Genomic DNA, 44659 nt, shown 5'->3' on the forward strand with positions numbered 1-44659 from the left:
ATGAAGTTGTGGTCAGATCCGGCGCATACAAATTACCGTTGCGGTAAATATCATAACTCGTTGCATTCGCAGATGCCGTCCATGTCAGATTGATTGCACTAGTTGAACCGCTGCAGGTTGGCGTTGCCGTAATGGTAAAACTACCCGGAGGACAGGTTGGCGCCACACCGGAAAGCGTTCCGTTCGAATTAGTCGTTTGCGTTGCCCCGGCATTTTTAGCTTTCACATAATAGGAATAGCTTGTACCCGAAGTTACCACCGTATTAGTATACTGTGTACCCGTAATCCCGCTGGCGTATAAAGCTCCGTTCCGGTAAATATCATACGAAGTCGCATTAGCCGAAGTTGTCCAGTTCAAACGGATTCTGGTGCTCGTACCGCTGCATTCCGGAGTCAGGGTAAGCGAGAATGCTCCCGGAGCCGGAGTTGCCGAGCACGTCAGGTTCAGATTAGACTTCAACGCGTTGAAATATGCCTGTGCAAAATTAGCCCTCCAGGTTGTACTCGTCAGTTTTGCCGCATCGGCAGCTGTATCCACAAAACCAATTTCATTCAGACATCCTGTTGCCGACGAATAACGCAATACCCCAAGATGGTACGCCAGGAAACTGTTGTCCTCCACACAACGACGGTTGGCCCATGAACCGTAGCTCACCATATCCGCCTGAATTTTTTGGGAGAAAGCAATATCCGGAGCTGTTGTGGTATCATCATACGTACAGTAAAACGTTTCGGTTCCGGTTCCGCCGCCGGCATTACAGTGAATACTCAAAAAGCGGTCGGCGTTCCAGTTATTCGACATCGTTGCTCTCTGGTTGACCGAGATCCATCCGTTCAGATTAGTCGTACGGGTCATGTGCACCGCCCAGGCACAACTGTTCTGTATTAAAGTCCGCGTGCGCAATCCCACATCAAGCGAAGTTTCGATTTCGGTGGCAGTTCTTCCGTCCGGATTATCCGAAGTTGTGGCGCCGTATCCATGTCCGGGATCAATCACAACAATCTGGGCATTTGCAAAAGCAGCAAAGGCCATCACAAAAATATAGCTACATAGTTTTTTCATCAGAATTTAATTTTAGAAGTAAATATTTGTCCGGTTCTGTCATCTGCAAAAATCAGATTGTCTTCCCCATAGAAAGCCGGAAACATTTCAAAAGTCTTTTCGGTAGCGGTAATTTTTTCCGTTGTCCCTTTTTCGGTATCAAACAAATACAATTCCGAATTGCTTACCGTATGCCCGTCGGTACTTTCATCCAAAAAACCCAACAGATACTTATCATCATTGGACCATCCGGTTATGAGTCCGCTCCCGATTCTTTTTCCTTTGGCCGAACCGTCTATCGGATACACATAAATATCAGCACCGTTATGCACGGCCACTTTAGTTCCGTCATGCGATAAAACCGCATTGTAAAATTGCCCTTCGTCATTGGTTACGATCCATTTTTTGGAAGTAGCCAGATCAATTGCTTCGATTTTAAGTGTGGCAATATTGGTATACACCACCACACCTTTATCATTCCCTTTGTAGGACGGCAGGTAATTGTGGTTCAGTTCTGTTTTTGAAGCTGCACCTTTAACAATATCATACTTCATGACATACGAATTCATTACGTAATCACCTTCGGCTCTCTCCTTATAATAAAAGGACTGGCTGTCCTGACTCCAGGCATATCCATAGCCACTGCCTTCCTGTTTTGAGACAGCTGCAATTTTCCCGGAATTCAGTTCCAGAATATACACCCCATGGAAATGTTCCCCTGTGAGTAAGGCATACTTCCCGGACGGTGAAACTACCGGGTTCGTGTAAAACCCTGATTTTGTTATTGCTTTGATTTCGGTCATTCCCTGGGAAAAAGCACTCCATCCCGATAAGACCAGCAATAATTGCAATACGATTCTTTTCATAATTTTTTAATTTAAGTTTTTTGTTTCAACAAATCTATAAAAAAGAATTTTCCTACAAACATTTTTTCAACCAACTGATAAACAATAAACAAGACATAACACAAACTTAAATTTTAATTTGAAGTTAAAACAGGTGTTTATACGTATTCCCACAATTTTCCGGCTCGATAATTTTGTTAACAATACAATCGAAAACTAAAACAAACATGAAAAAGAACAATCTAAAGTTTGCAACCGGACTCATCGCTTTGATTTTCCTTGCATCCTGTAAACCGAAAAACGAAGAATACGCCATGATTCCGAATGATGTGGATACCACCTGCACCGTTTCGCAATCAGAGTTCAATTCCTGGTTTGTAAGCGGTACTGCAGCAGAGAACGGAGCCGTAAACCCGGCTAACAGTGTTGACTTTGTACACAATGACAATTGTGATTTTTACAAATGGTCAGCGCAAATGTTTTTATGGATCACCTCTCCCGAATACGGAGCAGGGACAACGATGGAATCTCCGGTTTTTTACACCGTTTCCCCTAAAGAAGCCGATGGTAAACGCCATTTGGTTCCCCACAAAAAAGGAGTTTTACTGCGTGCCATGGCCAATGTTGAAAAAACCAGAAGAATCAACAGTGAGGAAGGTCAGGCTACCGATGACGTGTTAATGGACCGCAACGGTAATCTGGTGTACTACATCTCTATGGTGAATGATGTGTATGCCCAGTTCCTTACCGGTGTAAAAGATAATAAACTGAACGGTAACACTTTCCCGACGACTGCCGCACAACGTGACAGTATCTTTGCGTATGCCAAAGCAAACGGTGTGACTTTAAAAGACCCGAATGCACTGGCCATCGAATTGAAAACATCATGGGTAGTGGCCGAGACACTGAAAGATGCCAAAGATTATGTAACCATCGATGCAATTATACCGACGTATACCAAATCGGATACAGTGTGGACCATCAAAGGAGAGCGCAAAGCAAAACTGGCGTTGATCGGAATGCACATCGTGGGCAGTACATCAGGGCATCCTGAAATGGTATGGGCTACATTCGAGCACCACAAAAACGCTCCGAATGCTTCTTACCAATACATCAACAACAAGCAGGAAACCAAAACAGTTCCCGCAGACGGCGGTAAAGACTGGTTATTGAATACTGACGCCAAAGACACTGCGGTTAACATCAGCCACATGAAGTTCTATACCGATACCGTTACCAATACATCCTATATTAAAAACACACCGGGCTACACGATCAGTCCGAGTAACACCCAGAAAACAAAACCTTGGGGTGTGGCGTATTCCGGACAGCCTAATGCCGAGAATCCGACAGCTGCGGCTTCCAATACCGAAATCCTTTCGATTAACTCGTCCATCCAAAAACTTTTACCGGGCAACGACGTCAGAAAAAGATATTTACTATTGGGGGCAACCTGGACCGATGGCGGTGCCGGACCTGACGGAACAAGTTACTCACCAACCAATACACAGGCCGGAACGGCAATCGGTACGAGCCAGTTGGCCAACAGTACCATGGAAACCTATATCCAGAACGGAACCGGATACAGTAAAAACGGAACCTGCTTCTACTGTCATTCCAATAATGGCGGACTCCAGCCGGGTGATTTGAGCCACGTGTTCAATGCCATCCTTCCGTTACCCAACCGTAATAAAACACCAATTAAATAAGTATCAGCACACATCTGAAGAGCGGGGAATTTCCCCGCTTTTTTATTTTAAACCATTTTACCAAGGTTTTACCCAACTACGCAATCCTGATAGCTATCGGGCTGTAAAAATTTTACCTGCATCCTCCTTCGTCGGATACGGCTAATTTCCTTTCTTTTGTCTTGACACAAAAGAAACAAAAAGTCAAGTCTGGGATTTTCAGCGGTCAAATATAGTCTTGAATCCTAAAAGAAAAGAACTCGCCTTTCAGGCTCAAACAGCTTTTCTTTTTACGGATTCTTCAACTATTTGACACTCGCTTCCAAATCCTAAGACTTTTGTAAATCGTATGTCTTTGACGGGAAAAGAATCTAAATACCAATAATCCTTCAATCTGATAATCTAAATGTCTGACAATCCAAAAATCTGACAATCTAATATGTGGCAATTACGTTTTCAATTTTCTTTTTGCCACAACTTTTGTGGCAATTTCATTTTTGAAAACGAAATTGCCACACTCTTTTGCCTTCGAGAGCCTCAGGCAACGCATTTCGATGGTCGAGTACTGAGCCTGTCGAAGTATGGTTACTGAGCCTGTCGAAGTATGAAGCCACATTCCGATACTTATGCCTTCGAGAACCTCAGGCAACGCATTTCGATGGTCGAGTACTGAGCCTGTCGAAGTATCAAAATCCAATCTAATAATCTCTTAAAAAAAATCAGTATTTACCGGGATTGTCCTGTACGAATTTATCCCTTATGTTTGCAACAGATCTTACTGGATAAAGACTAACGTAAAAACACCTGCCAAAATCCGAAACACTAAGGCAAGATGAAAAAACTGTTATTACTATTGCTGGTACCGGGATTTGCCTTGGCGCAAAGCACCAACCAGAATTATACCAAAGCTACTACATACCGCGGGGAGAACGGGACGTTGCCGCAGACCACGGTGACCTACTTTGACGGATTGGGACGTCCCATCCAGAAAGTGGACAACGCGATGAGCGCGACGGGCCAAAACATCGTGACCCACATCGAGTATGATGCGTATGGACGACCGGTGAAAGATTATTTACCGTTTGTGTCGGGCGTATCGACACTGGATTATTTAAGCAGTGCGGTGACAAACCAAAACACCTATTACACCACTCCGGCCAACGGAGAAACCACGGCTTACCCGTACAGTGAAAAACTCTTGGAAGCCTCACCGCTGGACCGTGTACTGAAACAGGCTGCTCCGGGTGAAGCTTGGAGAATAGGTTCAGGACACGAGATTAAATTTGAATACGGTACCAATGAAGCAACAGGCAGCAATGCCGTGAAATTCTTCAAGGCCACTGCTACCTGGAACGGATCGTTACTGGCGTACACCAATACCTTGAGTCAAACGACAAACTACTCGGCTAATGAATTGTATCTGACCATAACCAAAGATGAGAACTGGACCTCAGGGAACAACCACACCACACAGGAATTCAAGGACAAAGCCGGTAAGGTGGTAATGAAGCGGACTTTCAATGCCAATGATGCGCACGAAACCTATTATGTATACGACCAGTTTGGAAATTTAGCGTATGTGATCCCGCCATTAGCGAATGCCGCATATGACAGTACGACCCTTAACGGATTGTGTTACCAGTACCAGTATGACAACCGCAACCGCCTGGTATCAAAAAAACTACCGGGCAAACAGTGGGAGTTTATCGTGTATGACTTACTGGACCGACCGGTAGCGACCGGACCGGCTTTATCACCGTGGGGAACCGGAACGCAAGGCGTGATGGTCACCCAGTATGATGTGTATGGAAGACCCACGCAAACGGGTTGGCTACCCACTGCCATCGACCCGAATGCGAGAAGCAGTCAGCAAAGTACCGTTAACGGGGGAAGTAATCCGTATACATTGGGAAGCAATGATGTACTGAGCAAAAATTATTATGATAACTACAGCTATGCAGGAGCTCCTACCCTTCCAAGCCAGATTGAAGGCCAGGATGTTTCGACAACCGTTAAAGGAATGGCCACGGGTAGCTGGGTAAGAATCCTGACCCCGCCAACAGAGAATAATGGCGAACTTTCCTATACGCTATACGACAAGAAAAGCCGTGCTATCCGCACGCATACTGATAATTATTTAGGCGGTTACACCGAAGTGGACAGCAAGCTCGACTTTATGGGGAAAACCGAGTACACCATCACACGCCACAAACGTACCGGCAGTGATACTGAAATCGTGATCACGGATTCCTTTACCTATACGGCACAGGATCGGTTGGCCTTGCATACCCACCAGATTGACGGTGGCGATGTACAGGTATTGGCCGACAATACCTATGACGAGTTGGGCCAACTGAAAAGCAAGAAAGTCGGCGGCAGTGCCACGAGCTATACTTCGTTACAGAACGTGGATTATCAATACAACATCAGGGGCTGGCTGAAATCGATCAATGATACAGAAGGATTGATCAGTACCGATCTGGGTGCCAAAGACGATTTGTTTGCTTTCAAGATCAGTTACAACAATCCAGCAGACAGCAATAAAGCGTTATTCAATGGAAACATCTCGGAAACCCAATGGCGTACATTATATGACGATCAGCAGCGTAAATATACGTATACTTATGACCATTTGAACCGTTTGTTACAGGCCGATTATTCAAAGCCGGGAACCAATGTGAAGAATGCCTATATGGAAGCCATCAGTTATGACAAGAACGGTAACATACAAGGTTTGCAACGGTCAGGTTTGATTGAAGCGGATGATTATGAGTATCCTATAGATGACTTGACTTATGCTTATGATACCAATAATAAAAACCGCTTACTAAAGGTGACCGACTCCAGTGAAATATCAGAAGGTTTTACGGAGAACATGGACCCGAACGGAATCGGCAATGACGATTATGCCTATGATGCCAACGGAAACATGACCCGTGACGACAACAAAGCGATAACCAACATCAGCTATAACCATTTGAACCTTCCGTTCACGATTACTTTTTACAACCCACACGGCAAACAATCCAAAATTGAGTATATTTACGATGCGGCAGGAAGTAAGAAAGGCAAGAAAGTTCATTATTACGAACCGGATTACAGTGGAGGCGGTGGATCTGACATGAAGGGTGCTTCAACAAATACCACGTCTACGAATTCCTCTGTTGGTCCTGTAACCCATGTACAGAAGATGACACAAACCGATTATCTCGCCGGAGGGTTCCAGTACAAGGATAACGTTCTTGAGTTTATTGCACATGCGGAAGGGTTTGTAAAAAATGAGAATGGGTATGTGTATTATTTTAATTATACCGATCATTTAGGGAATGTAAGAGTTACCTACACTGATGACGGCAGCGGCACACCTTATGTGGTGGAAGAAAGTAACTACTACCCGTTTGGATTGAAACACAAAGGCTACAACGAGCCGGATCAGAACCCGATGGATTGGGGATATATACTGACCAGTGGAACTTATTTGAACCATAAGTATAAGTACAATGGGAAAGAGTTTCAGGATGAGTTGGGGCTTGGAATGTATTCGATGGACATGCGCCAATATGACCCAGCGATTGCAAGATGGGTAGTATTAGATCCTATAACACATCATGACTTTTCACCATATAGTTCATTTGATAATAATCCGGTATTTTGGGCAGATCCAAGTGGAGCTGACTCTGTAGAAGGGAATAAAGATGGGGTAATTTATGGAAATGGACATTGGTCTGATGGTATTAGAAACGTAGATAGAGAAGATGATAACAATACACCTCCAGATGATTATATTTTCAATGAAAAAGGAAGATATGTTAGAACTGATAAAAATAATAAGCCTGATATGTTAGTCATTGAAAATTCAAAAACAAAAAAGCAAAAAAAATATAGTTTCAATGACCCAAAAACAGATGTAGCAGATATAAAGTATAATTTAGAATTGTGGGGAGATGCGTTTAAAGACATCAAATTTATCTATACATTAACTGATGATAGAATTTCGAAAATGATGGATGAATCAGATGTTCGTTATAGAAATTATTTATCAAGAAGGTTTTATGCACTAACCGAATCAGTTGGTGGAAAAATTGACTTTACAGTTTATCATTTAAATGTTGTTATAGCAGAAAACGGGTTTGCTCATATATGGGATTTTAATTCAGTTTCTAAAGATAAAGGGCCAATTTTTCTTTTTCCTGGTTCTAACAAAGCATATAATCACATGGATGCAGGTAATTTTCTATGGGGTAATGCAATGAGGAAACTTGGTTTTACAAATCAACAAGCTATAGATGCTGCAAAAGGATATAATAAAAATGATTCTAATGCTGATATTAAAGCTATTAATGCAGGTTTTAAATTTTAAAAATTAATATATGAAATTAAAAAAAGGAATATTAATAACTATAATAGTGATATTTTTAATAATAATTTTTATTTCATCATTTTACATTAAAAATGCTCTCCATAATAATGAAGATTCAAAAGAATTGTGGGATAGTAGAATAGAAAATGTTAAAACTGATACCAGTTCAACAAATAATAACTTGAATTGAAGGAAAAGAAGCAACCAGATGCTGGTAACTTCATGTGGGGGCAAAGAGCTTACTTAAATGCTCTTCCAGTAAATGTAATGTTAAATGCAGCAGCAAAAAATGAAGGTGGTGCGGATACTCAGGCGGATGCACAAGCAATGAAATCAGGACATAGTTATAGAACGAAATAAAAATTTTATGAAAAACAAAGGGAATATAATTTCAATATTATCAATAATTAGCTACTTAATTATTAAACATTTTGGATACGTACAATCTGGAATATTTAACTTGTTTGAAAATAGAAGTATTCTTTTCGTGATATACATGGGTCTCCTCATAGTTGCAGTTTTAAGTTCATTATTTGCTTTAATAAAAAGCTTAACTTCAAAAAAGATAAATGTCATAAGCCTTATTTTGCTAATTACATCCATTACAATTTTTACTTATGATTGGTTAATCATGTAAGAGGTATAGAAACCAGATAGCGCATTCTATGATAAAAAACAACTTTAATTAAAAAATTAAGATGCAAATTTATACGTATTTATATATGGAGTTTGTCGGTAATGTATCAAATTAGGGCATGAACTAAAATTTTAAAATAAGTAATTGAAAAACAGCGCTTAATATAAAAGTTAAGCGCTGTTTTTTGTTGTATAAATAGATGATTAAAAAATTGAAGAATCGTTAAATCGCATAAAATAAGGATTTTGTTTTGCTACGTGTATTAAATTAGGGCATGGAAAAAATCCCGATAGCTATCGGAGTTTAATCAACAAAATGAAATAACAAAAAAATATGGACGCTAAAAAAACATTGATTCTATTACTATTCTCTTTAGGACTTAATAGTTGTAGAGAATTCAAAAGAGAAAAAATCGCAATTAATTATAAAGAAGGTTATATAAAGGTTCTTTCAAATGACTATGTGATTGATAGCCTGATAATGTATAATAACATAAAAAAATATTACGTTTTAGGATTAAGTGATAAAGGGAATGGTTCAAATGTTATCTTTTATAATAAGCAAAACGCAAACTATAAAAATTATACAGATAGCTTAGAGTATTACTGTTCAAATCCACCTGAAGTGGATGCACAAGGACTAGATATAATAATTAGAAAAAAAGGATACACTTCTAAAGAAAATGGTAAAGATTATTTAGAGATTCAATATTCAGGCTATAATAAAGTTCCATGCAACTCGATACTAATTGATACAGTTGAAACAAGCAGTCCTTATAAATAATTAAAATCAGGAAATCCCGATAGCGCGGATTTGCACCCGAGCGTAGCGAACTGACGTAGTAATCCGTGCCCGCAAAGAGAATAAAATTGAGAAAAATCCCAGTCGGTATGATTGGGATTTTTTGTTAGATTTGTTTTGAAGTGGATTGTGGGCACGGATTGCAAATCCGCGCTATCGGGGTCCAAGAAAGAAGTGGAATTAAAATAAATCCTGCTGGAGCTATGGTTACTCCAATCTCCCCAAGAACAGCACCAGATAAGCAAGGGTACGAAATAACTAATAGAAAAGGCCAGACAGAACCTCTTTACAAAAAAGGAAGGAAGTAATTATGAAAGCAATACATATATTTTTTTTATTAATGTGTTTCAGTTTATTTAGTCAAACAAAAAACACTAAAGCATTAAAATTTCAAGGCCACCTAAAAGGTGTTTTCGAAATTATTGAAATTGATTCGTCTCAAAGCGAAAATAAAATTAGATTGAAACTTATCCATTTGTTGAATCCAAAAGATTTTGCTGAATTTGACGATTCAAAATCTTATTATGCACTCGTTATCTCAAAAAAAGAAAAGACAAATTCGAAAAAAAAAATTCAGGGATTGCAGAAATTAATTATCGGTAGGGAATATTATTTCGATCTTCATCACATCTTTTTTTATAAATCGTTATATCCTGGCCCTAATACTATTCCTTATGCATTTAATCTTGATGATAAACGCATTTGGGAAGAAGCAGATGATTACGGACTTTACACAAGTGAAAATCTATTTGGATTATTTTACAAATAAAAGGAGACCCGATAGCGCATTCTATGATAAAAAACAACTTTAATTAAAAAATTAAGATGCAAATTTATAGATATCTATAAACGGAGACGAACATGAAAAAGATACTCTAAAACTATTTTTTAAACTTAAAAGCGGGGAATTTCCCCGCTCTTTTATTTTAATCATTTTGTGGCAATTTCGTTTTCAGTTTTCTTTTTGCCACAACTTTTGTGGCAATTTCATTTTTGAAAACGAAATTGCCACAGTTTTAATGGTAGCTGAGCTGGAGGCTGAATTGGTTACTGAGCCTGTCGAAGTACCGAAGCCACATTCCTAAATAAAAATCTGCGAATCAGCGGTAATAAGATTCCCAACGGTGGCTGAGCGGAGCCGAAGCCACATTATCTTTATTGCCTTCTATCCTTTTGCCTTCGAGAGCCTCAGGCAACGTTTATCTCGGTGGCTGAGCCTGTCGAAGCCCGATACTTTTGCCTTCGAGAGCCTCAGGCAACGTTTATCTCGGTGGCTGAACCTGTCGAAGCCCGATCTAATAATCTTTTTTCAAAACCCACGCAACCTTTTCTTTTTTTCATGACTATAGCATATAACCGGTCAAAAAAAAATGAAAATGAGACACCATTGAAGCAGCAGAGTTGTAAAAATAAAGAACAGAAAAAATTAAATAATAACCGTAATAAGATTGGTAACTTAGCCCGCTTGATTCAAAATGCAGCTAAAACCATTTTATTGAAGCCGTTACAGTAACGACAGGCAGAATAACCCTATCCGATTTGAATTTAGAATCCATCATAAAAGGCTGCATCAGGCAGAACAGGAAAGCACAGGAGGAATTATACCAGCGGTATAAGAACACCTTGTTCATGCTCAGTCTCAAATATTGCAGCAATGAAGCGGAAGCAGAAGACAACCTTCACAATGCCTTTATTGAGATATTCACACACATCGATAAATTTGGTAACAAAGGCTCTTTCGAAGGCTGGATGAAACGGATTGTCATCAACAAAGCCATCAGCAGCTACCGTAAAAATTACCAGCTCATCCCCATCAAAGAAGATTATCCTCAGGACACAACGGTAAGTGATGACGAAATGAATATCCCGGCCGATGCAATCTTACAGCTGATACAGGAACTCCCCAATCAGTACCGGTTGGTTTTTTGTCTCTATGAACTGGATGATTATTCGCATAAGGAAATTGCCGATATGCTTTCCATTTCCGAGAGTACCTCCAAATCAAATTTACACCGGGCCAAACAGATTCTAAAAGAAAAAATAACAAAGAACCATTCATACCCCAATTATACCCAACAGTATGGAAAACAGTAAAGACATTGGCAAAGCCTTCAGAGACCAACTCAACACGCTGGAGAAAAGTCCGGGCAATGACTTATGGGCCAAAATAGAACAGGACCTCGATACCAAAAAGAAAAACAGACGCTTTATCTGGCTGTTTGTACTTCTTTTCAGCCTGGGAATTGGTTTTGGAGCCTATCAGTATACATTCAACGGAAACGGTGCAAACAGCATTGGGGTTGGAGCTGATCAGAACGGAATACAAACAACGAGGTCAAACAATACGGGGTCTGTTGCTACGGATAAAACCAATACCAACCAAAATAGTCTGACTGTAACTTCAGAACAAGCGGCATTGGATGAAACGGAAATCCCAACAGCAAGCGGATCAACGTTGAAACCAACTGACGGAAATGAAAACAATCCATCGGAAACAACTCTGGAGCAGGAAAAAAACAATGCCAAAACGCAACCGGCTGCAGCAATAAAAAAGAACCCAAAAACGGCTGCTGTCCCAACAGATAACACCCCGCAGGGAAAACAAACCGGAACTACAGGAAAAACCATCTACACCCGTGAAGCCACCAGAGTCAGCGTGACCAACAAACGACTGGTTAAATCGACACCGGAATATGATGAATATGAAGTGGTGAAAACCTACACCTATGTCGTGAAAAAGAAACAACCGGTTTACAAAACCAAAGCCAAACCGACGGCAGCCGTGAAGGCTAAAACAAAACCGGTGACAAAACACTACAAATCAACCGCTAAGAAAAAACCAGCGGCCAAAAAACAAATTCAAGAAAAAAACAACAGGTTCTTAAAGCAAAAAGATAAATCCGAAACTACTATTACAGTGCCAACAGACAGTCAGATTATTCCTGTTGATACTAAAAAGACCATTGGTTTCACTGAATCAAAAGACAGCCTCCCGGCAGTTGACAGCGTTGTGGTGAAAAAAACACAGGTAAAGAAAAAAGAACTCGTGGTAAAGCCTGTTAAAAAAGATTCGGTGCCAAAGGCAGAGCCGGGAACATTCGGGATCTTCGGGTACGGTTCTCCTACCCTGTCCTATACCATGGGAAAGAATTCTGTGCTGGACAGCCGTTTGGATAACAATAAAAAATCAACAGACGTGACCTTCAGCTATGGTGCCTATTTATGTTATACAAGTGGCGGAAAACTCAGTGCGCGCATTGGCTATGCCAAAACCAACCTGAATTTCAAAACCGGAAATGTACCCGTAAACACAACCGATTACCAGAATATCAGTTACAATGACGGATTTTCAAATGCTGTGATCTACAACCAGTCGGGCCAATCGGAATCGATGACACTGATTCAGGACATCTCCTATTCGGAAATCCCGCTGGAACTCAAATACCGGTTACTGGACAAAAAAATCGGGATCAATGCCATCGGCGGATTCAGTTATCTGTTCCTTGGCGGTAATAAAGTAACGGCGCGTACGGCAAACGGCCATGAATACGAAATCGGAAGAACCAAAAACCTGATGGATTCCTCGTTTGGACTCAATATCGGCTTCGGACTGGATTACAAAATCTGGAAAAAAATTAAATTCAACCTAGAGCCCATGGTCAAATACAATTTGAAAAGTTACCACAGCGGCGGAAAAACCAATATACTTTCATTAAATGTCCTGACCGGATTGCAATTGGAGCTCTGAGGGTAAACCAAAAAAAGTTTGATCCTTTACTTTTAAATAAATCTTATGAAAAACCGGAAAAACTATTTTGCCATTGCAGGCGTTGCAATGGTAACGGCTCTCTCATGCCTTTCCTGTATCCCGGAAGAAGAAGGATACAATAAACCTAACATTTACCAGAACCGTTGCATTTACATCGATGATGCCTCTTCGATCCGCACCATAACACCTTTCAGTACTGATCCCTGCAGCTTACCCGAACGGAAATGCGAACTGGGATTACAACGATCGGCTCCCTATCGTTTTTTTGTCCACGGAAAAGAAACATATGCCAGATGGATCATCAATTCCGGTTCAGGATTGACATTTAAGAACGGTGCCACAACGGTAAACGGTTCGGTAGTCACGGTTTATTTTGCCAAAAACTTCAAAGAAGGCACCATCAAGGCATTTGGCAATGATCCCCAAGGCGGTAATTATGCCATAGTCCTGACCATCAGAAAAAAATAAATTTGTTCAATTCATACTTAGTCCTTACGGAAAGCACGTATGCAATACCTGTACTTATCAGTTTGTACAGTGTTCTTGTATACACCGCTTTCCGTTTTGGTACTTCTAAAGTTTTCCTTCTTCCTTTTTAAAAACAAATATTCCATCCTTAAGTTGTCATATTGTAAATAAGGTGTTTTCCCTTTTTGTTATACCAAGTAAATTCTTACTTTTAAACAATCAAAAAAACAACTAACAAACGTAAATTAATGGAAACATTTGTAACGCAAAAGCCAAAAATATCAAAGCTGTTTGTACAGGTCCGTGTTTTTTACACCGATTTAGCGCGTACATGGGTAATCAGGGAAGAAGCCAATTCAGACACTCCGCAAAAAGTAACCCTTAAGGATTCGATTCCCGGAAACGGAAACATTGATTTCTTCGAAGCCGGACCTACCAAACTATTTGCCGACCAGAATAATATCGGGATCATTACGTATCTGGACATCCATAAAGTGGACAATGTGGACGATTTCATTTCAAATTTAAAAATCGAATACCAAATCGTGGAAGACGACGACATTCCGGGTCATTTCTTCGAAAACAAAACCTATACCTGCAAGAAAGAAGAAATGCTCGTTTCGCCATCGAAAGAAAGTTTATTAATCACCAAAGTAATCCAGATACAATGAGACAGTCTTTTATCACACTGAGTCTGTTATTCAGTTCCTTGTTTTCATTTGCCCAGGCACCGGGGGAAATCACCGTTAAAGATCTGGAGCTGCCGAGTGCACCGGCATTTGCCCTGTTGGATTACTCACCCACCAGTATTACTTCACCCACAACCACACAGGCCCTGACCCTGAGTTTGCTTAATGCTGTCAATTCTTCTGAAGGGTTTCCGGCAAATTATGCATTGGAATTCTCTCCGTACTGGGTATTCCGCAACAAGAGCAAGAACTTTACCGATCACTTTGACCAGGAACAAAACAAGAAATATTCCAAGCCGTATAAAAACATGTCGGTTTCTTTTGCCTCTGTCAAAAAAGACACCATCCAGAATGTTTCCGTAGGGATCCGTACCAATCTTTTTACCATAAACCGCGATGAAAAGACAGCACGTATAAAAGCATTGCACGGTCAGCTTGCCCGGTTTGCCAAAACCGTGGATGCCGCAATCGCGCCACTCACGGTAGAACCCAAGCTTGGAAGCCCGGAATACAATGTGATCATGATGAAAAGAATGGAACAGATGGAAAAACTGCAAAAATTTGCAACCCTCCGCGACTCGATTTATCAAAGTCTGGACGAAATCACTCCCATCAAACCCTTATTCTCCATCGATGCTGCGGTGGCTTATAATCATTTCTTCGACGGGAATCAGTTTGCTTCCGGAAAATTCGGAAAATTTGGTGCCTGGACGACGTTGAGTGAAAACTTCATCCTGACCGGAGACAACAACTACCTTTCCTTATACCAGTATGCCCGCTTTTTGAAAAGCGAAATGGATTACAATGCCACAACCGGTTTATATGAAAAAGATGAGGACTTTGACATTGGAACCAAAGTTGAATTCCAATTTGATAAACTGTCGGTGGGTTATGAATATATCAAACGCCTGAGTGAATCCGGCAACTACCGTTCAGTGGGTAATATCAAATATATTTTGAGTGAAAGCTTTGTGCTGAACGGCGGCTTCGGTAAAAACTTCGAACATACTGATAATCTGGTTTCTTTTTTAGGGATTAGTTGGGGTATCAGTGCCAATAATAAGATTAAAGTGAACTAGATTATTGTGGTTTCGGCTCCGCTCAACCACCTTTCTCTCACTATAACTCAGCCTATCGAAATATAAAAGCCACAATACAATTAAACAAAGACGAAGCCATGAAAGGTTATATGTATATTTTAGAATGTGCAGATGGAAGCTATTATACTGGTAGCACAATAGATTTAAACAAAAGATTGGAAGAACATCAAAACGGTGAAGGTGCAAACCACACCAAAAAAAGATTACCTGTCAAGCTTATTTATTTTGAAGAATATCAACATGTCTATGAAGCTTTCTATCGTGAAAAACAAGTACAAGGTTGGAGTAGAAAAAAGAAAGAAGCTTTGATTGAAAAGAATGATAATTTATTAAAAATTGCTTCAGAATGCATGAATGATTCACATTTTAAAAATCTCAAGGAAAAAAAATGAGGTGGTTTCGGCTCCGCTCAACCACCATCAACTCCGCTCAACCACCATCGGTTACGATCAAACCTTATCGTTTACGGTGGCTGAGCGGAGTCGAAGCCACATTCTCTTCGGTGGTTTCGGCTCCGCTCAACCACCATCGGTTACGATCAACACCTTATCAGGAATACGGTGGCTGAGCGGAGCCGAAGCCACATTCTCTTCGGTGGCTTCGGTACTTCGACAGGCTCAGTAACCAATTCAGCCACCGGGACTTATCTCAAAACCGGAATATTAATCGTACTGTTACTGTACCATTTTATTTCCATCGGAACGGCGGCATCTTGCATCGTTTCATCACTCACATCCTTTCCGGTACCGTAATTCACCTGCCAGTTCGGGTTTTTGTTCACGCCCATTACAATCACAATACGGCTTCCTTTCTGCAATTGTTTAGAAGTAATGAACGTATTATTGATGTTGATGGTTTCAACCGTATTGGGCTTCAACAGCTTTCTTTTGCTTCTGTCTTCGGCATAACTGGCCCTTTGCAGGTTGTTGCTCAAGGCAAAATAATGGTTGTCGGCTGTTTTCTCATACAATTGGATGGCAATGTCCATATCCTTTTTATTAGTCCTTACTTTCAGTGAAGCCGATAACGAACCGCTAATCGTCAACGGTTCTTCGATAGGGTTACTTTCGAATACCAGCATTTGTTTTTCTGTATCCAGTGTCGCGTTATCTATTGCCCGGAAGCTGCACACATCGGTACTTTTAAACAGGTTTACCTCACTCCTGTCTTTGAAGTCAACCGTTTGGGAAATAGTATCAAGCTTTTCAGGACCTGCTTTCACTAACTGGCCTTGACGGTCTCCGGTACCTAAATAAAAAGTAAGGGTTTCATTGTGCATTTGCTGTAGCTTACCCACATGTTTCCATTCGTTTTTACCCATCACCTGGAAATTGACTTTATCTTTTAAAATCTCCGGACGTTTGCCGTCTTTTAAGATGTAATCAAACCATTCAAAAATAAGATCGTTGATGTTGATCTGGGCCGCCGCATCAATTTCGTAACCACCCAGCGTACTTTTAGGAAATCCCTGAGCGCCGCCATGGTCATAAGGCCCGATAACCAGATAATAATTATCGTTTTTATTCCACTTCTGGTATTCTTTATAATAATACATGGCGCCCAACTGGTCGTCGTCATAATACCCTGTAGTGGTTAGTATCGGGATATTGATATTCGCAAAAGCCTCCTTCTGTGGGGTCATGTTCTTCCAGTAGCTGTCGTAAGAAGGATGATCGAGCCATCGTTGGAACAAAGGTGAAGGTTTACCCTCAATTTTGTCCAGCGATCGGAAACTCTTACCGTTTGTATAGTAATCGGCAAAAATTGATTCCCATTTGGAATTGTTTTCAAAGTCGGCAGCATCAGTCATTTTATTATTCGAAACAAAGCGGATCCACGACAAGGCATAGCCCATAAAAACATTGTTCTGCATCGGAAAATCGATACCGGCACCCACGGCCACCTGCGGTATAATCGTTTTGAGTGCCGGGTGCACCTTTTTCATGGCACTCCATTGGCTAAAACCTAAGTAACTCCCACCATACATTCCGATCTTGCCGTTGCACCAAGACTGCTTGCTCACCCAGTCCAAAATATGATACGCATCGTCACCGTCGTGTTCATACGGCTCAATCGGGTCATTGCTCAAGCGCTTCCCACGGGTATTGGCCATAAAGCCCACATAACCATTGTCAACCATTTCTTTACACAGACTAAGTTCAATGCCGGCATAAATATTATACATCATAACAACCGGTTGTGGACCGTTTATATTTTTGTTCCGGACCATCGTACCGGCAATGGTACTGCCATTTGGAAGCGTGATGATGATGTTCTCGTCAATTAGATATTTTTCGGCTTCTATTGCAGCAATGAACTGCTTTCCGAGCGCCAAGGTTACGGCTGATGTGTTATAAGCACAATACGCCCTGCACAAATCCACGGCATCCTTTACGGTTATGCTGTCGTGGACACTGATATCTTTCAACTTCAGTTCCAAAGTGATTTTCCTTCCCTTCAAGTTGGTATTATAAAAATAGCCGACGGATGTATGCCCTTCATTATTTAAGGAATTATACAGGGAATGGAAGTTTCTTTTGAAGTTGGATTCAAATTCAGTTGGTGTTTTCGGTTGGCTGCTGGCAGTTTTCGCATATACCCTATAGCCAAAACCCAAATGATTTTTAGTGATACTGTCCCCGAAAGTCACCATCTCCAATTGGTTCAGGGTCGTCTCAATGGCTTTATATCTTTTGGCGGTAAGCTCCAGACGGAACAAATTATCGAGGTAGGCTGCTTTGTCTGCTTCCTTATACAGAGCAATTGCTTTTTCGGCCAGGGCCGGAATATTTTTGGCCATAGCCGTGCTGTCGGCATACTGTTCCTTCGGGAAATATATTTTTTGTGCCCATCCGGTTGTGGTACAACAAACCAACAGTAAAAGGATTCTTTGTATCATGATTTAGTTTTTTGATTGCGTACCAAAAATAGTAATAATTTCTTACGTTTTTTTTGAGTTATGAGTTATTAGTAATTAGTGAAGAGTAATTAGTCCTTAGTGTCTTAAAAGGAAAATTATCTAAAAAAACAGAGTTAAAGAATGGGTGAAGCTCGTCTTTTTTTTGAGTTATAGGTTATGAATTATGAGTTGAATCGGAGTATTGAAGTTTTATTTCTTCAGGTGGTTTCGACTACGCTCAACCACCCCAATACACTCTTATAGCAGAACGTTTCCAGTATATAGTTTTCAATCTTTTAATCTAATATGTGGCAATTTCATTTTTAATTTTCTTTTTGCCACAGTTTTATGGTGACTGAACTGGTTACTGAGCCTGTCGAAGTATGGTTGCTGAGCCTGTCGAAGTATGGTTGCTGAGCCTGTCGAAGTATGAAGCCAAATTATCTTAGGTGGCTTCGAGAACCTCAGCCACCGTCGAGAACACTTCGACTAGCTCAATATGATACCTCAACCACCAGCTTCAATACACCAACAAATAAAAAATCCACCGGCATAGGTGGATTTTTTATTTTAAGATGTTTTATCTGATATGATTAGCGTTGACGGGATATCCGGCAGCCACATACTTTTCGATTCGATGAGTTTCTTCCAACTGTCTATTGAAATGATCATTAAGTCCTGTCCGGTTAAAAAATCTTTTTCAACCGCTCTCTGGTTCTGCAACGTGATATGGTTCGGGGCGTTTTGTTCAATTGCCCTGATTTTTTCTTTGATTTCCGCATTGTTCTTTATCTGTCCGGCAGCATCCAAAATTACGATCTGTGCGCCCGAGTTATGGATCAGCTTTTGGGCATAATTGATCAGAAAACTGTCATTGGCATCAAAAACCGGAATAAAAATACGTTCGGTTTTGGAAAAATCCTTATCAATCAATATTCCAACCGGAATGTTTGCTTTTGATAATATGAAACGGGTACGCTCATCAAAGAAAGAATTATCAAATAAATTTTCTTTTCCCGTAACCGTATTGATTAATTTTTCCGGGTTGATGATCCTTGTTGTGAAGCCCAACACTTTCCCTAACAGTGTGCCCTGATAAATGGATTCCCCCAAACCGATTAACAGTAAATCATAATCCCCTTTATTGGCCACTGCCGTAATATCGGTATCGATATCGGTTGAGACTTTGAACAGCGTGGTTATTTTCCGGTTCAGTGTTTCCGATTCTTCCACCACTTCCTTAAAACTGTCCGTTTCATACTGATCGGTATCGTAGTGGTGCATTTCCTCAACAGGCGTCAGGTGCATACCGGTGAGTACCGCGTTGTTGTTCAGTTTCTTTGTCAAATTGTTCGCCAGTTTGAGCAATGTCCTGCCGGACTCGGGTGTACCGAATGAAAACAGGATTTTGTATTTACTGGTTTCCTTCACTTCCACCGGGATTTCGGCGGTTTTGGATTTGAATGCCCAATTAATCAGGTCTAAAGCCGGACCGGTCATAAAAGTGGTGACCAAAGCCATGATCACCATCATCGAGAAAACTTCAGGAGTCAGGACACCCAAATCGTATCCGATGTTCAAAACCACCAGCTCCATCAGTCCGCGGGTATTCATCAGCGCCCCGATTGACAAGCTGTCTTTCCAGTTCTGGCCGACGAATTTTGCCGCCAGTGCACTTCCGAAAAATTTACCCACAACCGCTACCAATATGATCAAACCGGTTATTTTCCACAAATTACCGTCGTTCAATAAACCAATCTGCGTGCGCAACCCGGTGAAAACAAAAAATAACGGGAGCAGTAAAACCAAAGCAACATCTTCAATTTTTTCGATGAACAGGTTACGGAATCTCATATTATCGGGCATAATCGCTCCTGTCATAAAAGCCCCGAACAAAGCATGGATACCAATCACTTCCGTTGCATACGCCGAAATAATCAGTGTCAGGAAGAAAATCGCCACCACCGGCTTGCTCATGTTGTCTTTTGTAGCGTGCAGGTCACCTACCCTTTTAAGGAAAGGACGTACCACTTTGATCATGGCCAACACATAAACAGCCGCCAGGAAAATAGTATAAAAAGAACTCACCACCGAGCCGGCTTTCACAATGGCAATCACTGCGGCCAGTATACACCAGGCCGTAATATCATCGGCAGCGGCACAGGTAATGGCAACCGTACCCAGTTTTGTCTTATTGAGATTGCGTTCCTGCACAATCCTTGCCAGAACAGGGAAAGCAGTGATACTCATCGCAATTCCCATGAACAGGGCGAACGATAAAAACTGTACGCCTTCCGGTGCAAATGAATGGTAAATGAAGTATGCCAATCCCATCCCCAGGGCAAACGGAATGATAATACTCGCATGGCTGATCACCACTGCATCATGTGCCTTGTTCTTCAGTATTTTAATGTCAAGCTCCATTCCTACTATGAACATGAAGAGTATTAACCCGATCTGGCTTAAAAATTTAAGATTGCCCAATGATTCTTCGGGGAAAAATACGGCTGAAAATTCAGGGAAATACATTCCCACCAGCGACGGCCCCAAGACAATACCGGCGATCATCTCCCCGATCACCGTGGGCTGTCCGATTTTGGTACAAATCCATCCGAATAATTTGGCCACCATCACAATCGTCACAATCTGCGCCAGTAAAACGGCCAGCGGATGCTCGAAATTATGTGTCAAAGCTTCCGTAAAACTGGACCATTGGCTTTGGTTTGAAACCACTGCCTTAATATTTTTGCCCTCTTCCAGTTTTGTACCGTATATGATAATCCAGTACATCAACGCCGAAAAAGCGCCTATTACACCTACATAAAAGAAACTGTTTTTAAATTTTCCCATGGATATGCCTTTATTATTTTGTCTGATTCATTATTTATTTTTTCAGTCTGATTCCGATGCCGATACCGCAATTCCATTTTCCGTTGTCTGTTGCGGTTTTGGCTGTGTAATATAAAGGAAGCTGGAAGGCAATCCTTTTATAGCTGTAGGTAAGTCCCACACCAAGCCCCGGTGTGATGAAAGAATTTTTAGGTTCTTTATCATCTTCTTTAAACCGCAGTGAAGGCAGCATCCCTACCATAATTTTTGAATTGTTTTTACTCCAACTGATATTCGGTCCGGTAAAATTCAAAAATCCCCCTTGGTCCACATAACCGGCCACGACCATTCCGTCATAAGCGGCAAATGCTATTTTGGAATCTTTTGGCATAACTGCGTCGGGTGCTTTTTGCTCCTGTGCATGAAGTGAAAGATATTGGCATCCCATTAAAACCAATACCCCGAAAAATCGTTTCATAACTGTGTTTTGCTTTTATTCAACACAAAAATGAAACTTTAAAGAATAAAAAAAACGGTATACGAATAAACCGGTACAGAAATGTAATGAGTGGGATAAAATCTGTAACGAATCAATATTGCACCTTCTGCAAAAATTCATTCCTGTAGGTTTCACTCAGGATAAGCTTTAAGCTGCCACCGGACGGCAATTGGATATTCGTTGTAATTTCATCAAATGAAAAAACCTTGATGATTTTCAGTGCAATGATTTCTTTCTTATTGATGCGCACAAAACTGTTCCCGGGCAGTATCTCCAGTAATTTATCAAATGAAATATTCTTGAGGGTGATTTCGGTGCTGTCCTGCAACCGGATGATTTTATCCCGGCTGTCTATTTCGGATACTTTGATATAACACAACTGGTCAAAGAAGATAAGCGCCTTGCCTTTGTCGGTATTCAATTGTACAAAATCCTTTTCATTTTTATGGGCACTCAGACGGATTTTTGCTTTGGTGATGGCCTGCTGCAGGCGTTCCATTTTGATTGGCTTCCGTACATAATCAACCGCATCGATATCATAGGCTTCGGCTGCATACTCCTTATAAGCCGTCGTGAAAATAACCGGTTTGCCATGCAACAGATTCGCGACCTGCAAACCGTTCATCCCGGGCATTTCAATATCAATGATGCACAAATCAAATTCATGATGCTCCAATTCATTCAGAAAAGAAACCGGGGAATTGAATGCTTTCACCACTTCGAGATCCTTTATCTGCTCACATAACATTTTGAGATAGGTTAACCCCGGCAATTCATCATCCAGCAGTAAGCATTTTATTTTTGTGCTCAAGTAAATCTATTTTTAGTGTTGCAATATATACATTTTCCTCAATAAACCTTTCCAGTTTGAAATTCCCCTTATAGATAATATTCAGGCGCTGTTCCAGTGTTTCCGAACCTATACCGCCTTTGTCTTTTTTAATGGGAGGCTTACCCGAAATCTTGTTGGACACCGTGAGGGAGAACACATTGTTTTTGAATTCGAAAATGATGGAAATAAACGAGTCCTCGCTTTGGAGGTCGGCATGCTTAAACGCATTTTCAATCAGGTCGATCGATATGAGCGGGGCCAGGACGCTTTGTCCATACAAAGGCTCTGATTCATCAATTTTGGTTTTCACCTTTAATTCAAAAAGCGGGCTGATTTTTATTTTATTGATCTCGATAAGATTGAGCGCAAATTCAATTTCTTCTTTCGGGGTCACGAACTTGTTCTTGCTTTCATACAAAATGTAATCCAGTACGTTTGCCAGTTTGTCGAGTGCAAAATAGGTCTGGTATGCATGCGACTGGATGGAATTGAGTATGTTCTTGAATAAGTGGGGGTTCAACCGGGATTCGAGTGTTTCGAGCTGTAAGGAATTGATTTGCCCTTCCACCTGTCTGAATCTGGTTTCGGTTACTTTCTTTTCCTTCTCTGCCTTTACGAGTTTTATCCATAAAAAGGCACATGCCACTGCCAGTATCAGGATAATACCGGTAAAGATATACGAATATTCAATGGTAAGGGTGCTGTTCGGATTCACATGATACAATTTACAACTGTTCAAATATAGTGAGTTATGGGTTATGAATTATAAGTTAGGAGTTAGGAGTTATAAGTTATAAGTTATAAGTTATAAGTTATAAGTTATGAGTTATAAGTTATGAGTTATGAGTTATGAGTTGTGGATGATTACGGTGGCTGAGGCTCTCGAAGCCACATTTCCGATACTTATGCCTTCGAGAACCTCAGGCAACGCATTTCGATGGTCGAGTAACTGAACCTGAGTAGTACGAAGCCACGTCATCTTGGGTGGTTGTAGACACGAGCGGGACGCTCGCGTCAGCTGTGCAACCCTAATAGTTATTGGGCCTTAAAAATTTTACCTTCATCCTCCTGCGTCGGATACGGCTTATTTCCTTTCTTTTGTCTTGACATCTCGTCTGAGGCCGAGACACGGCAAAGAAACAAAAAGTACTCATGTAACTATTTGTCTAAGGATTCCGTGAATCTTCGATTTCAAGTCTGGGATTTTCAGCGGTCAAATAAAGTTTCGAATCCTAAAAGAAAAGAACTCACCCTTCGGGTTCAAACAGCTTTTCTTTTTACGGATTCTTCAACTATTTGACACTCGCTTCCAAATCCTAAGACTTTTGTACATCCTATGTCTTTGACGGGAAGAGAATCTAAGCTCCAATAATCTTTCAATCTGATAATCGAATAATCTGATAATCTCCTAAAATCATTGTCTTACAAAAAATCACCCCTGTGGCAATTTCGTTTTCGAAAACCAATTTGCCACAATTTTACCGGTGGCAGATATACATCATCAATCCGTAAAATTTCAAAAGCAACATTTCTGCCTTAAATTTTATAAAAGTTATAACATATTTCCACTCCCTTGATGAAATCAATTTAATTATATTTACATTATGAGATTCCTCGCATCCATAATAAGCATCTATTTTTTGTTTCTTGGAGCTGTGCCTGCGGTACAGGTTGTCAGGATGCAGCTTATTCCGGATTGTTCCTGTTCCTGTTCAAAAGAGCAAGAACCAACAAAAGATACGGATGGATGTGATAAGCGGGAATGTTCCGTTTCCTCCTGTTGTTACAAAAATATTTTCCTTGAGGTTCCAACAAAATTCACTCTCCATTATTTTCAGGATATTGTAATAAACCATAACTTTTGGTTTAATGAAATCATTACTTCGCAAAACATTTTTGATATTTGGCATCCGCCCAGAGCCGTTTAAATCTCATAGGGTAAAAAAATAGTTGGGTACCAAGTACCTTTTACTATACGATTTCAATTATAAAAATTTAAAATATCAAAAAGATGAAAAATATCATAATGGTAGCTGTTTTCGCATTGTTTGCGGGAACTTACACAGGTAATGCCCAAGAAGGCAAGAATAAAGCAAAAAAAGAATCATGCTGTTCGGCAGATAAAAAAACGGCCACAGCCAGTTGCGAAAAAGATAAAGCGCATGTATGTCTGACCGATGCTTCTTGTTGTGCTACTTCCAAAAAAAGTACACCTAAAAAGAGTAACAGATCATAAATTAATTTTAGGGAGTGCTGAAGCACTCCCTTTTTATTTTCAGGGAATTTATTTGTAGGTTTTTCTTGGACCGGGAGCTTTTAACAAATACGCTTTAATATCTTCCCTTATTATTTTAAATGCATCCTCTTTGGAAACCAATTGCTTTGAATCAACGGGGTTGTCTGTATATTGATACCAATAACAATTTTCATTCAGCACAAAAATATTTTCAGGCAATTTTTCAATTTTTACGGCAGTAATCTTTCCGTTGGGCAATTCTTTCCAATCTATATAATCAACTCCCATGCTTTCCTTTTGCGTCCGCTCAATTCTGTGTTTCTTATTAGGCGTTTCACTATGGATTTCGATATACAGGAAACCAAAATTTGATTTTTTACAGTATACCGGGGTCGTTAGCGATTGTGTATCGTTTACCTTAACCTCTTCGTTTTGTGTTATATCAGTATATCCGGCTTTTTTCAGTTCATCAATTATGACCGGAATAACTTCTTTTAACCGTAACCAATTAGTTGTAAGAATTTTACCGTGAAGGCCTTTTTTCTTCATGGCAGGAAAATCCAAATAATAGTCATAATAATTAGATGAGTTAATCTTATTTTCATTTTGACCGAACGATGTTCCAATTCCTAAAATTAAAAGCAGTGCCGCAATTTGATTTTTCATACTTTCGTTTAAGTTTTGCATTGCGAAGATATACTTTTAGAAAAGAATTGATGCAAAACATGGTATTGGGGTAATATCAAATTAAGTGATCACCTTAAATTTTAAAATATGAGCGATTACATTGTCTTGTTTGGTTTGGTTATTTTTCTTGGGATTTATTATAGATTAGACAAAAAAAATCTGGAAGATTATTTTTATAAAGCCCCATATGACAGGTTTAATGCAATAAGACTGTATTTAGTCTTGATTGGTGGAGTAATCCTAATGATTTTTAAAATAATCCTGTAACCTGCTGCGCAAATCTATGATCCGTCTTTTGTTGCCTGTACCAAACCTATTCCCGAGGAAAAAAACAGAATACCTAAAACACTGTAAATAATCATGCCCCTCACATCCTGATCACTGCCTTGTGTATTCATGAACAGGTAAGCGGCATACAATAATCCGCTAATTCCCAATATAGTGAGAATGGCACCGAAAATTCTCTTCAGATTCATGGCCTTAGTCTTTAAAGTGAACTACAAAGTTACTCTACAGAAAAACCGGAAGCGTTATGCAATTGCTGTCAAAAGTTATAGAATTATAAGTTATGAGTTGTGAGTTGTGAGCTGAATTGGAGTATTGAAGTTTTATTTCATCAGGTGGTTTCGACTACGCTCAACCACCATCGACTACGTTAACCATTCAGGGTAACGGTGGCTGAGCGGAGCCGAAGCCATAATCCCTTAAAATCATTATCTTACAAAAAATCACCCTTGTGGCAATTTCGTTTTCAATTTTCTTTTTGCCACAACTTTTGTGGCAATTTCGTTTTCAAAAACCAATTTGCCACAGATTTATGGTGGCTGAACAGGTTACTGAGCCTGTCGAAGTATGGTTACTGAGCCTGTCGAAGTATGGTGGCTGAGCGGAGCCGAAGCCACATTATCTTCGGTGGCTTCGGCTCCGCTCAGCCACCGTCGAGAGCACTCCGACAAGCCCAGTGTGACACCTCAGCCACACAAAACCAAAAAATTAAAACATAATCCAATTCTTATTTTTTAGCTTTGTAGGAAACGATAAAAACTAAACATGAAATTGCGTCTGCTGCTCTACACTGCCCTATCGCTGATCTCACTACAGGGATTCTCACAGGATATGAGGCTCGAATCCCTGAATAAACTTCCGGTGGATTCCCTCAAGGTACTGGCAGAAAAAAGAAAGCAGCTGCCGCCGGATACCAATCTGGTCAATGTCTACTCGGTGCTGAGCTCAAAACATTTGTACGTAAACAATACCGAAGCCAAAAAATACGCCGGGAAAGTATTACAATTGGCCAAAAAACTACAGTATGAACGCGCCATCGCCGCCGGTACCAACGACATGGCACTGATTCTTTTATCGGAAGGTCACGCCAACAAAGCTTATCAGATGCTACGGGGTAATCTGATTTACTACCGTAAAGTACAAAACTTCACCGGTCTGGGAACCAATTACCTCAACATCGGACTCGTGCACGGCACCCAGAACGAACTGGACAAAGCCATCGGAAGCTTCAAACGGGCCTTATACTATTACAAAAAAGGAAACGCCAACAATAACAAACTCGCGGCCTGTTACTCAATGCTGGGGAATGCCTACTCTTATCTGAACGATGAAAAACAATCCATCAAAAATTACCGGAAAGCCCTGCAGCTGGAAGATGATCCTGAAGATCTTTTAAGCATGCAGAACAATTTGGGGAAAGCGTATGCCGACTTTAAGAAATACGATTCGGCTTTATACTTTTTCCAAAAAGCGGTCATCGAAAACAAAAAGATCAAGTCCTCTTACAATGAGATGATTTCTTCCCATTACATAGGGGATCTGTATCTCAAAATGCAACAGCCGGACCAGGCAATACAGTATCTAAAAAAAGGACTCGGTCTTGCCCAACAGGAAAAAAATCTGGACGATGAAATGCTCATCAATAAAAAACTGGCCGAAGCCTATACCTTAAAAGGAGATTACAAAAGCGCGCTGCAATTCCACCGGGAATACGCCTCATTAAAAGACACCCTGCAAACCAAAAGCAACACGGCCGAGGTCAAGAAAATCGAAACCAAGTTCGAACTCGAGCGTCAGGATGCGAAACTCACCCTCCTGGAGAACCAGAAGAAGCTCAACGAAGCCGAACTCAAGAAATCCAATCTTATCCTGCTCATGGGAAGTGTGGTATTGCTTTTGTTTATTGCCCTCACCTGGTACTGGTACCGCCAGCACAAAACCAAGGCATTGCTGAACCAACAACAGGAAGTCCAGTTTAAAACCACGCTGCAATTAAAAGAAACAGAATCAAATCTGGAGGGCCAACTGCTCGAACGCAAAAGACTGTCGCAGGAACTCCACGACGGATTGGGTGCGACACTGGCCGGCATCAAACTTTCGGCTATTGCCCATTTTACGGAAAAAGAAGAAGGACAGCAACAACTGATTGCCTCGCTCGATGACGCCTGTCATGAAGTAAGACGTATGTCACATAATTTAATGCCGCCGGCCTTTTCGGAACTGCCTTTTGCCCAGATCACCGAAGAACTGATCCGTAAACATTCGGGCCATCCGCACACTCAACTGCATTTGGAAATCCACGGCAGGGAAGCTCTCGATTGTATGAACACCAACCAGAAAACGCAAACCTACCGTATTTTGCAGGAGATCATCAATAATGCTTTCAAACATGCGCAATGCAGTCATCTTTCGCTCTTCATCAACAGTTTTGATGATCACGTCAACATTATGGCGGAAGACAACGGCATCGGGTTTGACAGCAACCAACAGCAGGAAGGCATCGGTTTGCACAACATCCGTGAACGGATCAAGGAACTGCAAACCAATTTAACCATTGACAGTTCGCCGGGCAACGGTACTGTCATCCAATTCAATATCCCTTTACACCAATAGCATATGGGCCAATACCGCATCACCTTAGTCGATGACCACAAAATGTTTTTGAACGGACTCGACTCGATCCTTAAAAGCATGAACGATATTACGATTGCCGCAACCTACACAGATCCGGCGCTCTTACTGGACAATCTGGAACAGGATGCTCCGGATTTAGTGATAACCGACATCAGTATGCCCGGCATCAACGGAATTGCCCTGATCAAAAAGATCCGGAGTTTCAACCCGGACATCAAGATAATGGTGTTGAGCATGCACAACGAAGCCGCTATGGTCAAAACCATTTTAAAAGAAAATCCGCAAGGTTACCTGCTGAAGAATACCGATCAGGACGAACTCTTCCTGGCCATTACCACCATCCGGGAAGGCAACCGTTACTACTCCCCTGCCGTACAGTCGCTTCTCATCGACGACATACAGGGCGTGGCCGCACCGCAGGCTTCGATAATCCCGGTCTTGAGTCCGCGCGAGAAAGACGTATTGCTTTTAATTGCACAGGAATGCACCACACAGGAAATTGCCGACCGTTTGTTTCTGAGTGCCAATACCGTGGAAACTTACCGGCAGAACCTGCTGCGGAAACTGGAGGCTAAGAACTCGGCGGGAATTGTTGCCAAAGCCTATCAGTACGGACTCATAGCGTAGCCAGTTATTCATTTACAGTAACCAAAATCTAAATGTCTGACAATCTAATAATCTGATAATCTAAATTAGTACTCCCTGAAACCAGCCAACTTTATTTTTGGTGGTTTTCCGTCTTGACCGCCATGCCTGTCAACGGTAATTTTGTTTCATCAAATTAAAACAACTAATACAATGAAAACGAAATTATTAGGATTGGCAACACTGCTTTTAACATTAGGGTGTTCCAAAGATGAAGAAACTTCCACTCCACAGGAATTACCGGTTAAAATAACCAAATGGAACGGAAACGGCACATTGAATAACATGCAGATCATTACGTATGACAGCAAGAAGCGTATCTCGGAAGTTGATATCAGCGAACCGAATACCAGTAACAACCGGAAAATCAATTATACGTATTCCTCGGGGAAGATAACAAGACTGACGGATTATACAGACCCAGCCCAAACCGATACGAAGTATGTTCATTATTATGGCAACGGTAAGATCATCAAAGAAGAACTTTATATAGGTAATGGTCTTGACCGGGTGTTTACCTGGACCAACAATCATGATGGCAGTAAAACGGCAAAATCAACCAAAAGCAATGGGGAATTGATCAATACATTCAGATACTATTTCAACAGTCAGGGGAACTGTACTTCGGTACGTGTGGATTTTGCCGATCCTACCCGAACGGATTTCACCATTACTTACGACCGTTTTGATACCAATCCGCGTGCCTTGTTCCATCATTACTGGATGGCACCCTGGTGTGATATTCCGGGAACTTTCAGGGAACCTATGATTCCTAACAATCCCGGAACGTATGTCAGCACCCCGGACGGACAAACTCCCACGACAAATCATTCATTTGACTATCAATATGATTCAAACGGCAACGTGGTCTTCCAAAAAACTTTTAACGGAGGCAGTTTATTAAACAGTACGGTATATGAGTATGGAATGATTGAATAAGAAAAGAATGGAGTTGGTTTTGGAATGTGAAAGGGAACGTAAGAGTTCCCTTTTTTTGTTTTATAACTTTATTTTTCTTTTAAATATCGGGATAAAGTCCTGTAGACTTTATATACAAACAATCCCATAGCTATCGGGATTGCACAGCGGGTTATTTTACCTGCATCCTCCTGCGTCGGATACGGCTTATTCTTTTCTTTTGTCATAATTTGTACGTCACCTCGAGTGTTTATACGGAGTGAAACGTAGTAAAAATGTATCGAGAGGTAACTTATTTAATGGTTCTCGATACATTTTGCTTCACTACGTTGCACAAAACACTCGAACTGACGAAACGGGCTCAAACAGCTTTTCTTTTTACGGATTCTTCAACTATTTGACACTCGCTTCCAAATCCTAAGACTTTTGCCCATCGCATGTCTTTGACGGGAAGAAAATCTAAACCCCAAAAACAAAATGCCGATAATCCCCCGCAAAAAAACTCAGGCACCAATAACCGACGGCAGGGTTAAACAAACTGTAGACTGTATAACAATTAATATTCCAAAATAATAAAAATATGCGAATTTGCGGTAACTGAAAATCAATACGGTGGCGGAGCCTGTTATGCATTTACAATAACCAAAATCTAAATGTCTGACAATCTAAAAATCTGATAATCTAATATGTGGCAATTTCATTTTCAATTTTCTTTTTGCCACAACTTTTGTGGCAATTTCGTTTTTAAAAACCTTTTTGCCACAGTTTTAAGGTAGCTGAGGCTCTCGACGGTGGCTGAGCTATAGTTGCTGAGCCTGTCGAAGTATGGTTACTGAGCCTGTCGAAGTATGGTTACTGAGCCTGTCGAAGTATGGTTGCTGAGACTGTCAAAATATGGTTGCTGAGACTCTCGACGGTGGCTGAGCGGAGCCGAAGCCCACCCCTTCAATCCAATAATCTTTCAATCTTTCAATCTGATAATCCCTAACCAACCTTTATCACAAAAATTGCATCTTATAAGAATACACCCGTTAAATGGATTTATAATTTCCTGAATTTTAACATAATAAAGTAAAAAATAAGTGTTTTTACTGACGGTTTGTAAGAAAAATTCTTTTTATGTTTGCGTTGAAAAATAGTAAGACTTTTCGGATGGTTAAGCCGGAAGTTCTTTGTCCCTAAAATTATTGCTTATGTTACATCATTACACCAGAGGTGCATTTTCTTTGCTTCTCATGAGCTTCTGTGCGGCTTCTTCGTATGCACAGGAACAGCAGGTGTCGTACCAGAGTGCGCTTGGCGGTAACCGTCAGGAGTATTTGTTTGATGCGATCCCCACTTCGGATTCCGGATTTTTAATTGCCGGAAGTACTTCGTCCAACCGTACCGGGAACATGACCCAGGCCAACAATGGTGACCTGGATTACTGGGTTTGCAAGATGGATGCCAACAACAACCTGATCTGGCAGAAGAGCTATGGCGGTTCGAATATGGATTTACTGCAGTCGGTGAAGGCCACTTCCGATGGTGGGTATATCCTTGCCGGAATTTCTTCTTCAGGAAAAACCGGTGACAAGATCCATGTGTGCCAGGGTTCGACCGATTACTGGATTGTAAAAATTGACAGCGGCGGTACCATCCAGTGGCAGAACACCATTGGCGGTAACGGACAGGAAAAACTGGGCAGTATTGTACAAACTACGGATGGTGGTTATGCCATTGCGGGTTCGTCAAGTTCCCCAAAAAGCAAAGCCGATGTAAATGGTAATATTGCTGCTAACTTGAAGAAAGAAGCATCGAGAGGCGGACTGGATTTCTGGATGGTGAAACTTGATAACGGCGGACATGTGACCTGGCAGAAAACCCTGGGCGGAAAGTTCCAGGACGAACTCAAAGTGATACAGCCTTTGGCGAACAATGAATATTTACTGGGCGGTTATTCCAACTCGACCCAATCAGGCGATAAAAATACCAATCCGATTGGTTTAGGTGATTACTGGATTATGAAAGTCGGTGCTACCGGTGAGATTATCTGGCAACAAACGCTGGGCGGTACCGGGGATGATGTACTGGTGAGCCTGATCCAGACGCATGACGGCGGATTTGTAATCGGCGGAAACTCCGATCAGGAAACCAACCGAACCAGCAACCGAGCAACCAAGAACAGCAACAAAAGCAAAGCGAATACACAAGGAAGCGATTTCTGGTTGGTGAAACTGGATGCCGAAGGAACTACCGACTGGCAGGAGACGTATAACTTCGGTTCGAAAGACGTGTTGTCGAGCATGACCGAAGGAGCTGACGGAAAGATCTTGTTGGGCGGTTTTGCACAAAGCGAACTTAAAGACAACGGAGAAGGCGTCCGTATCAGTAAAGAGAAAGAAGGCATCAACGATTATATCGCTTTGGAAATCGACCCGAAAGGAAAGGAATTGTGGTCACAGGCGGTAGGAAGCCGTGGTGATGAAGTACTGAAAAGAGTCATCCCTACGGAAGACGGCGGCTTTTTACTGGCCGGAACTTCGAACGGTGAGAAATCAAGAGACAAGAACAACAAGATAGGCGGCAACGACTACTGGGTGGTGAAGCTGAAAAACAATAAGAAAGAGAAGATCGAGAAGATTTTGAGTGCCTACCCTAACCCGACGATGAACACTACGAATGTTTCGATTGATTTTGAGTATGAAAAAGGAACGGCAACTTTGTATGACATCAGCGGCAGACAGTTACTGGTAAAAGAACTGAAAGGCGAAGCGGAAATCCCATTCAGTCTGACCAATTTACCACAGGGAGTGTATCTGATCAATGTGAGTACCAACAACGGAACCCAGGCCGTTAAAATTTTAAAGAAGTAAGATGATGAAACATATAAAAATAGCAGTAATGTTACTTATGGGTAATGCTGCAATGTTTGCACAAACCACTCCTAAAGCTAATACACAAAGAGTCGAAACAGAAGATCCTTTAAAGGTTGTGTTACCAGATGTGAACCCGCCATCACCGGAGGCTTTTTCTTTTACGGAGTATGGGAAAAACGGAATTAATGAGTTTAAAGGGAAGTTGAACAGTAGTATCCCTATTTATGATTATTCTGCCGGACAATTGAAAACCTCTGTTTCTTTGGGGTATTCAGGAGCCGGTGTAAAGGTTGAAGATATGGCTACTTGGGTAGGGATTAACTGGAACCTGACAGCCGGTGGGGTGATTACAAGGCAGATAAAAGATGGTGCCGATGAAGGCGTAACGGAGCGTCCCATGATTAACGAGGCCCATATGAAAGCTAATGCAGATAAAGCATGTGCAGAAGACTCACAATATTATTGGTTGATGGCTTATTATGGTTCGTCTTATAATACTGAAGTGGATATTTTCAGTTTCAGTTTTGATGGGTATTCCGGATCGTTTTATCTGGATGGGAATTTTAATCCGATATATATTCAGAATGAAAGTGAGTTGAGAATTGAAATAATAGGAACCGGAGCTACCAATAAAGATAAATTCAGAAATGATTATACTTTTATGATTACCACTCCAACCGGTGTGAAGTATTATTTTGGAGGAAGCATAACCGAAACCACAAGAGTTTTATCAGGAGGACCATCAATGGATACAGATGGTGTGACATCATTTTACTTATATAAAATTGAACATCCCCTTAATGGTACAATACTGTTTGAATATGATACACTGACTCAGAAAAGACAGGATTTGAGTAAAAGTTGCAGTATGAATGCGGGTTTGGATTTTTTAGGAGTTGAGTATGTTGGTGTCTTCAAGGACAATGTATTTTCGACAAGAGTTAACAATCCGAGAAAACTAAAAAAGATCAAAAGCCTGAACAATACCCTTGAAGTGATTTTCAACCGTACCGATTACGATAACTATAACTTTATAAGTGTTTTAAATTCGATTGAAGTCAAAAACACAACCGGGAATGTACTGTTGAAAAAAATTAATTTCACCTATGGTGCGAAAGTTTCACCTACAGGGACAGAAAATGATTTTGCAAATGTTTCCCGTTTCTTTTTGAACAAAGTGGAAATCGATAAAGAATTGGATACCGAAGGAAATGAAAGCGAAGTGTATACATTTGAATATGAAGATCCTTATAGTTTGCCGCACAGAATAAAAACGCCAGGGAATTATACAAATAATCCATCCAATAGTCGTGATTTTGCGGGGTATTATAACGGAAAATCAAATTATTCCATTTTACCGGATGAACCATTAATTAATTTTTATTCCCGTACTAATTTTGGGAATCTTAACCCTGATTTCAATTTTGGTAAGAAAGGTACATTGAAAAAAATGACTTATCCATCCAAAGGATATTCGCTATTTGAATATGAGTCAGGAACTGCCAAAAAAGAAAATATAGGGGATTATACTTTAAGTATCAATAGTTTTGCAGGTAATGAATTAGGGACTCCACAAACAGATCAGATACCGGGATACAGACAAGACCCTTTCGGAGGATCTATTTATTGGAATTCCCCAAATGTATATAAGGATCAGGAGCTAAGATTTACCATCAGTGTGAATTTAACTTCAGAACATGGTGGTTCTGCTTTAACCGGCAAAGGAGCTGAATTAATTATTACGAATCTGAGTACAAATCAACAGACTGTATTTAGTAATATATATCCGTTTGATAATGATCACCCATTTTTCTATTCTCTTAAAAAAGGAATTAATTATTCTTTCCACTTAAAATTCAAGGACAATTATACGACATCGAGTGCTTATCAAGGTTTGGAAGCAGTGGTCAATTTTAAAATTTTTGAAGGGTACACACCAATACCAGGATTGGGAATAAGATTGAAGAAAGACATGAATTACAGTTCCGATAATGTATTGGCTCATGAGAAAAGATATTATTATGGTACTATAGATGGAGGATATGCAAAAGCTGAATTGATGCCTGATCTTGATATTCGTCCTAAGAAAGCCTTGGAAGTAGGTGACAATGAAGGAACTTACTATAGTGTGACCTTTTCGTCCGAATTTATGAATAAGTATAATTTTTCTTTTCTTGATCCGGAAGTATATCCTGTCGTATCGATTAGTTTAGGAGGCGATAATTTTGAAAAAGGAGGAATTGAGAAAACATTTCTTTATGCCAAGAATACAACTATTTCTAGAATTGAAACGATTCATGATGGTTGTTGGAATGGTGCAGATTACTTAGACATTGTATGTGGGGCTCCAAACAGAAATGCCAATACCCACTTAATCGATGTAATTGAATATTTCAAAATGTATCAGGAAAATGACAACAGTTATTTTAACGGTAAGTTATTATGTGAACGCTCTTATGTTAAAAAAGACGGAGGGTTGTTCAAGATAAAAGAACAGGAGACACAATATAAAACAGAGAAAGATTTTTCGAAGAAAATCACAAATTTCATTGGTTGTAAGGCAACTCAGTTTTATAGGCCAAATTATAATTTTTGCTTTAGCGACCCGAATGATTACAGTAGTACCAAAACTATAATAAACGGATTGTACGGAATGTATTTCGGATATTATTATACGTATGTTTTCAATCAAAAAACCGATAAAGTGATCATAAAGGAATATATTGATCCTGTGCCTATGAGCAGTTATTTTAAATTTAATGCTGAAAAGCAACAATATTTCGTTCTCGATGACCCTGATTTGATTCCAGAAGAGCTACCTGGACCGACACAGGAAACAGTTGAAGCTTCTTACAAAAAAATGATTACTACTCAGACCTATGAGTATGGCACCTTGAGAGGTTTACCTACTAAAGTAAGTACAGTGATGAGTGACGGTACTACACAAAACAGCGAAAGTGTATATGTGAACCAATATGGAACCTTGACAGGATTAACTACTGGTCAAACAGATGCATATGTTTTGATGCTGGCACAAAACAATATTGCTTCACCAATTGAGGTAAAACAATCTGATAATACTGAAACGTTGACCAAGAAACGCACTGCTTATAAAGTGCTTTCAGGTAATAAAGTAGTGCCGGAAAAAATATATACAGCCAAAGGGACTCAGCCAATTGAAGAGCGTGCCACATTTGAAGAGTACGACAGTAAAGGAAACCCAACGTTAATGTCATTAACCGGAGGTGTGAAGATTAAATATTTGTACAATGCCAATAACCAGGTAATTGCCAAGATTGAGAACTTTACGGGTACATTGGATCCGAATACCAACAGCATCGCTAATGCCATTACATTTATAGGGCAATACCCGAATGCACAGGTGAGCGTGTTTGAATATGAACCGGTTACCAATTTGCTTGTAAGGATGTATGACCCGAACGGGAAAAAGACCACTTATGTATATGACAGTATGCACCGTTTACAGCAAATAAAGGATAACGACGATAATGTTGTAAAAGCATTTGACCAAAACTTCAAACACTAAGGCAAGATGAAAAAACTGACATTACTATTGTTGGTACCGGGATTTGCCTTAGCGCAAAGCAGTAACCAGAATTATACCAAGGCAACGACCTACAAAGGTCCGGGCAGTACCTTGCCGCAGACCACTGTTATCTATTATGACGGACTGGGCAGACCCATCCAGAAAGTGGACAACGCGATGAGCAGCACGGGCCAGAATATCGTGACCCACATCGAGTATGATGCCTATGGCAGACCGGTGAAAGATTATTTGCCGTTTGTATCCGGCGTATCAACACTGGATTATCTGAGCAGTGCGGTGACCAGTCAAAACAGCTATTATACGACCCCGGCCAATGGGGAAACCACCGCTTATCCGTACAATGAAAAGCTTTTGGAAGCTTCACCGCTTGACCGTGTGTTGCAACAATCCGCGCCGGGTGAAGCCTGGAAGATGGGCTCAGGCCATGAGATCAAATTCGAGTACGGAACCAATGAAGGTTCAGGTAGCAATGCAGTGAAACTCTTCAAGGCTACAGCTACTTGGAGTGGTTCGTTACTGGCTTACACCAACACGCTGAGTCAAACCGCAAACTACGCGGCAAATGAGTTGTATTTGACGGTAACCAAAGATGAGAACTGGGTATCAGGGAACAACCACACCACGCAGGAATTCAAGGACAAAGTCGGTAAAGTGGTGTTGAAACGAACCTTTAACAATAATGTGGCGCATGAAACCTATTATGTATACGACCAATTCGGTAACTTGGCCTATGTGATCCCGCCATTGGCAAATGCTGCCTATGACAGCAATACCCTTAACGGATTATGCTACCAGTACCAATATGACAACCGCAACCGATTGGTGTCGAAAAAACTACCGGGCAAGCAATGGGAATTCATCGTGTATGATTTACAGGATAGACCGGTAGCAACAGGACCGGCTTTATCACCATGGGGAACGGGAGCATCAGGTGTGATGGTGACCCAGTATGATGTGTACGGAAGACCCACACAAACAGGTTGGTTGCCCACTATCATCGACCCTAATGCCAGAAGTACACAACAAGGCTCCGTTAACGGCGGAAGCAATCCGTACACCTTAGGGAACAATGATGTCCTTAGCAAGAACTATTATGACAACTACAGCTATGCCGGAGCCCCCACTCTACCCAGCCAAATTGAAGGCGATGATGTATCGGCTGCCGTGAAAGGAATGGCAACAGGCAGTTGGGTCAGAATCCTGACAATCCCAACCGAGAACAATGGTGAATTATCTTATACCTTATATGACAAGAAAGGCCGTCCTATCCGTACCCATACTACGAACTATTTAGGCGGTTATACCGAGGTGGACAGCAAGCTGGACTTTATGGGGAAAACCCAATACACCATAACACGACATAAACGTACCAACAGCGATACCGAGATCGTGACCACCGATACCTTTACCTATACCGATCAGGACAGACTGAAATTACACACACACCAAGTTGACGGTGGTGATGTACAGTTACTGGCTGATAACAGTTACGATAAACTGGGCCAATTGGTTGGTAAAAAAGTGGGCGGAAGCGCTACAAGTTACACTTCTTTGCAGAAAGTAGACTACCAATACAACATAAGGGGCTGGCTAAAATCGATCAACGATACCGAAGGACTGATCAGTAGTGATTTAGGCATCAAAGACGATTTGTTTGCCTTCAAGATCAGTTACAACAATCCGGCTGACACTAACAAGGCTTTGTACAACGGAAACATCTCAGAAACCCAATGGCGAACCTTGTATGATGACCAGCAGCGTAAGTATACCTATACCTACGATCATTTGAACCGTTTAAAACAGGCGGATTATTCACGTCCGGATAATGCCAGTGTCGTGAATGCCTATATGGAAACCATCAACTATGACAAGAACGGGAACATCACTGATCTGGAACGTAACGGAGGTTATGAAGCGGAGGATTATGAAATCCAGGTGGACAAACTGGTGTATGCGTATGACCCCAACAACAAGAACCGTTTGCTAAGTGTAACCGATTTGAGCAGCTCGTTGGAAGGTTTTGCCGAGAACATGGATCCCAACGGAACGAGCAACGACGATTATGCCTACGATGCCAACGGGAACATGACCCGTGACGACAACAAAGCGATTACCAACATCAGCTATAACCATCTGAACTTACCGTTCACCATTACTTTTTACAACCCGCACGGCAAGCAGACCAAAATTGAGTATATTTACGATGCGGCAGGAAGCAAGAAAGGTAAGAAAGTTCATTATTATGAACCGGATTACAGTGGCGGCGGTGGATCTGATATGAAAGGAGCTACAGCAAGCAACAATGCGACACCAGTGAATTCCTCGGTTGGCCCAACAACCTATTTGCAGAAGATGACCCGGACTGATTATATGGCCGGAGGGTTTCAATACAAGGATGAAGTAATTGAATTTATCCCGCATGCGGAAGGGTTTGTGAAGAGCGAAAAAGGTAGTTATGTATATTATTTCAATTATACCGACCATTTAGGAAATGTAAGGGTAACCTATACCGATGACGGCAGCGGAACGCCTTATGTGGTGGAAGAGAGTAACTACTACCCTTTTGGATTGAAGCACAGAGGCTACAACGAGCCGGATCAAAACCTGCAGGATTGGGGGAATATCCTGACTACTTATAGTTCTTTGAATCATAAGTATAAGTATTTAGGTCAAGAGTGGCAAGAAGAGCTAGGACTGAACTGGTACTCATATAGACATCGTAATGGTGACCCTGCAATAGGAAGATTTTTTGGAATTGACCCAGTTTCTGAAGAGTATATGTCAATATCTACTTATCAGTTTGCACATAATAATCCTGTATGGAAAATTGAAATTGAAGGATTAGAAGGAAAGGAATCGAATGGTGCTAAAGACACAAACAATCATGAACCAGTAAAAGTTAAGAGTACACCTGTACTTGGTTTTGTAGGTGGTGGATTAGCTGATGTGAAGGTTGTTCAGCAAACTGTAAAAGAAACAGTTGAAACAACGGCTAGTAAATCTTCAGGTGGATTTTTCAGTGGTGCATTAAAAGTTCTAGGTACTGCTGTTTCGTTGCTGACTGATTACATGAGTCCAAATTATGGTGGGAGAACAAGTGAAATGCAATTTTCAGTAGACCATAAGATAGAAGGAGATAATGTTGTAACAAATATTACTTCACAGCCGTATAACACAAGTACCAAAAAAGATGATGGTGGTGACGTGATTTATAGAGGTGGAGCATTTACAGATTCAAATTTTACTCCGAGACCAGGAAAAGATGATGGAACTGGTCCTAAAAGTGGACTTTCAACGAATGTTGACCCATTAAAAGCTACTCAAGGTTTTGGTGGAAAAGCTCAGGCATTAAGTGTAGATTTATTGAAAGGAATGGGATTCCAATTAACTAAAACACCTGATGGTCACGTTGGGGTTAGACCACCTAGTCAAGCTTTGTTGGAAAAATGGGCTGCATCTAGAGGAGATACATCAGGTATGAATCCAGCGCAAATACTTACTGAAATGGTAAAAGCTGCTAGAGTTCAAGAAATTAAAGTTCCTAAACCATAAAAAAAAGAACTATGACAAAAATTGACAATATAGTACCAAAGAATAAAGAAGATATTGATTTTATTAAGAATCTTAAGAAAAAACAAATTTATGAAATCAAAGATTTCATTCCTGAATTATTAGAATGGACTCAAGATGGAAATTGGCCACAGGCTAGATTAATCATTGATTATTTATTGCCACATGTTAATGAAATCGATTCAGAATTAGTAAAAATTTTAAATGGCAACGATTCAACTTGGAAGTATTGGATTTTATTAGGCTTAATTAATAATTCTGAAACTAAACCAAGTGATAAAATTCTAACAATCGTTTATGATTTATACCATAATCCTAGCATAGAAGATAAAGAAGAAGAGATTGATTCCATTGCTCAGGAGATAATTGAAAAGTGGTAATAAACAATCATTGTTTCAATCGGAATTTATTAAGAACATGGGATGGGCGAAAGCCTGTCCCTTTTTCATTTTCAAAATATTCGTGGTAATGTATCAGATGTGTTGGTAACCTATTTTTAGCTAATAATTATTTTGAAAATCAAACATTTATAATTTTATAATTGAGAATTTAAAAGCAACCTCCGGGTTGCTTTTTTAGTATTTAATCCTTTAAATCGAAGAAAATGGCTTCAGAGTTGAGTTCGTGTAGCAGATGTGTTGGTGATTGTTTAAGAACTATAAAGTATGGCAAAACAAAATCTGGGAATCAGCGGTTTTTGAATAATAAGAAATATATTTACAGAACGTTCTTAAAAAAATTGAGAAAGGTAAGAAAGTTCATTATTATGAGCCGGATTACAGCGGTGGTGGTGGATCGGAGATGAAAGGAGCTACAGCAAGCAACAATGCGACACCAACGAATTCCTCGGTAGGCCCAACGACGTATTTGCAGAAGATGACCCAAACGGATTATATGGCCGGAGGGTTTCAATACAAGGATGAAGTAATTGAATTTATCCCGCATGCGGAAGGGTTTGTGAAGAGCGAAAAAGGTAGTTATGTATATTATTTCAATTATACCGACCATTTAGGAAATGTAAGGGTAACCTATACCGATGACGGCAGCGGAACGCCTTATGTAGTGGAGGAAAGTAATTATTATCCTTTTGGATTGAAGCACAGAGGCTACAACGAGCCGGATCAAAACCTGCAGGATTGGGGGAATATCCTGACTACGTATAGTTCTTTGAACCACAAGTATAAGTACAATGGGAAGGAGTTTCAGGATGAGTTGGGACTTAATATGTATGACTATGGGGCGAGGAATTACGATGCGGCGATTGGTAGATGGATGAATATTGACCCGCTGGCGGAATTAAGTAGAAGATGGTCTCCGTATACATACGCAAAGAATAACCCAATGTTCTTTATTGATCCTGATGGTATGTTAGATACTTCTTTTATCCAAGAATTATGGGATAAATCAAGTAATAATACTACTTGGACTAATAATAATGATGGATCATTTTCAGGTAAAGACAACGATGAAGAAGATAGTGAAACTACAGAAGATAGTGAAAATAATGATGGCGACCCTAAGAAAAATGGTAGTTCTAAATCATCCAATAAATCTTCAAATAAAACTGTTTTAAATTGGTTCGATAAAAATATTAGTCCTGCTTTATGGGATACAGCTGAAAATGAAGAAACGGAATTAGAGAATGTGTTAATTTTATATACACATGGAAATCAGCAGTATATAGTAGGTCCGAATGGGGAAAAAATTTATAATGCTAAACAGTTAAATGCTATATTATCGAAATCAAGCACAAAATGGGCTGAATTTTTAAAAAATGGTGGAAAATTTACTTTAGTTTTAAAATCGTGTAAAACAGGTCATCAGTATGGAGAAGATGACCCAAAAAGTAATCAAAATGTTGCAAGAAAATTTTCAAAAATAAATGGGTTAACAGTTATAGCACCCACGGGATATTTTGTAGGGACAAGTTATCTTTGGGGATTATTTACAACTCAACATATAGATGACCCAGAAGGCGTTAATCAATGGAATGCATATTATAATAATAAAAGAATAAAACAGTTTAACGATTAAGAAAATGAGAATAAAAATAAGTTTAATTCTAATCACTACTATTTTCGTAATTTCATGTAAACAACAAAATAGTTATTTAAGTGATGAGCAAGTGTACGAAGCTCAAAAAAAGGTTCTTCTCAAAGGAGATAAAAAATCTTACTCAATGTTATCTTTATATTATGAAGATAAACAAAGTAATTCTATGATTTTACCATACTCCATTTTAATGGCTCATCGTTTTAATGATAAAGATGCTTATTATGATGTTTATCAAGCAACAATTTGTGTTTTTAATAATAATGAATTCAATTCTGATTTAATAGAAAAATTAGATTCAGAAAGTAAAGATTTTGCTCTAAAGCATCTTTTGAAAAGTGATGAACTGGGGAATGAACACGCAAAAGAAGTTTTGGAACAATACACCAAAAAAGGTTTTCTCATTCAAAAAGGAGAAGGCAACAAGGAATTAAAATAGTAAATAAAATCGGTAATGTATCAAATTAGGGCATGACCTAAAATTTTAAAATAAGTAATTGAAAAACAGTGTTTAATGTAAAAGTTAAACACTGTTTTTTGTTGTGTAAATAGATGATTTAAAGATTGAAGAATCGTTAAATCGCATAAAATAAGGGTTTTGTTTTGCTACGTGTATTAAATTAGGGCATGGAAAAAATACTTTGCCCCAAATGTAGCGGGGCAACCGTTAAAAATGGGTTTCAATCTGCCATACAACGGTATAAATGCAAATTGTGCAGGCATAAATTTCAAGTTATTTATAAATATCGGGCTTACATTAGGACTATCAATGAATCAATAGTTGTTTTATTGAAGGAAGGCTGTGGTATCAGAAGTATGAGCAGGGTTCTGAATATTTCGAAAAATACGGTTTTAGCCCGGATAATTTCCATAGGAAACAATTTAAAGCCAAAACTATTGCTAGAAAAAGGATGGTCTTATGAAATGGATGAAATGTGGACATTTATCGGAAATAAAAGCAATGTATCATGGATTACTTATGCAATTGAAAGGAATAGCAGATCTATTGTTGGTTTTGTAGTGGGTTCTAAAACAAAAGAGAATATTCAGCCTTTGGTCAATCGTTTGATTTTATCAGAGCCAAAGCATATTTATACAGACAGATTGAATATCTATCCAGCCTTGATTCCTGCTTCCATTCATAAAAGGTTTCAATATTGTACTAATATCATTGAACGGAACAATTTGACTATGCGAACCCATTTAAAAAGACTGAACCGAAGAACGATTTGCTTTTCCAGAAGCCAATTGGTTTTGCAGTCGGTTTTGAAAATTTACTTTTGGGTGTAGAGAATTGTTTTGATTGAAGAACAATTAGACCTGACAGGTTTTTGAAAACCTGTCAAGTCTGGAACACACAGGTATCCGGTTTTTAATTCAATAAAAAAAACAGTTACTGAACCCGTCGAAGTATTGTGGCAATTTCGTTTTCCATTTTCATTTTGCCACAACTTTTGTGGCAATTTCATTTTCAAAAATGAAATTGCCACGGTTTTATGGTGGTTTCGACTCCGCTCAACCACCATTACTAAACTCAACCATTTAAGATTACGGTGGCTGAGCGGAGTCGAAGCCCAATCCTTTAATCTTTCAATCTCTTAAAAAATCAGTATTTACCCTGATTGCCCTGTAAGAATTTATCTCTTATGTTTGCAACTGATCTGAACTCTCTTTAAAAGAGTAACGATTAAAGCATTTGACCAAAACTTCAAACACTAAGGCAAGATGAAAAAACTGATATTACTATTATTGGTACCGGGATTTGCCTTGGCGCAAAGTACCAACCAGAACTATACCAAAGCGACGACATACCGAGGGGAGAACGGCACCTTGCCACAGACCACGGTGACCTATTTTGACGGACTGGGCAGACCCATCCAGAAAGTGGATAACGCGATGAGCGCCACGGGCCAGAATATCGTGACCCACATCGAATACGATGCTTACGGCAGACCGGTAAAGGACTATTTACCGTTTGTGTCGGGCGTATCGACACTGGATTATTTAAGCAGTGCGGTGACAAGTCAAAACACCTATTACACCACTCCGGCCAACGGGGAAACCACCGCATACCCCTACAGCGAGAAACTATTGGAAGCCTCACCGCTGGACCGGGTATTGCAACAATCCGCACCGGGTGAAGCCTGGAAGATGGGTTCCGGCCATGAAATCAAATTTGAGTACGGGACCAATGAAGCCACCGGAACCAACGCCGTGAAACTCTTCAAGGCCACTGCTACCTGGAACGAATCGTTACTGGCGTACACCAATACCCTGAGCCAAACCACAAATTACTCGGCTAATGAACTATACCTGACCGTTACCAAGGACGAGAACTGGACGTCAGGGAACAATCATACCACACAGGAATTCAAGGATAAGGCCGGTAAAGTAGTATTGAAACGGACTTTCAATGCCAATGAGGCGCATGAAACCTATTATGTGTACGACCAGTTCGGGAATTTAGCCTTTGTAATCCCGCCCTTGGCCAATGCCGCATATGACAGCACTACCCTTAACGGGTTGTGCTACCAGTATCAATATGATAACCGCAACCGCTTGGTGAGCAAAAAACTGCCGGGTAAACAATGGGAGTTTATCGTATATGATTTACTGGATAGGCCGATAGCAACAGGACCGGCTTTATCGCCATGGGGAACGGGAGCATCAGGCGTGATGGTCACACAGTATGATGTGTATGGAAGGGTGGCTCAAACAGGTTGGCTACCTACCACCATCGACCCGAAT

The 44659-nt window shown here is 40.4% G+C and carries 36 protein-coding genes (1 of these 36 only partly in view); 25 read left to right on the forward strand and 11 right to left on the reverse strand.

Annotation, left to right across the window (positions count from 1 at the left end; translation table 11 throughout):
- Both NAT51_RS07885 and NAT51_RS07890 read right to left on the reverse strand, forming a co-directional pair.
- On the reverse strand, positions 1-1063 hold the 5' portion of the coding sequence (locus NAT51_RS07885) for an N-acetylmuramoyl-L-alanine amidase (RefSeq protein WP_250597544.1). Its footprint begins 410 nt before the window's first position; 1063 of the gene's 1473 nt are visible here — the first part of the coding sequence; it begins with the start codon at positions 1061-1063; the stop codon falls past the left edge of the window.
- Entirely contained in the window at positions 1063-1908 is an 846-nt protein-coding gene (locus NAT51_RS07890) for a hypothetical protein (RefSeq protein ID WP_250597546.1), read from the reverse strand. The genes NAT51_RS07885 and NAT51_RS07890 overlap by 1 nt, the downstream gene beginning before the upstream one ends.
- 206 nt (positions 1909-2114) lie before the next feature.
- Between NAT51_RS07890 and NAT51_RS07895 the strand changes: the two genes are divergently transcribed.
- The 12 genes from NAT51_RS07895 to NAT51_RS07950 all read left to right on the forward strand — a co-directional run bounded on the left by NAT51_RS07895 (position 2115) and on the right by NAT51_RS07950 (position 15791).
- Positions 2115-3596 carry a hypothetical protein gene (locus NAT51_RS07895; protein ID WP_250597548.1) on the forward strand — a complete coding sequence of 494 codons (1482 nt, stop codon included), beginning with the start codon at positions 2115-2117 and terminating at the stop codon, positions 3594-3596.
- A gap of 811 nt (positions 3597-4407) precedes the next feature.
- On the forward strand, positions 4408-7935 hold the full coding sequence (locus tag NAT51_RS07900) for a DUF6443 domain-containing protein (RefSeq protein WP_250597550.1): 3528 nt from the start codon (positions 4408-4410) through the stop codon (positions 7933-7935).
- A 10-nt stretch (positions 7936-7945) separates the two neighbouring features.
- The gene (locus NAT51_RS07905) at positions 7946-8125 is read left to right on the forward strand and encodes a hypothetical protein (protein WP_250597552.1); all 180 of its coding nucleotides are present in this window, start codon (positions 7946-7948) and stop codon (positions 8123-8125) included.
- Complete coding sequence (locus NAT51_RS07910) at positions 8122-8295, forward strand: hypothetical protein (RefSeq protein WP_250597554.1); 174 nt, start codon at positions 8122-8124, stop codon at positions 8293-8295. The genes NAT51_RS07905 and NAT51_RS07910 overlap by 4 nt, the downstream gene beginning before the upstream one ends.
- A 610-nt stretch (positions 8296-8905) precedes the next feature.
- A complete protein-coding gene (locus NAT51_RS07915) occupies positions 8906-9355 on the forward strand; it encodes a hypothetical protein (protein WP_250597556.1) in 450 nt (149 codons plus the stop codon).
- 328 nt (positions 9356-9683) lie between these two features.
- On the forward strand, positions 9684-10142 hold the full coding sequence (locus NAT51_RS07920) for a hypothetical protein (RefSeq protein ID WP_250597558.1): 459 nt from the start codon (positions 9684-9686) through the stop codon (positions 10140-10142).
- 770 nt (positions 10143-10912) lie between these two features.
- Entirely contained in the window at positions 10913-11467 is a 555-nt protein-coding gene (locus NAT51_RS07925; RefSeq protein WP_250597560.1) for an RNA polymerase sigma factor, read from the forward strand.
- Positions 11454-13121 (forward strand): hypothetical protein, encoded by a 1668-nt coding sequence (locus NAT51_RS07930; RefSeq protein WP_250597562.1) that lies wholly within the window; start codon positions 11454-11456, stop codon positions 13119-13121. The genes NAT51_RS07925 and NAT51_RS07930 overlap by 14 nt, the downstream gene beginning before the upstream one ends.
- A 45-nt stretch (positions 13122-13166) precedes the next feature.
- Positions 13167-13610, forward strand: a complete 444-nt coding sequence (locus tag NAT51_RS07935) for a hypothetical protein (protein ID WP_250597564.1) — start codon at positions 13167-13169, stop codon at positions 13608-13610.
- Positions 13611-13858: 248 nt separating this feature from the next.
- Positions 13859-14281, forward strand: a complete 423-nt coding sequence (locus NAT51_RS07940; protein ID WP_250597566.1) for a hypothetical protein — start codon at positions 13859-13861, stop codon at positions 14279-14281.
- Complete coding sequence (locus tag NAT51_RS07945) at positions 14278-15378, forward strand: hypothetical protein (RefSeq protein WP_250597568.1); 1101 nt, start codon at positions 14278-14280, stop codon at positions 15376-15378. The genes NAT51_RS07940 and NAT51_RS07945 overlap by 4 nt, the downstream gene beginning before the upstream one ends.
- Positions 15379-15476: 98 nt before the next feature.
- Positions 15477-15791 carry a GIY-YIG nuclease family protein gene (locus NAT51_RS07950; protein ID WP_250597570.1) on the forward strand — a complete coding sequence of 105 codons (315 nt, stop codon included), beginning with the start codon at positions 15477-15479 and terminating at the stop codon, positions 15789-15791.
- 251 nt (positions 15792-16042) lie between these two features.
- Here the strand turns inward: NAT51_RS07950 and NAT51_RS07955 are convergent, their stop codons facing one another.
- The 6 genes from NAT51_RS07955 to NAT51_RS19675 form a co-directional block, all read right to left on the reverse strand.
- Positions 16043-18298, reverse strand: coding sequence for a CocE/NonD family hydrolase (locus tag NAT51_RS07955; RefSeq protein ID WP_250597572.1), 2256 nt, complete (start codon positions 18296-18298; stop codon positions 16043-16045).
- 570 nt (positions 18299-18868) lie between these two features.
- Positions 18869-21148, reverse strand: a complete 2280-nt coding sequence (locus NAT51_RS07960; RefSeq protein ID WP_250597574.1) for a cation:proton antiporter — start codon at positions 21146-21148, stop codon at positions 18869-18871.
- A 34-nt stretch (positions 21149-21182) separates the two neighbouring features.
- A complete protein-coding gene (locus NAT51_RS07965; protein ID WP_250597576.1) occupies positions 21183-21605 on the reverse strand; it encodes a hypothetical protein in 423 nt (140 codons plus the stop codon).
- 112 nt (positions 21606-21717) lie between these two features.
- Entirely contained in the window at positions 21718-22437 is a 720-nt protein-coding gene (locus tag NAT51_RS07970; RefSeq protein WP_250597578.1) for a LytR/AlgR family response regulator transcription factor, read from the reverse strand.
- Positions 22403-23197, reverse strand: a complete 795-nt coding sequence (locus tag NAT51_RS07975; protein WP_250597580.1) for a sensor histidine kinase — start codon at positions 23195-23197, stop codon at positions 22403-22405. The genes NAT51_RS07970 and NAT51_RS07975 overlap by 35 nt, the downstream gene beginning before the upstream one ends.
- A gap of 108 nt (positions 23198-23305) precedes the next feature.
- Complete coding sequence (locus NAT51_RS19675) at positions 23306-23437, reverse strand: hypothetical protein (protein ID WP_262921798.1); 132 nt, start codon at positions 23435-23437, stop codon at positions 23306-23308.
- Positions 23438-24062: 625 nt separating this feature from the next.
- Here NAT51_RS19675 and NAT51_RS07980 point away from each other — a divergent pair.
- Both NAT51_RS07980 and NAT51_RS07985 read left to right on the forward strand, forming a co-directional pair.
- The gene (locus tag NAT51_RS07980; RefSeq protein ID WP_250597582.1) at positions 24063-24386 is read left to right on the forward strand and encodes a hypothetical protein; all 324 of its coding nucleotides are present in this window, start codon (positions 24063-24065) and stop codon (positions 24384-24386) included.
- Positions 24387-24469: 83 nt separating this feature from the next.
- A complete protein-coding gene (locus NAT51_RS07985) occupies positions 24470-24694 on the forward strand; it encodes a hypothetical protein (protein ID WP_250597584.1) in 225 nt (74 codons plus the stop codon).
- A gap of 48 nt (positions 24695-24742) precedes the next feature.
- Here NAT51_RS07985 and NAT51_RS07990 read toward each other — a convergent pair whose 3' ends face one another.
- Both NAT51_RS07990 and NAT51_RS07995 read right to left on the reverse strand, forming a co-directional pair.
- Positions 24743-25360 carry a hypothetical protein gene (locus NAT51_RS07990; RefSeq protein ID WP_250597586.1) on the reverse strand — a complete coding sequence of 206 codons (618 nt, stop codon included), beginning with the start codon at positions 25358-25360 and terminating at the stop codon, positions 24743-24745.
- 302 nt (positions 25361-25662) lie between these two features.
- The gene (locus NAT51_RS07995) at positions 25663-25857 is read right to left on the reverse strand and encodes a hypothetical protein (RefSeq protein ID WP_250597588.1); all 195 of its coding nucleotides are present in this window, start codon (positions 25855-25857) and stop codon (positions 25663-25665) included.
- Between the two features lie 763 nt (positions 25858-26620).
- Here NAT51_RS07995 and NAT51_RS08000 point away from each other — a divergent pair.
- The 3 genes from NAT51_RS08000 to NAT51_RS08010 all read left to right on the forward strand — a co-directional run bounded on the left by NAT51_RS08000 (position 26621) and on the right by NAT51_RS08010 (position 29884).
- Positions 26621-28279, forward strand: a complete 1659-nt coding sequence (locus tag NAT51_RS08000; RefSeq protein WP_250597590.1) for a tetratricopeptide repeat-containing sensor histidine kinase — start codon at positions 26621-26623, stop codon at positions 28277-28279.
- Between the two features lie 3 nt (positions 28280-28282).
- Positions 28283-28927: a response regulator gene (locus NAT51_RS08005; RefSeq protein ID WP_262921799.1), complete on the forward strand. Its 645-nt coding sequence runs from the start codon at positions 28283-28285 to the stop codon at positions 28925-28927.
- A 171-nt stretch (positions 28928-29098) separates the two neighbouring features.
- The gene (locus tag NAT51_RS08010; protein WP_250597599.1) at positions 29099-29884 is read left to right on the forward strand and encodes a hypothetical protein; all 786 of its coding nucleotides are present in this window, start codon (positions 29099-29101) and stop codon (positions 29882-29884) included.
- A 68-nt stretch (positions 29885-29952) separates the two neighbouring features.
- Here NAT51_RS08010 and NAT51_RS08015 read toward each other — a convergent pair whose 3' ends face one another.
- Complete coding sequence (locus tag NAT51_RS08015) at positions 29953-30090, reverse strand: hypothetical protein (RefSeq protein WP_250597601.1); 138 nt, start codon at positions 30088-30090, stop codon at positions 29953-29955.
- A 966-nt stretch (positions 30091-31056) separates the two neighbouring features.
- Between NAT51_RS08015 and NAT51_RS08020 the strand changes: the two genes are divergently transcribed.
- The 8 genes from NAT51_RS08020 to NAT51_RS08055 all read left to right on the forward strand — a co-directional run.
- On the forward strand, positions 31057-32718 hold the full coding sequence (locus NAT51_RS08020) for a T9SS type A sorting domain-containing protein (protein ID WP_250597603.1): 1662 nt from the start codon (positions 31057-31059) through the stop codon (positions 32716-32718).
- 1 nt (position 32719) lies between these two features.
- Positions 32720-36268, forward strand: coding sequence for an RHS repeat domain-containing protein (locus NAT51_RS08025; protein WP_250597605.1), 3549 nt, complete (start codon positions 32720-32722; stop codon positions 36266-36268).
- Positions 36269-36274: 6 nt separating this feature from the next.
- Positions 36275-39841, forward strand: coding sequence for a DUF6443 domain-containing protein (locus tag NAT51_RS08030; protein WP_250597607.1), 3567 nt, complete (start codon positions 36275-36277; stop codon positions 39839-39841).
- A gap of 11 nt (positions 39842-39852) precedes the next feature.
- Positions 39853-40239, forward strand: a complete 387-nt coding sequence (locus NAT51_RS08035; protein ID WP_250597609.1) for a DUF5071 domain-containing protein — start codon at positions 39853-39855, stop codon at positions 40237-40239.
- Between the two features lie 421 nt (positions 40240-40660).
- On the forward strand, positions 40661-41893 hold the full coding sequence (locus NAT51_RS08040; RefSeq protein WP_250597611.1) for an RHS repeat domain-containing protein: 1233 nt from the start codon (positions 40661-40663) through the stop codon (positions 41891-41893).
- Between the two features lie 4 nt (positions 41894-41897).
- On the forward strand, positions 41898-42350 hold the full coding sequence (locus tag NAT51_RS08045; protein WP_250597613.1) for a hypothetical protein: 453 nt from the start codon (positions 41898-41900) through the stop codon (positions 42348-42350).
- A gap of 188 nt (positions 42351-42538) precedes the next feature.
- The gene (locus NAT51_RS08050; protein ID WP_250597615.1) at positions 42539-43201 is read left to right on the forward strand and encodes an IS1 family transposase; all 663 of its coding nucleotides are present in this window, start codon (positions 42539-42541) and stop codon (positions 43199-43201) included.
- A gap of 435 nt (positions 43202-43636) precedes the next feature.
- The coding region (locus NAT51_RS08055; RefSeq protein ID WP_449536216.1) for a DUF6443 domain-containing protein at positions 43637-44659 on the forward strand (1023 nt) is incomplete at its 3' end.

Source organism: Flavobacterium amniphilum, assembly GCF_023634845.1.
Taxonomy (GTDB): domain Bacteria; phylum Bacteroidota; class Bacteroidia; order Flavobacteriales; family Flavobacteriaceae; genus Flavobacterium; species Flavobacterium amniphilum.

What these genes read in the sequence shown, in the direction of transcription:
- NAT51_RS07890 (WP_250597546.1), bottom strand. Translation starts at nt 1,908, where the DNA reads ATGAAAAGAATCGTATTGCAATTATTGCTGGTCTTATCGGGATGGAGT.
- NAT51_RS07895 (WP_250597548.1), top strand. Translation starts at nt 2,115, where the DNA reads ATGAAAAAGAACAATCTAAAGTTTGCAACCGGACTCATCGCTTTGATT.
- NAT51_RS07900 (WP_250597550.1), top strand. Translation starts at nt 4,408, where the DNA reads ATGAAAAAACTGTTATTACTATTGCTGGTACCGGGATTTGCCTTGGCG.
- NAT51_RS07905 (WP_250597552.1), top strand. Translation starts at nt 7,946, where the DNA reads ATGAAATTAAAAAAAGGAATATTAATAACTATAATAGTGATATTTTTA.
- NAT51_RS07915 (WP_250597556.1), top strand. Translation starts at nt 8,906, where the DNA reads ATGGACGCTAAAAAAACATTGATTCTATTACTATTCTCTTTAGGACTT.
- NAT51_RS07920 (WP_250597558.1), top strand. Translation starts at nt 9,684, where the DNA reads ATGAAAGCAATACATATATTTTTTTTATTAATGTGTTTCAGTTTATTT.
- NAT51_RS07930 (WP_250597562.1), top strand. Translation starts at nt 11,454, where the DNA reads ATGGAAAACAGTAAAGACATTGGCAAAGCCTTCAGAGACCAACTCAAC.
- NAT51_RS07935 (WP_250597564.1), top strand. Translation starts at nt 13,167, where the DNA reads ATGAAAAACCGGAAAAACTATTTTGCCATTGCAGGCGTTGCAATGGTA.
- NAT51_RS07940 (WP_250597566.1), top strand. Translation starts at nt 13,859, where the DNA reads ATGGAAACATTTGTAACGCAAAAGCCAAAAATATCAAAGCTGTTTGTA.
- NAT51_RS07945 (WP_250597568.1), top strand. Translation starts at nt 14,278, where the DNA reads ATGAGACAGTCTTTTATCACACTGAGTCTGTTATTCAGTTCCTTGTTT.
- NAT51_RS07950 (WP_250597570.1), top strand. Translation starts at nt 15,477, where the DNA reads ATGAAAGGTTATATGTATATTTTAGAATGTGCAGATGGAAGCTATTAT.
- NAT51_RS07955 (WP_250597572.1), bottom strand. Translation starts at nt 18,298, where the DNA reads ATGATACAAAGAATCCTTTTACTGTTGGTTTGTTGTACCACAACCGGA.
- NAT51_RS07960 (WP_250597574.1), bottom strand. Translation starts at nt 21,148, where the DNA reads ATGGGAAAATTTAAAAACAGTTTCTTTTATGTAGGTGTAATAGGCGCT.
- NAT51_RS07965 (WP_250597576.1), bottom strand. Translation starts at nt 21,605, where the DNA reads ATGAAACGATTTTTCGGGGTATTGGTTTTAATGGGATGCCAATATCTT.
- NAT51_RS19675 (WP_262921798.1), bottom strand. Translation starts at nt 23,437, where the DNA reads ATGACGTGGCTTCGTACTACTCAGGTTCAGTTACTCGACCATCGAAAT.
- NAT51_RS07980 (WP_250597582.1), top strand. Translation starts at nt 24,063, where the DNA reads ATGAGATTCCTCGCATCCATAATAAGCATCTATTTTTTGTTTCTTGGA.
- NAT51_RS07985 (WP_250597584.1), top strand. Translation starts at nt 24,470, where the DNA reads ATGAAAAATATCATAATGGTAGCTGTTTTCGCATTGTTTGCGGGAACT.
- NAT51_RS07990 (WP_250597586.1), bottom strand. Translation starts at nt 25,360, where the DNA reads ATGAAAAATCAAATTGCGGCACTGCTTTTAATTTTAGGAATTGGAACA.
- NAT51_RS07995 (WP_250597588.1), bottom strand. Translation starts at nt 25,857, where the DNA reads ATGAATCTGAAGAGAATTTTCGGTGCCATTCTCACTATATTGGGAATT.
- NAT51_RS08005 (WP_262921799.1), top strand. Translation starts at nt 28,283, where the DNA reads ATGGGCCAATACCGCATCACCTTAGTCGATGACCACAAAATGTTTTTG.
- NAT51_RS08010 (WP_250597599.1), top strand. Translation starts at nt 29,099, where the DNA reads ATGAAAACGAAATTATTAGGATTGGCAACACTGCTTTTAACATTAGGG.
- NAT51_RS08015 (WP_250597601.1), bottom strand. Translation starts at nt 30,090, where the DNA reads ATGACAAAAGAAAAGAATAAGCCGTATCCGACGCAGGAGGATGCAGGT.
- NAT51_RS08020 (WP_250597603.1), top strand. Translation starts at nt 31,057, where the DNA reads ATGTTACATCATTACACCAGAGGTGCATTTTCTTTGCTTCTCATGAGC.
- NAT51_RS08025 (WP_250597605.1), top strand. Translation starts at nt 32,720, where the DNA reads ATGATGAAACATATAAAAATAGCAGTAATGTTACTTATGGGTAATGCT.
- NAT51_RS08030 (WP_250597607.1), top strand. Translation starts at nt 36,275, where the DNA reads ATGAAAAAACTGACATTACTATTGTTGGTACCGGGATTTGCCTTAGCG.
- NAT51_RS08035 (WP_250597609.1), top strand. Translation starts at nt 39,853, where the DNA reads ATGACAAAAATTGACAATATAGTACCAAAGAATAAAGAAGATATTGAT.
- NAT51_RS08040 (WP_250597611.1), top strand. Translation starts at nt 40,661, where the DNA reads ATGAAAGGAGCTACAGCAAGCAACAATGCGACACCAACGAATTCCTCG.
- NAT51_RS08045 (WP_250597613.1), top strand. Translation starts at nt 41,898, where the DNA reads ATGAGAATAAAAATAAGTTTAATTCTAATCACTACTATTTTCGTAATT.
- NAT51_RS08050 (WP_250597615.1), top strand. Translation starts at nt 42,539, where the DNA reads ATGGAAAAAATACTTTGCCCCAAATGTAGCGGGGCAACCGTTAAAAAT.